The sequence below is a fragment of the Lentzea albidocapillata genome, assembly GCF_000719115.1.
GTDB classification, from domain to species: domain Bacteria; phylum Actinomycetota; class Actinomycetes; order Mycobacteriales; family Pseudonocardiaceae; genus Lentzea; species Lentzea albidocapillata.
In genome coordinates this window covers 114373-172043 of record NZ_JOEA01000009.1, presented here as the reverse complement: position 1 = coordinate 172043, position 57671 = coordinate 114373, and the positions used below count along the sequence as shown (strand labels likewise).

Annotated in this window: 47 protein-coding genes and 2 tRNA genes (1 of these 49 running past the window's edge); 24 read left to right on the top strand and 25 right to left on the bottom strand. The window is 70.0% G+C overall.

The window, feature by feature from the left end; translation table 11 throughout:
• Positions 1-145 precede the first annotated feature (145 nt).
• On the top strand, positions 146-1036 hold the full coding sequence (locus IG04_RS47680; protein WP_211257762.1) for a hypothetical protein: 891 nt from the start codon (positions 146-148) through the stop codon (positions 1034-1036).
• 2 nt (positions 1037-1038) lie between these two features.
• Here IG04_RS47680 and IG04_RS0114850 read toward each other — a convergent pair whose 3' ends face one another.
• A complete protein-coding gene (locus IG04_RS0114850; protein ID WP_036014661.1) occupies positions 1039-2010 on the bottom strand; it encodes an ArsR/SmtB family transcription factor in 972 nt (323 codons plus the stop codon).
• 57 nt (positions 2011-2067) lie between these two features.
• On the opposite strand from IG04_RS0114850, the gene IG04_RS48940 reads away from it, so the two are divergent.
• Positions 2068-2808: an inositol monophosphatase family protein gene (locus IG04_RS48940; RefSeq protein ID WP_051769911.1), complete on the top strand. Its 741-nt coding sequence runs from the start codon at positions 2068-2070 to the stop codon at positions 2806-2808.
• Here the strand turns inward: IG04_RS48940 and IG04_RS46475 are convergent.
• A tRNA-Ile gene (locus IG04_RS46475) sits at positions 2765-2836 on the bottom strand. The two genes, IG04_RS48940 and IG04_RS46475, sit on opposite strands and share 44 nt — an antisense overlap.
• An 80-nt stretch (positions 2837-2916) precedes the next feature.
• Positions 2917-2989 (bottom strand) — tRNA-Gln (locus IG04_RS0114840).
• 299 nt (positions 2990-3288) lie between these two features.
• Between IG04_RS0114840 and IG04_RS0114835 the strand changes: the two genes are divergently transcribed.
• From IG04_RS0114835 to IG04_RS0114805, 8 genes are all read left to right on the top strand, one after another.
• A complete protein-coding gene (locus tag IG04_RS0114835; protein WP_030477219.1) occupies positions 3289-4830 on the top strand; it encodes a glycoside hydrolase family 13 protein in 1542 nt (513 codons plus the stop codon).
• Between the two features lie 181 nt (positions 4831-5011).
• Positions 5012-8380, top strand: coding sequence for a WGR and DUF4132 domain-containing protein (locus IG04_RS0114830; protein WP_030477218.1), 3369 nt, complete (start codon positions 5012-5014; stop codon positions 8378-8380).
• Between the two features lie 110 nt (positions 8381-8490).
• The gene (locus IG04_RS42590) at positions 8491-11136 is read left to right on the top strand and encodes a WGR domain-containing protein (RefSeq protein WP_051769909.1); all 2646 of its coding nucleotides are present in this window, start codon (positions 8491-8493) and stop codon (positions 11134-11136) included.
• Positions 11127-11849 carry a DUF4132 domain-containing protein gene (locus IG04_RS45220; protein WP_051769907.1) on the top strand — a complete coding sequence of 241 codons (723 nt, stop codon included), beginning with the start codon at positions 11127-11129 and terminating at the stop codon, positions 11847-11849. Before IG04_RS42590 ends, IG04_RS45220 begins: the two co-directional genes overlap by 10 nt.
• A complete protein-coding gene (locus IG04_RS0114820) occupies positions 11846-12916 on the top strand; it encodes an ATP-binding protein (protein ID WP_030477217.1) in 1071 nt (356 codons plus the stop codon). Before IG04_RS45220 ends, IG04_RS0114820 begins: the two co-directional genes overlap by 4 nt.
• On the top strand, positions 12874-15117 hold the full coding sequence (locus IG04_RS0114815) for a DUF5682 family protein (protein ID WP_245816178.1): 2244 nt from the start codon (positions 12874-12876) through the stop codon (positions 15115-15117). The genes IG04_RS0114820 and IG04_RS0114815 overlap by 43 nt, the downstream gene beginning before the upstream one ends.
• A complete protein-coding gene (locus IG04_RS0114810; RefSeq protein ID WP_030477215.1) occupies positions 15114-16217 on the top strand; it encodes a VWA domain-containing protein in 1104 nt (367 codons plus the stop codon). The genes IG04_RS0114815 and IG04_RS0114810 overlap by 4 nt, the downstream gene beginning before the upstream one ends.
• Positions 16214-18019, top strand: a complete 1806-nt coding sequence (locus tag IG04_RS0114805) for a hypothetical protein (RefSeq protein ID WP_030477214.1) — start codon at positions 16214-16216, stop codon at positions 18017-18019. The genes IG04_RS0114810 and IG04_RS0114805 overlap by 4 nt, the downstream gene beginning before the upstream one ends.
• A 334-nt stretch (positions 18020-18353) precedes the next feature.
• Here the strand turns inward: IG04_RS0114805 and IG04_RS0114800 are convergent, their stop codons facing one another.
• The 3 genes from IG04_RS0114800 to IG04_RS0114790 form a co-directional block, all read right to left on the bottom strand.
• Positions 18354-19814 carry a tetratricopeptide repeat protein gene (locus tag IG04_RS0114800; RefSeq protein ID WP_030477213.1) on the bottom strand — a complete coding sequence of 487 codons (1461 nt, stop codon included), beginning with the start codon at positions 19812-19814 and terminating at the stop codon, positions 18354-18356.
• A gap of 16 nt (positions 19815-19830) precedes the next feature.
• A complete protein-coding gene (locus IG04_RS0114795; protein WP_030477212.1) occupies positions 19831-20751 on the bottom strand; it encodes an ArsR/SmtB family transcription factor in 921 nt (306 codons plus the stop codon).
• Between the two features lie 95 nt (positions 20752-20846).
• On the bottom strand, positions 20847-21401 hold the full coding sequence (locus tag IG04_RS0114790) for a TetR/AcrR family transcriptional regulator (RefSeq protein WP_144065360.1): 555 nt from the start codon (positions 21399-21401) through the stop codon (positions 20847-20849).
• An 84-nt stretch (positions 21402-21485) separates the two neighbouring features.
• Here IG04_RS0114790 and IG04_RS0114785 point away from each other — a divergent pair, with 84 nt between their 5' ends.
• Entirely contained in the window at positions 21486-22859 is a 1374-nt protein-coding gene (locus tag IG04_RS0114785; protein ID WP_051769903.1) for an MFS transporter, read from the top strand.
• Here IG04_RS0114785 and IG04_RS47165 read toward each other — a convergent pair.
• A complete protein-coding gene (locus IG04_RS47165; protein ID WP_169745998.1) occupies positions 22804-22968 on the bottom strand; it encodes a hypothetical protein in 165 nt (54 codons plus the stop codon). The two genes, IG04_RS0114785 and IG04_RS47165, sit on opposite strands and share 56 nt — an antisense overlap.
• Positions 22969-22987: 19 nt before the next feature.
• Here IG04_RS47165 and IG04_RS0114775 point away from each other — a divergent pair, with 19 nt between their 5' ends.
• Positions 22988-23599: a hypothetical protein gene (locus tag IG04_RS0114775; RefSeq protein ID WP_030477209.1), complete on the top strand. Its 612-nt coding sequence runs from the start codon at positions 22988-22990 to the stop codon at positions 23597-23599.
• On the opposite strand, the gene IG04_RS0114770 is transcribed toward IG04_RS0114775, so the two are convergent.
• From IG04_RS0114770 to IG04_RS0114750, 5 genes are all read right to left on the bottom strand, one after another.
• Positions 23589-24725 carry a glycerate kinase family protein gene (locus tag IG04_RS0114770; RefSeq protein WP_030477208.1) on the bottom strand — a complete coding sequence of 379 codons (1137 nt, stop codon included), beginning with the start codon at positions 24723-24725 and terminating at the stop codon, positions 23589-23591. The two genes, IG04_RS0114775 and IG04_RS0114770, sit on opposite strands and share 11 nt — an antisense overlap.
• An 8-nt stretch (positions 24726-24733) precedes the next feature.
• Positions 24734-26077 carry an SLC13 family permease gene (locus tag IG04_RS0114765; RefSeq protein WP_051769901.1) on the bottom strand — a complete coding sequence of 448 codons (1344 nt, stop codon included), beginning with the start codon at positions 26075-26077 and terminating at the stop codon, positions 24734-24736.
• A gap of 61 nt (positions 26078-26138) precedes the next feature.
• Positions 26139-26792: a response regulator transcription factor gene (locus IG04_RS0114760; RefSeq protein ID WP_030477206.1), complete on the bottom strand. Its 654-nt coding sequence runs from the start codon at positions 26790-26792 to the stop codon at positions 26139-26141.
• Entirely contained in the window at positions 26789-28084 is a 1296-nt protein-coding gene (locus IG04_RS0114755; RefSeq protein ID WP_245816180.1) for a sensor histidine kinase, read from the bottom strand. The genes IG04_RS0114760 and IG04_RS0114755 overlap by 4 nt, the downstream gene beginning before the upstream one ends.
• A 1-nt stretch (position 28085) precedes the next feature.
• Positions 28086-28352 carry a hypothetical protein gene (locus tag IG04_RS0114750; protein WP_030477204.1) on the bottom strand — a complete coding sequence of 89 codons (267 nt, stop codon included), beginning with the start codon at positions 28350-28352 and terminating at the stop codon, positions 28086-28088.
• Between the two features lie 119 nt (positions 28353-28471).
• Here IG04_RS0114750 and IG04_RS0114745 point away from each other — a divergent pair, with 119 nt between their 5' ends.
• Genes IG04_RS0114745 through IG04_RS0114735 form a run of 3 tightly spaced genes read left to right on the top strand, consistent with a single transcriptional unit; the run spans position 28472 to position 34668 of the window.
• On the top strand, positions 28472-31021 hold the full coding sequence (locus IG04_RS0114745) for an NPCBM/NEW2 domain-containing protein (RefSeq protein WP_030477203.1): 2550 nt from the start codon (positions 28472-28474) through the stop codon (positions 31019-31021).
• On the top strand, positions 31015-33882 hold the full coding sequence (locus IG04_RS0114740; RefSeq protein ID WP_051769899.1) for a discoidin domain-containing protein: 2868 nt from the start codon (positions 31015-31017) through the stop codon (positions 33880-33882). The genes IG04_RS0114745 and IG04_RS0114740 overlap by 7 nt, the downstream gene beginning before the upstream one ends.
• A gap of 48 nt (positions 33883-33930) precedes the next feature.
• Positions 33931-34668, top strand: a complete 738-nt coding sequence (locus tag IG04_RS0114735) for an alpha/beta fold hydrolase (protein ID WP_245816182.1) — start codon at positions 33931-33933, stop codon at positions 34666-34668.
• On the opposite strand, the gene IG04_RS0114730 is transcribed toward IG04_RS0114735, so the two are convergent.
• Complete coding sequence (locus tag IG04_RS0114730; RefSeq protein ID WP_030477200.1) at positions 34658-35152, bottom strand: metallophosphoesterase family protein; 495 nt, start codon at positions 35150-35152, stop codon at positions 34658-34660. The two genes, IG04_RS0114735 and IG04_RS0114730, sit on opposite strands and share 11 nt — an antisense overlap.
• Here IG04_RS0114730 and ku point away from each other — a divergent pair.
• On the top strand, positions 35078-36022 hold the full coding sequence (ku, locus tag IG04_RS0114725) for a non-homologous end joining protein Ku (protein WP_338043532.1): 945 nt from the start codon (positions 35078-35080) through the stop codon (positions 36020-36022). The genes IG04_RS0114730 and ku overlap by 75 nt on opposite strands.
• On the opposite strand, the gene IG04_RS0114720 is transcribed toward ku, so the two are convergent.
• Complete coding sequence (locus IG04_RS0114720; RefSeq protein ID WP_051769895.1) at positions 36015-36674, bottom strand: PP2C family protein-serine/threonine phosphatase; 660 nt, start codon at positions 36672-36674, stop codon at positions 36015-36017. The genes ku and IG04_RS0114720 overlap by 8 nt on opposite strands.
• Positions 36675-36724: 50 nt before the next feature.
• The gene (locus tag IG04_RS0114715) at positions 36725-37684 is read right to left on the bottom strand and encodes a helix-turn-helix transcriptional regulator (RefSeq protein ID WP_030477197.1); all 960 of its coding nucleotides are present in this window, start codon (positions 37682-37684) and stop codon (positions 36725-36727) included.
• Positions 37685-37727: 43 nt separating this feature from the next.
• Between IG04_RS0114715 and IG04_RS0114710 the strand changes: the two genes are divergently transcribed.
• Both IG04_RS0114710 and IG04_RS0114705 read left to right on the top strand, forming a co-directional pair.
• On the top strand, positions 37728-38804 hold the full coding sequence (locus IG04_RS0114710) for an epoxide hydrolase family protein (RefSeq protein ID WP_030477196.1): 1077 nt from the start codon (positions 37728-37730) through the stop codon (positions 38802-38804).
• 31 nt (positions 38805-38835) lie between these two features.
• Positions 38836-41415, top strand: a complete 2580-nt coding sequence (locus tag IG04_RS0114705) for an AfsR/SARP family transcriptional regulator (RefSeq protein ID WP_159460467.1) — start codon at positions 38836-38838, stop codon at positions 41413-41415.
• On the opposite strand, the gene IG04_RS0114700 is transcribed toward IG04_RS0114705, so the two are convergent.
• The 4 genes from IG04_RS0114700 to IG04_RS0114685 all read right to left on the bottom strand — a co-directional run bounded on the left by IG04_RS0114700 (position 41395) and on the right by IG04_RS0114685 (position 45286).
• On the bottom strand, positions 41395-42942 hold the full coding sequence (locus IG04_RS0114700) for an outer membrane protein assembly factor BamB family protein (RefSeq protein ID WP_030477194.1): 1548 nt from the start codon (positions 42940-42942) through the stop codon (positions 41395-41397). The genes IG04_RS0114705 and IG04_RS0114700 overlap by 21 nt on opposite strands.
• A 75-nt stretch (positions 42943-43017) precedes the next feature.
• On the bottom strand, positions 43018-44058 hold the full coding sequence (locus tag IG04_RS0114695) for an alpha/beta hydrolase family protein (protein ID WP_051769891.1): 1041 nt from the start codon (positions 44056-44058) through the stop codon (positions 43018-43020).
• Between the two features lie 45 nt (positions 44059-44103).
• Positions 44104-44466, bottom strand: coding sequence for a hypothetical protein (locus tag IG04_RS0114690; protein ID WP_144065361.1), 363 nt, complete (start codon positions 44464-44466; stop codon positions 44104-44106).
• A 46-nt stretch (positions 44467-44512) separates the two neighbouring features.
• A complete protein-coding gene (locus IG04_RS0114685) occupies positions 44513-45286 on the bottom strand; it encodes a TetR/AcrR family transcriptional regulator C-terminal domain-containing protein (protein WP_030477191.1) in 774 nt (257 codons plus the stop codon).
• A gap of 79 nt (positions 45287-45365) precedes the next feature.
• Here IG04_RS0114685 and IG04_RS0114680 point away from each other — a divergent pair, with 79 nt between their 5' ends.
• Together IG04_RS0114680 and IG04_RS0114675 are read left to right on the top strand one after the other, a co-directional pair.
• Positions 45366-47624, top strand: a complete 2259-nt coding sequence (locus IG04_RS0114680; protein WP_030477190.1) for an ATP-binding cassette domain-containing protein — start codon at positions 45366-45368, stop codon at positions 47622-47624.
• The gene (locus tag IG04_RS0114675) at positions 47621-48403 is read left to right on the top strand and encodes a siderophore-interacting protein (RefSeq protein WP_030477189.1); all 783 of its coding nucleotides are present in this window, start codon (positions 47621-47623) and stop codon (positions 48401-48403) included. Before IG04_RS0114680 ends, IG04_RS0114675 begins: the two co-directional genes overlap by 4 nt.
• Here IG04_RS0114675 and IG04_RS0114670 read toward each other — a convergent pair.
• A complete protein-coding gene (locus IG04_RS0114670) occupies positions 48393-49385 on the bottom strand; it encodes a methyltransferase (RefSeq protein ID WP_248782524.1) in 993 nt (330 codons plus the stop codon). The two genes, IG04_RS0114675 and IG04_RS0114670, sit on opposite strands and share 11 nt — an antisense overlap.
• A 78-nt stretch (positions 49386-49463) precedes the next feature.
• Here IG04_RS0114670 and IG04_RS0114665 point away from each other — a divergent pair, with 78 nt between their 5' ends.
• Positions 49464-50675 carry an FAD-binding protein gene (locus tag IG04_RS0114665; RefSeq protein ID WP_211257760.1) on the top strand — a complete coding sequence of 404 codons (1212 nt, stop codon included), beginning with the start codon at positions 49464-49466 and terminating at the stop codon, positions 50673-50675.
• Here the strand turns inward: IG04_RS0114665 and IG04_RS0114660 are convergent.
• A complete protein-coding gene (locus IG04_RS0114660; RefSeq protein ID WP_030477186.1) occupies positions 50639-51220 on the bottom strand; it encodes an SRPBCC family protein in 582 nt (193 codons plus the stop codon). The two genes, IG04_RS0114665 and IG04_RS0114660, sit on opposite strands and share 37 nt — an antisense overlap.
• Positions 51213-51710: a winged helix-turn-helix domain-containing protein gene (locus IG04_RS0114655; protein WP_245816185.1), complete on the bottom strand. Its 498-nt coding sequence runs from the start codon at positions 51708-51710 to the stop codon at positions 51213-51215. Before IG04_RS0114655 ends, IG04_RS0114660 begins: the two co-directional genes overlap by 8 nt.
• A 104-nt stretch (positions 51711-51814) precedes the next feature.
• Here IG04_RS0114655 and IG04_RS0114650 point away from each other — a divergent pair, with 104 nt between their 5' ends.
• The gene (locus IG04_RS0114650; protein WP_084401267.1) at positions 51815-53944 is read left to right on the top strand and encodes an RICIN domain-containing protein; all 2130 of its coding nucleotides are present in this window, start codon (positions 51815-51817) and stop codon (positions 53942-53944) included.
• Positions 53945-53993: 49 nt separating this feature from the next.
• Here the strand turns inward: IG04_RS0114650 and IG04_RS0114645 are convergent, their stop codons facing one another.
• Entirely contained in the window at positions 53994-54320 is a 327-nt protein-coding gene (locus IG04_RS0114645) for a DUF6204 family protein (protein WP_030477183.1), read from the bottom strand.
• Positions 54321-54389: 69 nt separating this feature from the next.
• Here IG04_RS0114645 and IG04_RS0114640 point away from each other — a divergent pair, with 69 nt between their 5' ends.
• Entirely contained in the window at positions 54390-55031 is a 642-nt protein-coding gene (locus tag IG04_RS0114640) for a thiaminase II/PqqC family protein (protein WP_030477182.1), read from the top strand.
• Between the two features lie 34 nt (positions 55032-55065).
• Here the strand turns inward: IG04_RS0114640 and IG04_RS0114635 are convergent, their stop codons facing one another.
• A complete protein-coding gene (locus tag IG04_RS0114635; protein ID WP_030477181.1) occupies positions 55066-56562 on the bottom strand; it encodes a chitinase in 1497 nt (498 codons plus the stop codon).
• Between the two features lie 94 nt (positions 56563-56656).
• Here IG04_RS0114635 and IG04_RS0114630 point away from each other — a divergent pair, with 94 nt between their 5' ends.
• Positions 56657-57421: an alpha/beta fold hydrolase gene (locus IG04_RS0114630; RefSeq protein WP_030477180.1), complete on the top strand. Its 765-nt coding sequence runs from the start codon at positions 56657-56659 to the stop codon at positions 57419-57421.
• Here IG04_RS0114630 and IG04_RS0114625 read toward each other — a convergent pair.
• On the bottom strand, positions 57411-57671 hold the end of the coding sequence (locus tag IG04_RS0114625) for an oxygenase MpaB family protein (protein WP_030477179.1). It continues 570 nt past the right edge of the window; only the last 261 of its 831 coding nucleotides appear in the window; the start codon falls outside the window, past its right edge; its stop codon occupies positions 57411-57413. The two genes, IG04_RS0114630 and IG04_RS0114625, sit on opposite strands and share 11 nt — an antisense overlap.

The window sequence follows — 57671 nt, the reverse complement described above, 5'->3', positions numbered from 1 at the left end:
GACTTACATCGGCGATCGTCGACCGTCCGTGACGAATCGGCCCGATTTTCACCCGTTCAGCACAACCTCGGGGCACTGTCGGTAACACCGTGAGCAGGTTCTCGATGGTGAGGCGTACAAGCCCACCCTCGAGGGAGTTGCGACAGTGATCGAGAACTCGGCCGCCGGTCTGGTCATGGTTCCCGGCGACGTGACGGTGACCGTCACCGGCGAACAGCACCACCAGGACGTGCTGTCGCGGTACGCGGTTCCGGACGGCGTGACGCGGCACGTCGCCGTGAACCTGACGTGGTGCGTGATCGCCGCCGGCAAGCACCGCGGTCAGCGCGGCATCGAGGTGCGGCTCGACGGCTACCGCGTGGGCGAGCTGACTTTCCTGATGTCGCAACGGTATGCGCCCGTGCTGACGCACGTGGAGTCCGGCGGCGGCTCGACCGGCTGCGCCGCGTTCGTCCAGCGCGGCGGCAACGGCCTGCTGCAGATCTCGCTGCGCATGCCCCGCGAGATTCCCCGTGGCGCGATCGTGCCGGTGCCGGCGGCGCGCAGGTCGTGGATGGCGCCGGTGGCCATCGGCGTGGCCGGCCTGCTCGGGTTCTTCTTCGTGATCGGCATCGTGGGAGCCGCGCTCAGCGGCCCGACCGACGTGAACAACGCAGCTGCAGGACTCTCCTCCACCACCGCACCTACTACGACGACGACCGTCGCACCGCCGACCAGCACCACCACGTCGACCACGACGACGACCACCACAACGACTACGACCACCACTCCCCCGGCCGTCCCGCAGCCGAAGCCCCAGCCTCAGCCTCAGCCCAACCCGCAACCGAAGCCGCAGCCGATTCCCCAGCCACAGCCCCAGCCCGCGCCGAAGCCCGCGTGCGACCCGAACTACGGCGGCTGCGTACCGATCGCGACCGACGTGGACTGCGCCGGCGGCAGCGGCAACGGGCCCGCCTACGTGGCAGGCCCGATCCGGGTCATCGGCACCGACATCTACGGCCTGGACCACGACAAGGACGGCACCGCCTGCGAGTGACGTCAGCGTGCGAACGAAGGATTCGTGGCGTCGCTTCCCTGTTCCGCGGAGTGGGAAACGAGGGCGTCGCCGAGGTCGGTGCGCGCGTAGACGACGCTGCGGCCGTGGCGTTGCGAGGCCAGCAATCCGGCGTCGCGCAACGCTCGCAGGTGCTGGTTCACCGCCGAGGTCGTGACGCCCGTGAGACGCGCGATGTCCGTGGACGAACGCGGTTGCGCGAGTTCGGCCAGCAGATCCGCCCGCACCTGGCCAAGGACACCGGCGAGAGCCGCTGGCCCACGACTGCGGCCCTTCTCCCACACCGTGCCGGCGCCACGGGCCGAGTAGATGAGCAACGGCGGTGCGCCGGGGTCGACGGGCACCGCCGTGCGTCGCGCGAACACGCTGGGAACCAGCGTCAGCCCTTGTCCCCTTGCCTCCACCCGCCGCGGCTGCGCTCCCGCGATCCGCACCTGGACCACCGGAGCGGAGAAGGTGATCCGGTCGGAGATCCCCGAGAGCATCGCCGCCAGTCCGTGCTGGGCCATGTCGCGGCCCCGGTGAGCGATGTCGGCTTCGAGCACCGCGCGCATCCGTTCCCACCGGGGCGCCAACGCCGCGTGCCAGTAGTGCTCCAGCGCGTCGAGCACCCGGCCGCGATCGCGCAACGCGTCCGGGACGTCCCCGAACAGCGCGCGGTAGTGACGACGCATGGTGCGAGCGGGGATCTCACGCAACGCGGCGAACTCGTCGTCGATCCGCGTGAACGGCGTCAGCGGGCGAGGGCTCAGGAAGTCCGGCGTCCAGCCTCGGGTGGTGGACAGCGCCAGGAGGACCTCGGCGTCGACGGCTCGGATACCGCGCACCCACGGCAGGTGCAGCGGGTACTTCGCCGGGTCTTTCAGCACTCGCAGGCTGAGTGTCAGTTCGCTGAGCGGTGAGACGGCGAACCGCACGTCCACCAGGTCGGACTCGCCGAGCACGAACTCGATCATGTAGCAGGACGCTACATCTGTTACGTCCCGACACACAGCCGCGCAGGCTTCGCGGTCATGTGGACCGACATGCGGCTGGCGTTGCGGATCGCCGGCCGGGCAGCGCAGGTGGCGGAACGCGCGTTCCGGGCGGGCGAATTCGGCGTGCGGCTCAAGGAGGACGGCAGCGAGGTCACCCCGGCCGATCTCGAGGTCGAGGACCTGGTGCGCCGGTTGCTCGCCGAAGCGGTGCCCGAGGACGGCGTCGCAGGTGAGGAACGTCCCGAACGCGTGGGAACGTCCGGACGGCGGTGGCTGGTCGACCCGATCAGCGGCACCGCCGACTTCGTGGCCGGGCGGCCGACGTACTCAGTGGACCTGGCGCTGGAGAACGCGCTCGCCGTGTCCGCGATGCCGTCGCTGGGCATCACGATGGCGGCGGGACGGGGAATCGGCTGCCGGATCTTCCGCGGCGAGAAGGAAGAAGTCGCCCGCGTGTCCTCACGGGACAAGGTCGACGGTGCGCGGGTGTGCCTGCACGGCAAGAGGAAACCGACGCTGGAGCAGTGTGTCGTCGTGGACGGCTCCACGTCGGTGCTGGACCTGATCACGGGCCGGGTGGACGCGGTGATCGCGGCCGGTGCGGGCCTGGACGAGTTCGACATGGCGTGCCTGCCGGTGCTCGTGGAGGAGGCGGGCGGCCGCGTGACGGTGGTCGAGGAGGACGTCGTGCTGGCCACCAACGGTGTCCTGCACGACGCCTTCCTCGCTCTCCTGGTCGCGCGTCCTGGTGTCGAACCAGGCACCCCAGGCTTATGAGGCCTGGGTGATCGCCGGATCCCGCGCGCTGGAGTGACCGACCGGACTCGCACCGGCTTCGACCAGGACCACAACCTGGTGCCTCGACTGCTTCGGCTTCGGTCACGGCTGCCCGTCGAGGACTCGAACCTCGATCTCCGCGTTCAGAGCGCGGTGTCCGTGCCAATTGGACCAACGGGCATCAAAAAAGCCGCCTCGTCGCTGAGTGCGACGGGACGGCTCCCCGGAGACATGAGTCAGCTCATGCCGAGGAGCACCAGACGTGCTGATGGCGCATGTGTTGCATCACGGCTGGCTCCTTCCTCCGGTTCGTCGAGATCCACTCTGACGGATGGCGTGGCGCGCTTGCAACGCATTATTCGGGGTTGCAAAAGTTTGCAGACCTGGAGGCTCTTCTCTAGTAATCCTCAAGCCGACTTGCGGAAAACTTTTGCAACGTCTTTCCTGGACCGCTGACACACTCCATCGGAAGGCAGGGACATGTCCCACGACTGGTGGCGCCACGCCGTCATCTACCAGGTCTACGTGCGCAGCTTCGCCGACTCGGACGGCGACGGTGTCGGCGACCTGCCCGGTATCCGCTCGCGCCTGCCCTACCTGCGCGACCTGGGTGTCGACGCGGTCTGGATCACGCCGTTCTACTCGTCGCCGATGGCGGACGGCGGCTACGACGTCGCGGACTACCGCGCGGTCGACCCGCAGTTCGGCGGACTCGACGACGTGCGCGCGTTGGTGGACGACGCGCACACGCTCGGTATCCGGGTGATCGTCGACATCGTGCCGAACCACACCTCCGACCAGCACGCGTGGTTCCAGGAGGCGCTGGCCGGACGTGGCCGTGAGCGCTACATGTTCCGCGAGGGCGTCGGGGACCAGCCGCCCAACGACTGGGAGTCGGTCTTCGGCGGTCCGGCGTGGACGCGGGTGGCCGACGGGTCCTGGTACCTGCACCTGTTCGCGCCGGAGCAGCCGGACCTGAACTGGGAGCTGCCCGAGGTCCGCGCGGAGTTCCTCGACGTGCTGCGGTTCTGGCTCGACCTGGGCGTCGACGGGTTCCGGGTCGACGTGGCGCACGGGATGATCAAGGCGCCGGGGCTGCCCGACATCGGCCACGCCGACCAGCTCAAGCTGCTGGGCACGGAGTCGTTGCCGTTCTTCGACCAGGACGGTGTGCACGAGATCCACCGCGAGTGGCGTGCGGTCGTGGACTCTTACCCCGGCGAGCGGGTGCTCGTCGCGGAGGCGTGGACACCTTCGGCCGAGCGGACGGCGATGTACCTGCGTCCCGACGAGATGCACCAGGCGTTCAACTTCCACTACCTCTCCGCCGAGTGGACCTTCGACGCGGTGCGGTCGGTCATCGACTCGTCACTGGCGGCCGTCGAACCCGTTGGGGCGCCTACCACTTGGGTGCTGTCGAACCATGATGTGCAACGGCACGTGACGCGGTATGGCGGCGGTGAGACCGGTCTGCGCCGTGCGCGCGCCGCGCTGGCGTTGATGCTGGCGTTGCCGGGATCGGTGTACCTGTACCAGGGCGAGGAGCTCGGGCTGCCCGAGGTGCTGGACCTGCCGGACGAGGTGCTGCAGGACCCGATGTGGGAGCGGTCGGGTCACACCGAACGCGGTCGTGACGGGTGCCGCGTCCCGTTGCCGTGGGCGGCTTCCGGGCCGTCGCTCGGGTTCGGCACCGGCGGGTCGTGGCTGCCGCAGCCCGCGGACTGGGCGAAGGTCAGCGTGGAGGCCCAGACGGGCGACCAGGACTCGATGCTGTCCTTCTACCGCAACGCTTTGCGCGTGCGCCGCGAGAACCCGGCGCTGGGTGCCGGCCTCACCTGGGTCGACGGCCCGGCCGGCGTGCTGTGGTTCGAACGGGACGGGGTCGCGTGCGCGGTGAACCTGTCCGCGACGGTCGTGGAACTGCCGGATCCCGGCTCGGTCCTGCTGGCCTCGTCGTACTACGGAGTGCGCGACGGACTGCTGCTCCTCCCGCCAGACACCGCCCTCTGGTGGAAGCTCTGACCAGCGATTTTACTTGATCGACAAAAACTGTCAGACCCCCTGAGTACGTTCCGTGGACATCGGTTCCGGATCGGACTCAGGGGGTTTTTCGGTGCACGGGAACGGTTGATCGACATCCAACGTCAGAGCGGCTCGGTGCGGTCGGCGCCACCGACTTCGGATCGGAAGCAGGGAGCAGTCAGTGCGCAGGTGGGAGCTCGTCTCGGGGACCGCGGCGAAGTTCTGGGAGATCAGCCAGGACGGTGCCGTGGTCACCGTCCGGTTCGGACGACTGGACACGCACGGCCAGACCCAGACCAAGGAGCTGGCGACCGCGGAGGCGGCGCAGGCGCACGTCACGAAACTGGTGGCGGAGAAGGAGAAGAAGGGCTACCGCGCGGTCGCGTCCGCCGGCACGGTTGCCGCCACCGTCACGACGCGGCCCGCTGCCGACCAGCCGGAGACCACCTCTTCCGCCGTGGCTGCCCCTTCCCCTGCCGAGAAACCCGTCGTCGCCGACGAGGACACCTGGGTGATGCCCAAGGTGTGGCTGCGCGACGTGGTCCGGCAGCGCGGCTTCCACCCCGCTCCGGAGTTCACCGTCGACACCGGCCTGGCCGAGGACGCCAGGCAGCGGATCGGCGAGCAGACGGACACCACGATCGAGCGGGTCCTGTCCGAGCCCGTCTCCGACCCCGATCTCGTCCATGCCGCGCGCGAGCACCTGGCCGGGCGGCCGAATCCGGCCGGGGCAGCGGCGATCGCGGCCATCCTCACCAGCGGTGAGCAGTCCGTGCACGCCTGGATCGCCGATCACGGCCTGGTGTTCGCGACGGAGGCCACCGCCGAGTTCATGCGACTGCTCTGCGGCCGGGAGTGGCTGCCGCAGCAACGCGCCTACGGCAACGAGCGGCTGGCATCGCGCGGCGGGGTCGTCCACATCACCATCGGCAGTGCCGAATGCAAGATGCTCACGGCGGTCCGGTACGCGCTCGCGATCGCCGAGGACGCCGAGCGCGGCGCCGCGGAAGCCGTGCTGAGCAGGCTGGGTGAGATCAACGAGCCCAACTCGAAGCTGGTGCGGGCGTTCCTGATGCCGGGCAGGCCCGACTGGTTCCAGCAGGCGTGCCAGACGCCGCACACGGGCACCCGCTGGTGGATCCTTCACTGCAGTGCCAGCACGTACGCGGAGTTCGAGAGCGCGCCGTCCTCGGTGTCCAGCCACTCGGCCGTCCTGCACACGGCGCTGTACGTGCTGGGTCCGGCGATCGCGCCGTTGCTCGCGAACGCGCTCGACCAGCAGTACCAGCGTGCGGACATCCGCAAGCAGGTGCTGAAGACCCTCTCCGTGCTGCCGACCGACGAGGCGTTCGCCGTGCTGCTCGACCGGTTCGACACGAAGTACGTGCGTCCGGCGGTGCTGTCCATGATGGCGGCGTTCCCGGCTCGGGCGGCCCGGCTGCTCGGAGAACGCTCCGCCCGCGACGACGAGTTCCGCCGGTTGCTCAGCGCGCACCTGAAGACGTACCCGTACCTGGAAGCACCTGCCGGCTTCGTCGAGGTCGAAACGGCGGAGGTGCCGGAAGCGCCCGCGGAGGCGTTGCCGCCGGTGCTGGCCTCGCCGCCGTGGCTGCACCGGAAGTCTGCGGTGAAGCCGGCGGTGGTGCCTGACCTTCCGGTGCCCAGCGCGTCGATCACGTGGCAGCCGGGTGAGCGGGAGGAGTGGCTGAAGGACGGCCACTGGGACACCAACCTCTACAAGACCTGGCAGCACTGGCTGGCGGAGTACAAGGCGGGCCGGATCGGGTACCGCATGGCCGATCTGCTCATCGGGGCGCCCGCGGACGAGGTGCGGCACCTCCTAGCTGACTGGCAGCCGAAACTGGGCTGGAGCGCGGAGTCGGCCGGCAAGCGGCTGGCCGCGAAGTTCGGCTTCGACGCGTTGCCTCCCCTGCTGCGCATCGCGGAGAGGAACTCGGCGTCGGCGGTCATCCTGCTGCCGTTCGCGACGCCCGAGGTGGCCGCGCTGATGGCGGACTGGCTGGTGCGGCTCAAGCAGGTGCGCAAGACCGCGCTGAGCTGGCTCGCCCGGCATCGGGAGCAGGCCGCGCGCCTCCTCGTCCCCGCCGCCCTGGGCAAGCCCGGTGCCGAGCGGCGCAACGCCGAGACCGCGATCCGCCACCTGCACGGACTCGGCGTGGACGTGGTGGCGCTCGCACCGAGTGAGGCCGCGGCCGCCGCCCTCGAGTCCTTCCTGGCCGTCGACCCGGTCGACGTGCTGCCCGCCAAGCTGCCCGTGATCGGCGAGTGGGCTGACACCCGCCTGCTGCCCCAGGTCCTGCTGCGCGACCGCGGGCAGGCCCTGTCCGCCGAAGCGGCGAGCCATCTGCTGATGACGGCCGCGCTGTCCAAGCCGGGCGACATCTACGCCGGCCTGCCGATCGCCCGCGAGGCGCTCGACGAGGACTCGCTGGCGGAGTTCGCGTGGGCGGTCTTCCAACGGTGGCAGGAGGTCGGCGCGCCGTCGAAGGAAAGCTGGGCGCTGACCGCACTCGGCTGGTTCGGCAACGACTCGACGGTGCGCGCGCTGTCGCCGTTGATCCGCGTCTGGCCGGGCGAGAGCCAGCACGCCAGGGCGGTCACCGGGCTCGACGTGCTCGCCGACATCGGCACGGAGGTCGCGCTGTCCCACCTCAACAGCATCGCCGAGAAGGTGAAGTTCAAGGGCCTCAAGACCAGGGCCCAGGAGAAGGTCGCCCAGATCGCGGCCGAACTCGGCCTGTCCCGCGACCAGCTGGCAGACCGCCTCGTGCCACGCCTGGGCCTCGAGCTGGAGCACAAGCGGTTCATGGCGCTGAAGAAGGACGTCCGCACCATCGCGTCCGATCAGATCCAGCGGCTCGAACGGGCCATGGTCGACCAGCGCACCTGGACCGCCGAGGAGTTCCACACCGTCCTCGCCGACCACCCACTGCTGTGGCACATCGTCCGCCGCCTGGTGTGGATCACCGCCGGCGGTCAGTCCTTCCGCCTGGCCGAGGACCGCACGCTCGCCGACTCCGGCGACGACGAGTTCACGCTCCCCGAGGACGCCACCGTCCGCGTGGCCCACCCGGTCGGCCTCCAGGCGGAACTGGAGGCATGGGGCGAGGTCTTCGCCGACTACGAGATCCTCCAGCCGTTCCCGCAGCTGGGCCGCCCGCTGCACCTGGTACCCGCGGGCGAGGACCTCCTGCCCCACCTGAAGAAGTACTGCGACGTGGACCTCCCGGTCGGCAAGATCCTCAGCCTCACCAAGAAGGGCTGGATCCGCGGCGAACCCCAGGACGGCGGCGTGGAGTGCTGGATCACCCGCCCGCTGCCCTCCGGAGGCGCCCTGGTCGCGTCGCTGGACCCCGGCATCGCGGTGGGCGCGATCGACATCTTCCCCGAGGTCAAGTTCACCGAACTGTGGTTCTCCTCCAACGGGCACGGCTACTGGTCCTCCCAGCGCAACGCGGCGAGCACCTTCACCGCCGACGCCGTCACGGCCTCGGAAGTGCTGTCCGAACTGGAGTCACTGCAGTCGTGAGCCCAGGGGGGTCTGATCAGCTCTTCAGGCTGACCCGGAAGAATTGTCAGACCCCCTGGGTAACGTCCAGTGCACATCAACTCCCTTGTGTGTCCCCAGGAGGTAAAGCAGTGCGCAGGTGGGAACTCGTCGCGGACGGCTCCGCGAAGTTCTGGGAGATCGGGCAGGACGGCGCGACGGTGACCGTCCGGTTCGGACGGCTGGGCACCACGGGCCAGACCCAGACCAAGGAGCTGGCCTCCGCCGAGGCAGCCGGCGCACACGTCACGAAACTGGTGGCCGAGAAGGAGAAGAAGGGCTACCGACCGGAAGGCTCCGCCGAGGTCCAGCAGCCTGCCGCAGCCCAGCCCGCCGCCACATCAGCCACCGGCACACCCGCCACCGCTGCACCTGCCGAGCCCGCCACCCCCATCGACGAGAACACCTGGGTGATTCCCAAGGCGTGGCTGCGCGACGCGGTGCGGCAGCGCGGATTCGCCCCGGAGCCGGGGTTCGCGGTCGACGCGGCGAAGGCCGGGCAGGCGCGGCAGCTGATCACCAAGCAGGCGGAGACGATCGAAGACGCCCTCTCGCGCAAGGGTTCGAAGGCGGAGCTGGTCAGCGCCGCCCGCGAGTACCTGGCCGGGCAGCCGAACCCCGTGGGAGCGGCGGCGATCGCGGTCATCACGAAGGCGGGCGTGCCTGCCGTGCACGCCTGGATCGCCGACCACGGCCTCGCCTTCGCCACCGCCGCGGTCGTCGAGCTCACGGGCCTCACGTTCTCCGAGCAGTGGGACAAGAAGCGCGGCAAGTGGACCGGGATCCACCTCCAGTACGACACCGGTGGCTTCCGGACGTCGATCGGTGAACCGGAAGGCCTGATGCTGACGGCCGTCCGGTACGCGATCGCCGTTGCGAGCCCCGCGGAGCGCACGGCCGTCGAGGGCGCGCTGGAGAAGCTCGGCAAGTCGAAGACCGAGAAGGAACTCCGGTGCTACCTGATGCCCGAGCGGGCGGAGTGGTTCGCCGAGGTTCGCAAGCACCAGTACACGCCGAACCGGTGGTGGATGCTGCCGAGCAGCGCCCGCAGCCTCGAGGACTTCAAAAAGGCCGACGAGTCGGTCACGACATCGGCGTTCGTGCTCTACACGGCGGTGTACGTGCTGGGTCCGGCCGTCGCGCCGTTGCTGGCGGAGGAGCTCGACTCCGACAGCTACCAACAGCGCACGGGAGGCCGCAAACAGGCGTTGAACGTGCTCGCGGCGTTACCGACCGACGAGGCGTTCACGATCCTGCTCGACCGGCTGGACGGCAAGTACGTGTGGCCCGCCGTGGTGTCCGCGATGAGGGCGTTCCCCGTGAGGGCGGCGCGGCTGCTGGCCGAGCGCGCGTCGTCGAGTGATGCCGCGCGCCAGTTGCTGAACGTCCATTTGCGGAGCAACCCGCACCTGACCGTGCCCGACGAGGTCGCCGCGCTGCTCGCCGAGTCCGCCGACGCGATCGTGCCGGAGGCGAGCGCGGACCAGCTGCCACCGTTGCTGGCCTCTCCGCCGTGGCTGCACCGCAGCAAGCCGGTGAAGCCCGTGGTGCTGGCGGATCTCCCGCTGCCGGAGCCGGCAGTCAGCTGGCTGCCAGGCGAGCACGCCGAGTGGCTGGCGTCCGGCGCGGCCTGGCTGCAGGACCACCACGACTGGCGCAAGCTGCTGAAGGAGTACCTGGCCGGCACGGTCGGCTACTACGACAACGACCTGTTCCTCCTCGCACCCGACGACGAGGTGCGGCATCTGCTCGCCGACTGGAAGCCGAACTACAGCTACGGCGTCGAGGAGTGGGGCAGGAACCTGGCCGCCCGGTTCGGTGCCGACGCGGCGCCGGCGCTGATCCGGCACGTCCAGTCCGCACCCGCGGGGACCGGGATGGTGCTGCTGCCGTTCGCGACGGCCGAGGTGGCCACGCAGATGGCCGACTGGCTCGCCCGGACCAGGTCGGCCCGGCGCTGGGGGCTCGAGTGGCTGGCCCGGCACCGTGAGCAGGCCGCTCGTCTGCTCATCCCGGCGGCCGCCGGGAAGGCCGGTGTTCCCCGCCGCAACGCCGAGGCCGCGCTGCGCCACCTGAACGACAAACTCGACGTCGACGTGGCCGCGATCGCCAGGGAGTGCGGCGCCGAGACCGCGATCGACGTCGTGCTGTCGGTCGACCCGGTCGACGTGCTGCCCGCCAAGCTGCCCATGATCGGCGAGTGGGCGGACACCCGCCTGCTGCCGCAGGTCCTGCTGGCGGATCGCAGGCATGCCCTGTCCGCGGAGGCCGCCGGTCATCTGCTGATGACGGCCGCGCTGTCCAAGCCGGGTGAGCTCTACGCGGGGCTGCCGATCGTCCGAGAGGCACTCGACAGGGACTCGCTCGCGGCGTTCGCGTGGTCCGCGTTCCGGGCGTGGGAGCAGGCAGGCGCGCCGTCGAAGGAGAACTGGGCGCTGACCGCGCTCGGCTGGTTCGGCGACGACTCGACGGTCCGCTCGCTGTCACCGTTGATCCGCAACTGGCCGGGCGAGAGCCAGCACGCCAGGGCGGTCACCGGGCTCGACGTGCTGGCCGACATCGGCACCGAGGTCGCGCTGTCCCACCTGAACGGCATCGCCGAGAAGGTGTCGTTCAAGGGCCTCAAGACCAAGGCCCAGGAGAAGGTCTCCCAGATCGCGGCCGAGCTCGGCCTGTCCCGCGACCAGCTGTCGGACCGGCTGGTCCCGCGCTGGAGCACAAGCGGTTCATGGCGCTGAAGAAGGACGTCCGCACCATCGCGTCCGATCAGATCCAGCGGCTCGAACGGGCCATGGTCGACCAGCGCACGTGGTCCGCCGAGGAGTTCCTGACGGTCCTCGCCGCCCATCCGCTGCTGTGGCACCTGGTCCGCCGCCTGGTGTGGATCACCGGCGAGGGCACCTCCTTCCGCCTCGCCGAGGACCGCACGCTGGCCGACTCCAACGACGACGAGTTCACGCTGCCGGAGAACGCGGTCGTGCGCGTGGCGCACGCGGTCGTCCTGCGGGACGCGGCGGCTGCCTGGGGTGAGGTCTTCGCCGACTACGAGATCCTCCAGCCGTTCCCGCAGCTGGGCCGTCCGGTCCACCTGGTGGCGTCGGCTGAGGACGTCCTCCCCCGGCTGAAGAAGTCCTGCAACACCCCGTACCCGATCGGCAAGATCCTCGGCCTCACCAAGAAGGGCTGGGTGCGCGGCGCACCGCAGGACGCGGGCGTCGAGTGCTGGATCACCCGGCCGTTCCCGGACGGTGGCGCGCTCGTCGCGTCGCTGGAGCCCGGCATCGCGGTGGGCGCCATGGACGTCTTCCCCGAGGTCGGTTTCAGCGACATGTGGTTCTCTCCCCACGGTCACGGCACGTGGTCCGCGCCGCCGGACGCGCCCGCCACCTACGAGATCGACCCGATCACCCTCTCCGAACTCCTCTCCGAACTGGAGTCCCTGCAGTCATGACCAGCACCCAGACGATGCAGCGTCCTCCCGCCGAGGTCCGCTACGCCGACGAGCTCGCGCGCCTGCGGGACACCGACACCGCGCCCAGACCGCCGGGCTGGGCGCTGAGTCTCGATGCCGCGCGCAAGTTCGTGGTGGGCGACGAGAACCAGGGCATCGTCAAGAAGTTCGTGGGCGATCCGTCCCTGGTGGACCGGGCACTGGTCACGCTGGCGACGAGCCGCGGCCTGATGCTGGTCGGTGAGCCGGGCACGGCGAAGTCGTTGCTGTCCGAGCTGATCGCGGCGGCGGTGTGCGGCGAGTCGACGCTGACGATCCAGGGTGGCGCGGCCACGACCGAGGACCAGATCAAGTACTCGTGGAACTACGCGCTGCTGGTCTCGGAGGGGCCGTCGCCGCGTTCGCTGGTGCCGGCGCCGATGCTGCGGGGCATGGCCGAGGGCAAGATCGTCCGGTTCGAGGAGATCACCCGCTGTCCCTTGGAGGTCCAGGACTGCATGCTGTCGATGCTGTCCGACCGCGTGATGGCGATCGGTGAGCTGAACGGCCCGGACGGCATGGTGTTCGCGCAGGACGGGTTCAACGTGATCGCCACGGCGAACACGCGGGACAGGGGCGTCAACGAGATGAGCGCGGCGCTCAAGCGGCGGTTCAACTTCGAGACGGTCTTCCCGATCGCGGACTTCGACACCGAGCTCGCGCTGGTCGAGCAGGAGGCCGCGAAGCTGCTGGAACGCTCCGGTGTGGAGCTCGCGCCGAGGCGTGACGTGCTGGAGGTCCTGGTCCGCACGTTCCGCGATCTGCGCGAGGGCGGCGACCGGCTCACGACCGTGATGAGCACGGCCGAGGCGGTCTCGGTGGCGCACGCGGTGGGGCTGCGGGGCTGGTTCCTGCGCGGTGAGGTCGGTTCGGCCGCGGACGTCGTGGAGTGCCTGGCGGGCACGGCGGCGAAGGACAACGCGGAGGACCTGGCGCGGCTGCGGCGGTACCTGGAGCAGCACGCGTCGCGGCGCAAGGGCGCACAGTGGCAGGAGCTGCACCGCGCCCGCCACCTGCTGCCCGGCTGATGGGGGCCGTGTTCGTCGGCGTCCGGCACCACAGTCCCGCCTGTGCCCGGATCGTCGCCGCCACCATCTCCGAACTGCAGCCCGCGTACGTGCTCATCGAGGGGCCCGCCGACTTCAACGAGCGCATCGACGAGCTGTTGCTCGGGCACGAGCTGCCCGTCGCGTTGTTCAGCTACTCGGACCAGCACGCGTCGTGGTCACCGTTCTGCGACTACTCGCCGGAGTGGGTGGCGATCACCGAGGCACGCCGGTGCGGCGCCGAGGTCAGGTTCATCGACCTGCCCGCGTGGCACGAGGCGTTCCGCGACGTCAGCAACAGGTACGCGGACGCGGAGCTGCGCTACACCGAGGTCGTCGAGCGGTTGTGCCGGGAGTTCTCGGTCGACAACGTCGACGTGTTGTGGGATCACCTCTTCGAGTGCGAGACCGAGCCGAAGGGCATGGCCGAGTACTTCGACCTGTTGCGCGGCACGGCGACCGCGGACGAGGGCGATTCGGCGCGCGAGGAGTACATGGCGCGCTGGGTGCGGGCGGCGGTGCACGACGCGGGCGACCGGCCCGTCGTCGTGATCACCGGTGGCTTCCACACGGCCGCGCTCAAGGCACAGCTCGACGGCGGCACCGAGTGGCCCGAGGTGCCCGAACGCGAGCGGGGCGCGAGCTATCTCGTGCCGTATTCGCACGCACGGCTGGACGCGTTCACCGGCTACCAGTCGGGCATGCCGTCGCCCGGCTACTACCAGCAGGTCTGGGAGTCCGGGTCGCAGCGCGCGGCGGACTGGCTGGTCGAGTCGGTGGCGACGAGGCTGCGCCGCAGGCAGCAGCCCGTGTCGACGGCCGACCTCATCGCGGCCCGCACCCAGGCCGGCGCGCTCGCGAGGTTGCGCGGCCACGAGAACCTGGCGCGCACGGACGTGCTCGACGGGCTGACCAGCGCGTTGATCTCCGAGGACCTGACGCAGCCGCCACCGTGGACGCGGCGCGGCACGCTGCAGCCCGGCGCGCACCCGGCGTTGATCGAGATGATCGGAGCCCTGCGGGGAGGCAAGGTCGGCCGGTTGCACCCGAGCACGCCCGCGCCGCCGCTGGTCAACGCCGTGCAGGAGTTGCTGCGGACGCACGGGCTCGACCAGGAGGGCAGGATCGCGCTCGACCTCACGGACCCGGAAGCGTTGGAGCGCAGCAGAATCCTGCATCGCCTGCGGGTGCTGCGGATCCCCGGCTTCGAGCGCACGAGCGGACCGTCCGGGGGCGGACAGCCCCAGTTGGAGGAACAGTGGACGCTGCGGCCCGTCGACGAACGGCTGGCCGCGTTGATCGAGGCCGCGGAGAACGGTGCCACGCTGGAGGAAGCGGCCGGGGTGGCGCTGGAACGCCGGTCCCGGCACGCGCAGCTCGAAGAACTGGCCGCGATCCTGTTCGACGCGGTGCTGTGCGGGATCTCGGCGTTGTCCGGCCGGGTCAAGCAGACGCTCAACGAGGGCGTCCGGGAGACGGGTGACCTGGCGGCACTGGGCAGTGTCCTGAGCGGCGTGCTCGGATTGTGGCGGCACGACAGGTTGTTCGGCACCAAGAAGGACCCGTTGCTGGGCTCCGTGATCGACGCCGGCACCGCGCGGGTGCTGTGGCTGATCGAGGGTCTGCACGGCGGGCCGGCTCCGGCCGATCCGCACCGCCTCAAGGCGATGGCGGCGACCAGGGACGCGGTGCTGCACGCCAAGTCCGCGCTGTCACTGGACACAGTGGACGTCACGGGCGTCGCGACCAGAGTGAGCAACGACGTGCAGGCACCCCCGGACCTGCGCGGCGCGGCACTCGGACTCGCCTGGACGCTGGGCTCCCAGCCGGACGTGCACAAAGTCAGGAACATCGAGGCGCTCGGCGACTGGCTCACCGGGCTGTTCGCGGTCGCACGCGAGGAGGTGCTGGCGAGCCCCGACCTGGTCGGGGTGCTCGACGAACTGGTCAGCGCCATGGACGAGGACGAGTTCCTGGTGGCGTTGCCCGCGTTGCGGCTCGCCTTCAGCTACTTCCCGCCCAGGGAAAGGGAAACGATCGCTGCCACCGTCCTCGCCCATCGCGGCGTAGAGGGCAGCGTGAAGGGCGTCACCCGCCTCACGGCCGACCCGATCACCGTGGCGGAGGCGATGGCGATCGAGAAGCGCGTGGACGCGTTGCTGGTGAAGGGCGGGCTGGCATGACGGACCTGGAACGCTGGCGGCTGATCCTCGGTGAACCCGCGTCACGCTGCACCGGAGGGCTGCAGGGCGACGCGGCCCGCCAGGACACGGCGCTGGAATGGCTCTACGGACGTGATCCCGAGCTGGCCGAACGCGGTGTGCGCAAAGGTGGCAGCGAGGACTCGGTGCTGCAGACCGTCGACTGGCTGGACGAGGTGCATACCCTGTTCCCGAGGGAGACGATCGAACGGCTGGAGCGCGACGCGGTCGAGCGCTACGAGATCACCGACATCGTCACGGATCCCGAAGTGCTGCAACGGATCGAGCCGAACCCGGCGTTGCTGCGCGCGGTGCTGCGGACCAAGCACCTGATGAACCCGGCCGTGCTCGCGATGGCCCGCAAGATCGTCGAGGCGGTCGTGAAGCAGTTGATGGAGAAGCTGAAGACGGAGGTGCGTACGGCGTTCAGCGGCACGAAGTCGCGCAGGCCGAGCATCCACAAGAACTCGCGCAACTTCGACTTCCGCTCGACGATCAGGGCGAACCTCCAGCGCTATCAGCCCGACGAGCGCAAGCTCGCGATCGAGCACCCGAAGTTCGTCTCGCGCACCACACGGCATCTGGAGCAGTGGCAGGTGATCCTGCTGGTGGACCAGTCGGGGTCGATGACCAGCTCGGTGATCCACTCGGCCGTCACGGCGGCGTGCCTGTGGGGGTTGCCAGGGCTCAGGACGCACCTGGTCGCGTTCGACACGAACGTGGTCGACCTGACCTCGGACGTGACGGACCCGGTGGAGCTGCTGATGAAGGTGCAGCTCGGCGGCGGCACGGACATCGCCAAGGCCGTCGCCTACGGGGCGAATCTCGTGGACAGCCCTCGGCGGTCGATCGTCGCGATCATCAGCGACTTCTACGAGGGCGGCAACGAGGAGCGCCTGGTTCGCACAGTCAAGGGCCTGTGTGAACAGGGCACGCACGTGTTGTGCCTGGCGGCGCTGGACGACGAGGCGAACCCGGACTACGACCGGGCACTGGGCCAGCGCCTCGCGAACGTCGGCGCCCACGTCGGCGCGATGACCCCTGGCCAGCTCGCGGAATTCGTTGCGGAGAAACTCAGGTGACCAGACCCGACCTGCTGGCACTGACCCCGGACGCGCTCGCGGCGCTGGCCAACCGCGGTCTGGTGAAACGTGCCGTCAAGGAACTCGACGCGGGCGTCGTCCCGGCGCTCGACACCGATCCCGCCGGCGCCGTCCAGGGCAAGTTCCCGGACGGCACCACGACCACCCTGCCGCCGGGCATCGCGCTCGACGCGGCTCACTGCAGCTGCGGAGCCGCGGGCGTCTGCCGGCACCGCATCGCGGTCGTCCTCGCCTACCAACGCACTCAGGAGGCGAGCGCACCCGCCGAGCTGTGGTCGCCGGGCGCGGTGACGGACGCCGATCTGGTGGCGTTGATGGGCGAACGCACGCTGCGCCGCGCCCGCAGGGCGCACCAGGCCGGCTACCGCGCGAAACTCCGCCGCCCGAGCTCGCAGGACCAGACGGCGCAGGCGGAACTCCCCACCTGCACGGTCACGTTCCTCGTGCCCGGCGACCTGTCCTACGTCCACACGGACGCGGTCAACAAGGACGAGGCGACGGCACTCGCGGTGTGGGCGTTCCGCGAGGCGGACGAGCAGGGCACCGACACGGTCGACGTGGGCGGATCTCCCACCACGGCAACGGATCTGACCGCCGTCACCGATCTGCTCGACCAGTTGCTGCTCGACGGCGCCACGAACGCGAGCGAGGTACTCGACGTCGCGTGGCAGCGCCTGCACCGCGACCTGACGACGCAACGCCTGCACTGGCCCGCCGCCGTGATCACCGACCTGCTCGCACAACTGGCCGCGTACCGCGGTCGCAGCGCCGACTACGAGGCAGAGCGGTTCGCCGCTCTGCTGACGGAACTACACGCCCGCACGACCGCCACCGGCCCACGCGCCGAGATCCTCGGCCCGGACGAGCCCGCGGAGACCCCGCTCAAGCGCGTCCGGCTGACCGCGCTAGGTGCCCGCCTGCGCGCGGAGAACACGGTAGACGTCTACTTCGCGTCAGGCGACGTCGTGCTGGTGCAACGCGACACCCCTCTGCGCACCGGCCAGCGCCTGGCAGCGTCGAACGTCGTGTCCGAGTCCGCGACCCGCAGCGCGAGCCGCGCAGTGACGCTCAAAACCAGCCGAGTAGCCAAAACCTCGCTCACACCGGTCGGCACGGCCTGGGACCACCTCCCGCAGGCCCTGGTGATCGAAGACTACGACGCAGCCGCAGCACACCTCGCCGAACTACCACCCCGCCAGGTCCGCGCGAGGGTAGAGGCGGAACTGGTCCGCGCGATCCGGGTGGCCGAGGTGACCGACCTCGCCTACGACCCGGCCGCACAACGCCTGACCGCCACCCTGCACGGCCCCACCGGCACGACGTGCCTCCTGGAGGCGACACACCGAGCCATCGCACCGCAAGCACTGGACGCACTGACAACGGCGTTGCGAGCAAACCCGACGACGATCACCGGCACAGTCCGCAGGCACCGCGGCACGCTCGTGGTAGACCCACTGGCCGTCCTCACCCCCACGGGCGTGACCGTCCCCGACCTGGCGACGGACACGACACCGCAACCCCTGTCACCAGGCACCACGGCCTCCGACCCACTGAGCGCGACGGTCGACAGCGCCCTGACGGTGCTGGCCGAGGCCGCCCACCGAGGCCTGGACCACCTGACGGACAGCCTGCTGGCCCGCGTGCGCGAGGTAGGCGCGCACCTGCACAACGCAGGCCTGCGCACGGCCGCAGCCCACGTCACCACGTTCGCCGACACACCGACCGCAGCCACCTGGCTCCCAGCACACCTGCGCTTACTGGTGACAGCCGACGCCCGCTGACACACGCACCCGAGTCACTGGCGACCGCCAAATCACTGGCGGCACCCGAGTCACTCGCGACCGCCGAACCTCTCGTCGACAAGGAGCCTGTGGACAGAGCGGGAACCAAATCCGGGGTTCGCGCGTTGCGTCAGGAGGAATCGCGCGCAGGAGCGGTGGGCATCGCGTCAGCCCACTGTGTAACCAGCCCACGGCCCGCTGTGTAGTCAGCCCACCGCTGTGTAGGTCAGCCCACCGCACCGCAGTCAGCCCACTAAGTAGTCGGCCCGCGGCGCTGCAGTCAGCCCACCGCACCGCAGTCAGCCCACTAAGTAGTCAGCCCACCGCACCGCAGTCAGCCCACGGCGTATGTGGCACCAGGCAAGGCCCGTTCGACCTGCCCCGCCACCACCGACCCCGCTACCACCGACGAGGTCGGATCGATCCGCTGGGACAGCACGTAGTCCTCGGCCGCCTCAGCCACCCGCCCGAGCCGTTCCAGCACGAAGGCACGGAGGTAGGCGGCCCGCGCAGCACCCCAGCCACCGAGCGCGATGCCCCGCCCGTAGGCGTCGAGGGCGGCCTCCAGCTGACCACACGCGGCCAGCGCGTCGCCCTGCAGCGCCCACGACCTGTCGTCGCCCGGGCTGATCTCGGCCAGTTCGGCGGCGTAGCCGGCGGCGCGTTGACCCAGGCCGATGGTGAGGTGGGTCCGCACGAGGAACGCGTACAGGGCGTAGGCCTCGTCCGCCCACGCCAGCCGGTCCATCTCGGTGGCCGGGGTGATCGAGGTCAGCGATTCCAGTGCCCGGCCCAGGAGCCGGTGCGTCTCGGCGATGTCGCGGCGCACGAACGGGACCGCGGCGAGCGCGCGGTGCAGGCGTGCCCGGTTCAGCAAGCCGGTGAAGCCGTTCTGCGGCAGCTCGGACGAGGCCTTGGTCGCCAGCGCGGCGGCGGCCTGTATCGAGGTGGAGTCGGCGCCGCGGGCCGCGTTGCGGAACACCACGAACAACGCCAGGTCGCGCCGTGTCTCGGGCGGAAGCCCGGATCTGGCGCCTCGCAACGCCATCGCCTCCACGGCGGAGGACGGGAGGTGGCAGCGCAGGACGGCGAGTTGTTCGAGGGCCAGGTCGGGCGAGAGCACGTGCTTGCGCGGGTCGATCACGCTCAGGCCGATCACCTCGGCCGCGCGGTGCGAATATCCCAGGCGCAGCAACAGATCGCAGGCCAGACGGCGATCAGCCGTGCGGGACGAGCCGAGCGCACGATCAGGCGTACGCGACGAGCCAGGCGCGCGCTCGGGCGTGCGCGATGCGTCGAGCGGGTGATCAGGCGTGCGCGACGAACCGAACGCACGATCAGGCGTACGCGACGAACCGAACGCACGATCAGGCGTACGCGACGAACCGAACGCGCGATCAGCCGTGCGCGACGAGCCAGGCGCGCGGTCGGGCGTACGCGACGAACCGAGCGCCCGTTCGTGCACGCGCCACCACAGTTCGGAGGCCAGGTCGACCGGGAACGTCGTCATGTCCGGGCCGGCGCCGTCGAGGCGATCCCAGCTCGCGGCGGTCAGCAGGCGCAGCTGGGCGGAAGGGGGTGGTTCGAAGCGCGGCACGTCGGCCGAGGTGCCCGCCACGAACGCGCGGGCCATGGCGTGGGTGATGCGCGCGTGGAGGGCGGACGTCGGCACCGGAGCGGAAAGTCCGGCGTAGACGCCGCAGGCGACGGGAACGCGGGCGGTGCACAGGGCGCGCAGGCGGGTTGCCAGCGCGCGAGGACTCTGGTCGGTGCGGTACCGCGGCATCGCGGTCATGCCGGCCTCCCTGGTGTCAGTTCAGCAGTTCCCAGCCGCGCCTGGTCAGGCGGTGGCGGACCGACCGGCCGTTGCGGTGGGTGGACACGAATCCCGCGGTGCGCAGGGCCGTCGCGTGCTGCGACGCCGTGGGCAGGCTGATGCCCACGTGCTTGGCGAGTTCGGTGGTGGTGCGTTCGGAGGTGAGCGCCCGCAGCACTAGCGTGCGGGTGCGTCCCAGTGCCAGTTCCAGGCTGGCGCCGCTCGGCTGGGGTGCCGTGACCGGATAGAAGAGCAGCGGCTGCGGTTCGGCGAACATCGCGACCGCCGGGCGGGTCAGGCCGTTGAGCACCGGCACGATCAGCATCCCCGTGCCGCGCAGCGAGATCTCGGTGTCCCAGCCCAGTTCGACGTGCAGGGCCGGTGAGGTCCACGAGATCGACGGGTGCAGGTGGCCGAGCAGGTCCCCCAGCCCGCGCGTCACCGCCTGTGACGACCGCAGCCGCACCTCGGCGTCGAACGCCTGGCGGGTCTGCGACCAGTTGGGTCCTAGCAGGTCGCGGAAGCCGGACCGGAACGCCGATCGCAGGTCCTGGCGCGAGGTCGGGGTGCCGGCCGCGAACGACCGCAGCCACGGCGAGGTGGTGCCCAGCATGCTCGCGATCTGGTCGCGCACCCGTGTGGAGGACACCTCGAGCACCTGGCACACGGCCTCGTCGAAGTCGGGCCGCGCCGAGTTGAAGAAGTCCGGGATGAACCGGCCGGGCCTGATCAGTTCGGCGAGCGGGCGGAGCTGCGGCAGCAGCAGGCGGTCCCAGTTGCCGCTGTGCATCGTGAACACCAGCTCGTACATCGGCAGCGGCGCAGTGGCGAACCGCGTGCGCGCCAGGTCTTCCAACTCGAAGAGAATGGTCAGTCCGCGCCCCTTGGGCACGGGTTCGGACATGACGATCGGCATTTGCTTCCCCCCGGAGTGCAACCACTTCCGAAGGTACGCAGACTTCGTTGTCCGGTGTCAGCGTTGTTCCACTTGACAACGTTCGGTGGACAAACTCAAACGAGCGGTCCGGCCTGCTCGGTGAGCTTCAGCAGCAGGTCACGGGTGTGTTCGCGTTCCTCGGCCGTCTCCTGGCCGCGCCACAGCAGGTCTGCCAGCGTCACCCCGTCGAGTGCACGGGAAATGAGGTCGGCGCGTTGTGGGTGCAGGCCGTCGGAATCGGTTTGCTGCCTCCAGCGGGTCGCGGCGACGTCCAGGCGCTGTTGAAGTTCCGGAACACCGAGCAACGCCGTTACGACAGACGGGTGAGACCACAGGTCGTCCGGCACGAACGTCGCCCTGATGTGCGCGCGGGTCCAGCGACCGGGTGTGTCCTCCGGTTCGAGCAGGCTTTCGACGGTCGCGTCGTAGTGGTCGAACCACTCCTCGATCAGTCCGACGATCAACGCCTGCTTGCTGCGGAAGTGGTGCAGCAGGCCGCCCTTCGAGACGCCCGCCTCCTTGGCGACGGCGTCGAGGCTGACGTTCGGACCTTGCTCGATCAACGCGCGCGCGGCGGCTGCGAGCACCTCACGGCGGGTGCGGGGCGCGTTGCGCTGCTCTCCGGGCATGGTGATCAACCTATCGTTTGCTTAGCCGACCGTCTGGACGGTACGTTAGTTTACAGACCAGATGGTCGGCTAAGGGGGTTCGTCATGCGGAAGTGGGCAGCACTGGGCGTGCTCGCGCTCGCGCTGTTGCTGATCGCCGTGGACGGCACGGTGCTGGCTCTCGCGATTCCCGCGCTGCAGCAGGACCTGGGGCCTTCGACCTCGGAGGTGCTGTGGATCGGCGACATCTACTCGTTCGTGCTCGGCGGCCTGCTCGTCACGATGGGCACGCTCGGTGACCGGATCGGCCGCAAGAAGCTGCTGCTCACGGGCGCGTTCGGGTTCGGCCTCGCCTCGCTGCTGGCCGCGTTCGCACCGTCCGCGGGCTGGCTGATCGTCGCCCGCGCCCTGCTCGGCGTCGCGGGCGCGACGATCATGCCGTCGACGTTGTCGATCATCCGCAACCTGTTCACCGACCCTGCCGAGCGCACGCGGGCGGTGGCGGTCTGGGCCGCGACGGCCACGGCCGGCGCCACACTCGGCCCGCTGATCGGCGGGGTGTTGCTGGAGCACTTCTGGTGGGGCTCGGTGTTCATCATCAACCTGCCGGTGATGGCGGCGCTGCTCGTGTTCGGCGCGTGGTGGCTGCCGGAGTCGCGCGACCCGAATCCCGGCCCGTTCGACCTGGTCTCGGCCCTGCTGTCGGCGGTCGGCGTCGTCCCGCTCGTCTACGCGGTCAAGGAGATCGCACTGGTCGGCCCGACCTGGGCGGCCCTCGCGGCCGCACTCGTCGGCACGGCTGGGCTGTGGCTCTTCGTGCGGCGTCAGCAGGCCTCGAAGCACCCGATGATCGACGTGGCGCTCTTCCGCCAACCGGCGTTCAGCGGTGCCGTGGGCTCCAGCATGATCGCGATCTTCGCGTTGACCGGGCTGGTCTTCTTCCTGTCGCAGTACTTCCAGAACGTGCTGGGCTACTCGCCGCTGGAGGCTGGCCTGCGCGAACTGCCGCTGGGCGTCGCCGCGGTGCTCGTCGTCGTGGTGATCGGCCCGCTCGTCCGCCTGCTCGGCAGCGGCCGCGCGATCGCACTGGGCCTGCTGGCAAGCGCGGGCGGCCTGACGATCGTCGGCTTCTCGGCGGGCTACGGCGCCATCGCGGTGGCGCTGGTGATGCTCGGTGCCGGCGTGGGCCTGGCGCTCACGCTCACGACGGACGCCGTGGTGTCCGCGGTGCCGGCGGACAAGGCCGGCGCGGCGTCCGCGGTGTCGGAGACCGCCTACGAACTGGGCGCGGCGCTGGGCATCGCGGTGCTCGGAACCTTGCTGTCGGCGTGGGCCCGCGAGGGCACCTTCACCGAGGCGATGCAGGGGACGGCGCTCGTGGCCGCCGTCCTGCTGGCGGTGGCGTCCTTTGTGGCCTACCGGCTCATTCCGAACGGGGAGCGGACGCCTCGGCCAGCCGTTCGTGCAGACGTTCCCTGATCTGGTCGGGGGTGTAGGCGGCGCGGCGGCGCTGGTTGCGGGCGACGACCACGCCGCTCGCCGCGACACCCGCGAAAGCGGCCATTCCGATCACCTTCCACAGCTTCATGTGCCTAGGCTACTGGTCCATGGCGACAACACTGGACAAAGCCGTGGAGATGACCCGCACCGGTGACGTGTGGGTGTTCCGCGGGCGCAGTGCGGCGGACCGGGCGATCCAGGCCATGACGAACAGCCCGGTCAACCACGTCGGCATGGCGATCGTGATCGACGACATGCCGCCGTTGATGTGGCACGCCGAGCTCGGCAAGTCCTTGAAGGACATGTGGAGCGGCACGCACCAGCGCGGCGCCCAGCTGCACGACCTGCGCGACGCGGTCGTGACGTGGCACGACAAGTACGGGCAGCGGGCCTGGTTGCGGCAGCTCGACCACGAGGTGACGCGCGAGATGGAGGACGCCGCGCTGCGGGCGGTGGCGCGGCTCGACGGCACGCCGTTCCCGTCCACCGCCAAGCTCGCCTCGCGGTGGCTGCGCGGGCGGGTTCCGCTGGGGCCCAAGGGCGACGCGAGCATCGAGAGCGCGTTCTGCGCGGAGATCGTGGCCGTGACGTACGAGGAGATGGGGCTGCTGCCCAAGCGCCGGCCCAACTGGTACGACCCCGGCCGCTTCTGGAGCGGCGACGACCTCGAACTGCTGGACGGCGCCAGGCTCCGCAAGGAGGTCGAGATCATCGTGTGAGGGCCGCGCCGACGAGGAGCAGTCGCAGCGTGCGCTCCGTGGCGTCGGTGAGGAGCTCCGCCGTTCTGGCCATCGCGGTGTCCAGGGTGACGGGTGCGGCGATGATGCTGGCGTAGGCGTCGATGCCGGCGTCGTGGTTGGCGCGGGCGTTCTCCCCGATCGTGCCGGCGAGCGCGATGACGGGCTTGCCGTGCTTCTTGGCCCTGCGCGCCACCTCCGCGGGGATCTTGCCGTGCGGGGTCTGGCCGTCGATGGCGCCTTCCGCGGTGATCACCAGGTCGGCCTCCGGCAGGCGGGCGTCGAGGTCGGAGTGCTCAAGGACGACGTCGAAGCGCGGCAGCAGGGTGGCGCCCAGCGCGTGCAGACCGGCGCCGAGCCCTCCGGACGCGCCACCGCCCGGCATGGTGCGGATGCCGGCGCCGAGCAGGCCGGCCCAGTTCTCCAGGGCATCGCTGAGCAGTTCGACCTGTGCCGGGGTCGCGCCCTTCTGCGGGCCGAACACCCTTGCCACGCCCCGATCTCCGCACAGGACGTTGTGCTGGTTGCAGGCCACGGTGATCTCGGCCTTGTCCAGCCTCGGGTCCACTTCGGACAGGTCGAGTGCGGCGGCGCCGGCCAGGGCCGCTCCCCCGCGTCCGATCTCACGGCCTCGCGCGTCGGTGATGCGGGCTCCCAGTGCCTGCAACGCACCCGCGCCGCCGTCTGAGGTGCCGGAGTCGCCGCACCCGACCAGGATGCGGTCGACGCCGAGGTCCAGCGCGGCACGGATGAGCTGGCCGACGCCGTACGTGGTGGTCGTCGCCGGGTCGCGGTGGTGTTTCGGGACGAGCCTCAGCCCTGCCGCCGCGGCCATCTCGACCACGGCCGTGCGAGGACCGGGGCCTCCGAGCAACGCGAAGTGGGACGGGATCTCCTCGCCGACCGGTCCGGTGACGAGAGTGGGGACGAGGGTGCCGTTGGTGGCTTCGGCGAGCGCCTGGGCCGAGCCTTCGCCGCCGTCCACGAGTGGTGCCTTGTCCACGATCGCGCCGGGCACCACGCGGTAGATGCCTCGTGCGATCGCGTCGGCGACGGCGCAGGCGTCCAGGGACTCCTTGAAACCGCTGGGAGCTACCAGGAAACGCATCGGTGACCTCATTTCAGTGGCAGGCCGAGGTGCGGCCAGAGGAGAACGGCGCAGGCGAGTACGAGTGCGCCGGTGAGCGGCGCCAGGACCGCGGAGAGCTTGAGCAGGTCCCGCGGGCGGTAGGCGCCGGCGAAGAGGGCGACCGGTTTCGCGGACGCCGTGGAGGTGTGGCAGAAGCCGGCGGCCGCGGTGGAGGCGAACGCCAGCGCGGCGGGGTTCATGCCCGCGGCCGCGGCGAGCGGGATGACGATCGGGACGAGGACCGAGGAGCGGGCCGAGCGGGACTGGATGACGAGGTGCGCGAGGAGGCTCACCGCGATCACGGTCGGCAGCAGGTGGGACGGGCTGATCAGGGTGGCGATGGTGTGCGCCGCGCCGGAGCTGACCAGGGCCGAGCCGAGCATCGTGGTGGCGGCCATGAAGAGCAGGAGCGACCACGGGATGTCGGCGAACGCGGCTTTGAGCGTCGTCGTACCGAGGCGTGGCGCAGTGATGGCGACGGCACCGGCGAGAGCGGTGACCTCGGGCGGGACGTGGTGCCAGGACTCGGTGAGCCACCCCGCCGAGACGACGCCGACGATGACCAGGGAGGTGATCTCGGGCCTGGTGAGCGCCGAAAACTGTCGGTGCTGTCTGGGAGAATTAGAACAGGGGTCCCCTGGGAGGGGACCCTCGCTCCGCGCTGCGAGCACGACCGTGGGCTCGTCGCTGAAGTCCAGCGGCTCCACCTGGCCGGCCAACGGCTCCGCGCGGTCCGCACGGGTCGTGAACAGCCACAACACCACCTCGGCCGTCACGTGCGCGCTGACCACCGCGAGCGGGAGCCCGAGCAGCATCCACTGCCCGAACCCGATCCCCTGTCCCGTCGCCTGCTCCAGCAACGCGCTGGTGATCAGGTGCGCTCCCGCCCCCACCAGCGTCGCCACCGCGGTCAGCAGGATCACCGACGGGAACAGCACCCCGAGCGCCCGCGACACCCGCGCGTTCACCCGCAGAGCCCGGTGGACCGGCAGGGTCAGGGCGGCCCTGCCTGAGGTGGACGGCACGAAGAACGCCGTGAGCAGCAAGGCGAAGGCCGTCAGGTGCATCAGCCCGCGCACCGAACGGGCACGCCCCACCAGCGAGGTCGCGAGGCGCGCGGGCAGCCCCGACGCCGAGACCCCCGCGGCCAGCACGAAGGCCGCGATGAGCAGCCACGTCGTCGAACCGCCCAGCACCGCCAGTGCCGAGGCGGGCAGGACGCCGAACAGCAGCAGGGCCACGACGGCGGCGAGGGCGACGAACGTGTCGTCCAGCGGTGTGCACGTCCACAGCACCACCGCCACCGCGAAGACCACCAGCGTCAGGATCACGAGAACGATCCTGCGCGGCCACCCTGATCCACAGGTGAGGCCCGGATGAAGGAGTCTTCATCTAGCTGAGGCGATATCCCATGCCGCGCACGGTCTCCAGTCGCTCGGCGCCGATCTTGCGCCGCAACGACCGCACGTACACGTCGACCACATTGGACCCGGGGTCGAAGTCGTAACCCCACACGTGGGACAGGATCTGCTCGCGCACCAGCACCTGCCCCGGATGCCGCAGGAACAGTTCCAGCAGGGCGAACTCGCGGGCGGTGAGGTCCACCGAGCCGGACGGCAGCACGGCCTGGCGGGTGCGCAGGTCGAGCGACAGCGAGCCGGAGGTGAGCACGGTGGCCTCGGGCACGCCGGGCGGGCGCAGGCGGAGCCGGACGCGGGCCAGCAGTTCCTCGAAGCGGAACGGCTTGGTCATGTAGTCGTCGGCGCCGCCGGACAACCCCGCCACGGTGTCGTGCACCGAGTCACGGGCGGTCAGGATGATCACCGGGGTGGCCACGCCCTGGTCGCGCATGGCTCGCAGGACCGAGAAGCCGTCGAGGTCGGGCAGCCCGAGGTCCAGCACCACCAGGTCGAACGAGGCGGCCCACGACAGCGCGTCCGCTCCGGAGGCCACGACGGACGTGGTGAAGCCGTTGGCCCGCAGGCCTTTCTCCACGAACGAGGCAATGCGCGCCTCGTCCTCGACGATGAGGATCCGGCCGGTCATCGAGGCACCTCCACCACGAACGTCGCGCCCTTGCCCGCCACCGACCGAACCCGCACGGCGCCTCCGTGTGCTTCGGCGATGGCCTTCACGATCGGCAGGCCGAGGCCGGTCGAACGGGAGAACAGCAACGACTCGTCGCTCACTCCGGGCCCGGAGTCGGCTATCCAGAAGGAGACGGCGGAGTCCACGGAGGATCCGAAGCGGATGGTCGCGCCCGCGGTGGTGTGGCGGACGGCGTTCGAGGCGAGCTGCAGAACGGCCTGGGTGACGCGTTGCGGGTCCAGCACGGCCTCGCCTTCCGCGATCGAGTCGAGCACCCAGCGGCGGTCGCCGAGAGCGCGGAGGTGGGCGTCGATGTCGCTGGTGAGTTCCGGGAGGCTCACGGTGACGGGGCGCAGGAAGTCCGGGCGTTCGGACTTGACCAGCAGCAGCAGGTCCTCGACCAGGCGGGCCATGCGGTCGAGTTCGTCGGTGCACAGCCGCACCACTTCGGCGCGTTCCTGCGGCGAGTCGCCCAGCAGTTCCAGGTGGCCGCGCACGATGGTGATCGGTGTGCGCAGCTCGTGGGAGGCGTCGTCGAGGAACTGGCGCTGCAGGCGGAACGAGCGGTCGAGGCGGTCGAGCATCGAGTTGAACTGCTTCGCCAGTGCGGCCACGTCGTCGTTGCCGGAGACCGGGATCCGGCGGGTGAGGTCGTCCTCGGTGATCTCGGCGGCGGCCTGGCGGACCACGCGGATCGGAGCGAGGACCACCCCCGCCACGGACCACGCGATCAGCGCGGCGATCAGCAGGCCGGCCAGCGACACCAGCACCAGGACGCGCACCGTCGAGTGCACCGGCGCCCGCACGCCGTCCTCGAAGTAGCCGGTGACGAACCACATCTCCTGCGGCGCGGCCGTGTGCACCTTCGCCCACCGGAACGGTCCGGCCGGGGTGGACGCGACACCCCACGGCGCACCGGAGGACGTGATCGTGCCCAGCACGGCGCGGTCGTGCTCCAGCGCGTAGGTCACCTCGGAGCGCTGCACCAGCACGCGGCCGGACAGCACGGCCAGGTGGATCTCGTGCTCGTCGGGGTACTGCAGGCGCAGGTGGGACTCGGCGACGGCACCGGCGTCTCCGGCGTGGTTCTCCGCGTAGGCGCCGAACTCGGTGGTCTCCTGCTCCAGGGCTCGGTTGACGCGGTCGTCGACGTCGACGAGCAGCAGGCGCCACACCACGACCACGACGGTCGCGAGGACGAGCGTCATCAGGCCGAGGAGCCAGCACATGATCTTCACGCGTGCGGGCACGTCAGTCGTCCTCGTCGTCATCGCTCGGCGGTGGCGGCGGCAGCACCGACCCCGGGGTGGGCACCACCGAGGAGGTCGTCGGCGGAGCGGAACGTCCTATCTGCACTTCCGGCGTGCGCACGTCAGGTGGCACCGGCCGCGCCACGGTCAGTACGAGCAGCACGGCCGCCAGCGCGCACGCCACGCTGAGCACGGCAACAAGGACCGTGCCGGTGCGGGCGGACGGCAGCATGCGACCGAGCCTGCCGTCTCTCGCGAAGTACCGCATGAGACCAAGATGAAGATCTCTTCATCTGTCCGCAAATCGACTGATAACCATCAGCCCCTTGACCGGGAACGTGCCGACTAACACGATGGAAGCGGTCCCACACCCAGGAGCTGACAACGATGTCACGACTGCTCGTACTCGTGCTCGCCCTGCTGTTGCCCGCCGTGCCCGCCACGGCCGCCCCGACCGGCTGGACCGTGGCCGGACCGGGCCAGGTCACCGCGAAACTATCCCTGAACAGCGGAAACTTGACTCTGGACGTGAGCAGACAGGGCAGAACCGTGCTCAAGCCGGCACCCGTCGGCCTCACCACGACCACCGCGGATCTCACCAAGGACCTGACGTTCACGGGACGCAGTGACCGCGTTGTCATCGATCACTACACGATGCCGCACGGCAAGCGGCTGCAGCGTGCGGCCCGCATGACCGAGGCGAGGTTCGGCTTCCGCAACGCCGCCGGCCGCTTCGACCTGGTCGTGCGCGCCGCGGCGGACGGTATCGCCTACCGCTACGTGCTGCCCGCGCCGGCGACGGTCACGGCGGAGGCGTCCGCCTTCCGCGTCGCCGCCGACTCGAAGGCGTGGCTGCTGCCCTACAACGCCTGGTACGAGGCCAACCGCGTGCGGACGACCGCGGGCGAGGCCGCCGGCGACTTCGGCTACCCGTCGCTCTTCCAGACGGGCCAGGACTTCGCGCTGCTCACCGAGTCCGATGTGGACGGCACGTACGCGGGCAGCCGGTTGCGCAGGAGCGGCGACGGTTTCCAGGTCGTCCTGGCGGACGCGCAGGTCGCCTCGACCGGCACGACGCCGTGGCGCACCGCGATCGTCGGCGACCTGGGCACCGTGAGCACGTCCACGCTCGTGGACGACCTGGCGAGCCCGGCGAAGTTCGCGGACGTGAGCTGGATCAAGCCGGGCAAGGTCGCGTGGTCGTGGCTGAGCGAGCACTCCAGTCCGAGCGACTTCGCACGGCAGAAGCAGTACGTGGACTTCGCCGCCCGCAACGGCTGGGAGTACACGCTGGTCGACGAGGGCTGGAGCGCCGCGTGGGTGCCGGAGCTCATCCGCTACGCCCGCGCGCAGGGCGTGGAGATCCTGTTGTGGCTGCACTGGAGTGATCTGGACACGCAGCAGGAACGCGACACCGTGCTGCCCAGGATCAAGCAGTGGGGCGCGAAGGGCGTGAAGCTCGACTTCATGGAGTCCGACTCGCAGGACCGTTACCGCTGGTACGACGCGGTGTTGCAGAAGACGGCGGACCTGAAGCTGATGGTCAACTTCCACGGTTCCACCATTCCACACGGCCTCGCGCGCACGTGGCCGCACGTGCTCACGATGGAGGCCGTGCGCGGCGCCGAGAACTACCCGCCCGCCGCCAACAACCCCGTGCAGTTCTTCACCCGCAACGTCGCGGGCTCGATGGACTACACGCCCGTGTCGCTGGAAGTCGGCACGAAGGAGGCGTCGATCGCGCACGAGGTCGCGCTGCCAGTCGTCTACGAGTCGGGCTGGACGCACTTCGCGGACAAACCCGAGGCCTACGAACGGCATCCGCAGGCGTTGCGCTACCTCAACCAGATCCCGACGGTCTGGGACGAGACCCGGCTGCTCGACGGCGACCCTGACTCGCACGCCGTCGTCGCACGCCGCAACGGGGACAGGTGGTTCGTCGGCGGCATCGCCACCCAGGAACGCACGCTGCAGGCACCGCTCGGGTTCCTCGGCGGCGGGCGGTGGCTGGTCGAGACCGTCCGCGACCCCGCCACCAGGGCCGACGTCGTGCGCGACTCGCAGGTCCTGCGCAACACCGACACCCTCACGGTGCCGACCAGGCGCAACGGCGGTTTCGCGGCGGTTGTCTGCCGCTACCGGCCCGGCCTGCAGACGTGTGACCAGCCGATCCGCCAGGTCCCGAAGACCACGCTGACCGTCGAGCCCACCGGCACGACCGACACCCCGCCGGGTTCGGCGATCGAGGTCACCGGCACGTTCACCAACGGGGACAAGGCGATCCGCGACGTCAGGCTGACGGCGACCGCCCCCGAGGGCTGGTCCGTCACGGGTGCCGTGGTCCAGCGGCGCACGCTCGCGCCCGGCGAGTCGATCAGCGGGCGCTGGCGGCTCACCGCCGGAACGCGGGTCGGCCCGGTGGACCTGCCGGTCGTCGCCACCTTCGGCGACGTGCATGTCGAACAGGCGGTCAAGGCGTTCGTGCCTCCTCCGACGCCGGCGAACGGGGCGCAGGTCAGCGATCTGCCGTTCATGAGCGAGACCAACGGCTGGGGCCCGGTGGAACGGGACAGGTCCAACGGCGAGAACACCGGCGGTGACGGCGCGGCGCTGTCCATCGGCGGCGTCACCTACGCCAAGGGCATCGGCACGCACGCGCCGTCCGAGGTCTCGGTCTACCTGGGCCGTGGCTGCGAGCGTCTCGCGGCGAAGATCGGCCTCGACGACGAGACCGAACAGCCGGGATCGGTCGTGTTCCAGGTGTTCGGCGACGACAAACCCTTGTACGACAGCGGAATCATCCGGGGCAAGGGCGCGGCGGTACCGATCGACGTCGACGTCGGCAACGTCCGGATGCTCAGCCTCCGCGTCACCGACGGCGGCGACGGCCGCAACTTCGACCACGCCGACTGGGCGGAGGCAGCCCTGACATGCTGATCAACCGCAGAACGTTCCTCTACGCCACGGGTGTGCTGACGGTCGCGCCGAAAGTCTCGGTCGCACAACTGAAAGACACCTACTACGAGGTGCTGCTCAGGCACACGAAGTGGGCCGAGACGCAGTACGACGCCACGGCCGGACGTTACCGGCGCACCGACTTCGGGTTCGCGGTCGTGCTCGGCAACGCCGTCCTGCTCACCCGAGGCAGCTACGACGCGGCACTGGCGGGTGTCGAGAAGAACGTCCTGCGCGACCACACGCTCGCCACGATCAGGCATTTCGCGGCGAGCAACGTGCTGGCGGGCGGCACCGAGTGGGGCAAGACCCTGTTCTGGGACACCACCTTCCAGTCCTACTTCGTGCTGGCCGCCCGGCTGCTCTGGCCGGACCTCGACGCGGCCACCCGCGCGAACGTCGAGGCGATCGCCCGCGGCCAGGCCGAGTACACGACGTCGCTCGGCACCGGCAACGACCCGCGCTCCGGTAGCTGGACGCCGAACGGGCTCACCGGCGGCTACCGGGGAGACACGAAGCTGGAGGAGATGGGCGTCTACGCCCAGGCACTCGCGCCCGGCCTGGCCTGGCACGGCGACGGGCAGGGCTGGCGGGAGGCGTTCTGCCGATGGAGCCGCAACGAGGCCGGGCTGCCCGCCGCCGACCTCGCCAACCCCTCCACAGTGGACGGCGTACCGATCTCCGCCAACACGGCGACGAACCTGCATGACACGTTCATCGTCGAGAACCACGGCTCGTTCGGCCCGCACTACCAGGAAGAGCTCTGGCGCACGTCGGGCCGCAACGCCGTGCACTTCCTGCTCGCCGGACGGCCACTGCCCGAGGTGCTGACCAAGCAGCCCAACGGAGAACTGTTGTGGCGCACCATCCTCGCCACGATGAGCGACGCCGGTGAGCCGTTGATGCCGATGGTCAACGACCGGGAGCACCTCTACGGCCGTGACGTCATCCCGCTCGCGTTCCGCTCCACGGTGCTGCGCGACCCGATGGCCGCCCGCGCCGAGGCCGCGCTCGCGTCCCGCCTGCTCGCCTACCAGGCCCATCCACCGATCCATCGGCTGGCGAAGTTCTCCGGTGAGGCCAAGTACGAGCCGGAGGCACGCGCGGAGCTCGCGATCAGCTATCTCCTGCACGAACTGCGGCCGCCCGCGACACCCGTGTCCGAGCAGGAGTTCTTCACCCGTGCGGCGATCACGATCGACCACGGCGCGGACCCCGGTCTGCTGACGCACCAGTCGGCGGCGGCCTGGGCGGGCACGGTGACCAAGCCGGGGTACACGAAGCTCGCGTGGCAGCCGGCGCACGACGACTGGCTGTTCAAGATCAGCGGCTCGACGCCGATGCTGCTGCCGCCCACGGCCGTCACCGGGCGCAACACCGTTGCGTACCAGCAGGTGCGTGACGGTTTCGACGCGACGGCGAGCCTGCTGCGGTTCACGGACGGGTTCGCCGGCACCGCCACCCTGCCTACCGGCACGATCGTGTGCGTGCTCCCCCGCCCCGGCCGGGTCGACGTGCACAACCTCGCGATGGCCGGAATGCCCGGCCTCACCGGTTCCCGCACCTACACGGGAGCGGCGGGCCGCGTCACGGTCCCGGCACGCGAAGGGTTCCGGGTCGACGACCTGACGTTCCCGGCGACAACGGCCCGCCACGTCCGCATGATCGGCGTCACCCCGCATCCCACCTACGGCTACTCGCTGTTCGAGTTCGAGGCAGGGCAGGGAACGGTGACGGCGTCGTCGTTCGCTCCCGGCTTCGAACCGGCGAAGGCGATCGACGGCGATCCGGCCACGCGCTGGGCGGTCGCCCGTGCCGAACGCGGCCGCGCGGACAGTTGGATCGCCGTCGACCGCGGCACCGCCACGACCGTGGACCGCGTGCGCCTGCGTTGGGAGACAGCGGCTGCGGGCGCCTACCGCATCGAGACGTCGATGGACGGCGCCACGTGGACGACGGTCGCCTCGTACCCGCGTCCGGACCTCGGCACGTCGGGCTGGCTCGATGTGGACGGCCGGGCGGGGTTCGTCGCGCGGTCGGCCGAACCGATCACCGTGCACGGCGACACGATCACCGTGCCGGCCGGGATCGTGGAGGGTTACGTCCAGGCGGACCTGCGCGAGATCGCGGCGGAACCGGCGCCGCAGTGCCCTCCAGATGTGCGCGCGAGCACCGCGGACGGGTTCCTCAGCCTCTTCAACCTTTCCGGCGCCGACGTCGCCGGGACCGTCCGCCTGCGCGGCACCCGGCTGTACCGGGGCACGCAGGTCACGACCCGTGACGGCACCGAGTACGCGCTCACCCTGCCCGCCGCCACTGCGCGGGTCGAGGCGCCGTGGTTCACCGCCCGCGGCATCCCGCCGGGCATCACCGCCGTCGTGCACGACGCGCAGCGGGTCACTTTCCGCGGCGGCCCGGCGATGTTCGTGCTGGTCCACCGCGACGGCCGCAGCCTGCCCGTCGTGCTGGGCCGTGCCGAGCGCACGGTCAGGATGCCGGGCGCCCGGCCGTTCCCGATCGACGACCTCGCACTGGGCCGCGTCACGTTCCCGAACTCCGTGCTGCCGCCCGGTATGAGCGATCCCGCCGCCGCGGTGGACGGCGAGCAGAACACCGCGTGGACGCCGGGCCGTGACGGCCGCATGGTCGTCGACCTCGGCGCCGTGCACGCCATCGGTGACGTCCGTCTGCAGTGGACACCTGGCGCGCCGCCGCCGCACACCGTCACGTACAGCGTGGACGGCAAGACCTACGGTGAGGTCATCACCGCGCGGTACGTCGCCGTGTCGACCGGCTGGCGGCCAGGACACGCCTCCCTGCGGGCCTTCGTAGTGCGAAGATGACGGGTTTAGGCGCCAATCGGTCGGCAACCCAATGTCATGTTCGACGGATTGCGACCCGCCACACGCGAGAGCGTGGTCAGGGCGGTGCTGGACGTGCCGAGGCTGCTGCGCCACTCGGTGTGGCGGACTGTGGAACCGCACCAGGGCAACGGACTCGGCGTCGTGCTCGTACCGGGTTTCGGCGCCGGCGGGGCCAGCCTGTCACCCGCCGGGTCGTGGCTACGTGCCCGTGGCTACCGCCCGGCTCATTCAGGAGTCGGGTTCACTGTCGGCTGCACCGCACAGCTGCTGGCGAAGCTCTTGCACAGCACCGAGAGGCACGCCGAGTTCACCGGCCGGCCGGTGGTACTGCTCGGCCAGAGTCGCGGTGGCTGGCTCGCGCGACTCGCCGCCGCCCGGCGTCCCGACCTCGTGCACGGCCTGGTGATGCTGGGCAGTCCCGTGCTCGACCCGATGGGCGCGCATCCGAGCGTCATGCGCATCGCCCGGTTCCTGGCCCGGCTCGCCGCCGCGGGTGTGCCCGGACTGCTCGACGACGACTGCATGCGCGGGCCGTGCTTCGACGAGCACATGAAGGCGCTGGCCGAACGGTTGCGCGTTCCCGCGATCTCCATCTTCTCGCGGCTGGACGGCATTGTGCCGTGGCAGCTGTGCCAGGACCCGTGCGCCGAGTGCGTCGAGGTCCACAGCACGCACACCGGCATGGGGTTCGACCCCGACGTCTACGAAGCACTCGGCCCACGACTCGCAGCCTGGGCACGGCGGGACGTCGAGGTCAACGCGTGACCGGCACGATCCGGGCGTCGAGCAGGGCACCGTCCTCGATCCGCAGCAGCCCGATGGTGCCGTGCGGCTGACGCCGTTTGTCCGTGGGTGAGCCGGGGTTGAACACGCGGACCCCGTCCTCCTGCTCGTCCCACGGGATGTGCGAGTGCCCGAACACGACGAGCCGGGCGGCGGGGAACCGGCGGCGCATCCTCGCCATCCGGCCGGTCTTCTGGCCGCTGTCGTGGATCATCGCGAACGGCAGGCCCTCGATCTCGGACTCGACCACGTCCGGCGCGCCCCACGCCACCACGTCCGGGCCGTCGTTGTTGCCGCACACGGCGATGACGGGCGCGTACTGCGCCAGCTCGTCCAGCACGGGAGCGACGCAGACGTCCCCGCCGTGCAGGATCAGGTCGGCTGACCGCAAATGTCCGGCCACGGCCGGTGGGCACCGCTTCCAGAACCGCGGCGCGTGGGTGTCGGACAGCACCACGACTCTCACGCCAGTGACGGTAGCAAGGTCAGACCTCGACGAATAACCACGCCGGGTGGTGGGTACCTGACCTGCATGGCGAGGGCTATCTGGAGCGGTTCTGTCAGTTTTGGACTCGTGAGCATCCCGGTGGAGCTGTACAGCGCCACCGAGGACCACACCGTGCACTTCAACCAGTTCCAGCGCGGCACGTCCGACCGGATCCGGTACAAGCGCGTCAACGAGCGCACCGGCCGTGAGGTGCCCTATGAGAAGATCGTGAAGGGCCACGAAGTCGAGAACGGCGAGTACGTGGTGGTGGAGCCCGAGGAACTGGACGAGATCGCGCCGGGCCGCAGCCGCACCCTCGACATCGAGGCGTTCGTGGACATCGACGAGATCGACCCGGTGCACTTCCAGAAGACGTACTGGCTCGGGCCGGCCAAGCCCGAGTTCTCCCGCCCGTACCTGCTGCTGGCGCAGGCGATGAAGAAGTCGAACCGGGCGGGCATCGCGATGTTCGTCATGCGCGGCAAGCAGTACCTGACCGCGCTGACCGAGGACAAGGGCATTCTCGCCGTGCACACGCTGTTCTTCGCCGACGAGATCCGCAAGCCGAAGGACGTGCTGGACGTGCCGCCGGAGGGCCGGGCGCCGCGCGGCAAGGAGCTCGACATGGCGGTGTCGCTGGTCGAGTCCATGGCCGACGACTGGCGGCCGAAGGACTACCGCGACACCTACACCGAGCGGGTCAACAAGCTGATCAAGGCCAAGCAGAAGGGCCGCAAGATCAAGGTCGAGGACGAGCCCGCGGAGGCCACCGGCGTCATCGACCTTATGGAGGCGTTGCAGCGCAGCGTCGAGGCGAGCAAGAACAAGCGCGGCAAGAAGGTCAGCTGACGACGAGCGCCGTCGCGTTGTCGGTGCCGCGTGCGTACAGGGACGCACGCACCAGACGCTCTGCCGTGGCGTGCCCCGACATGATCGCCTCGATCCCGTTGTGCCCCAACGGCCCGTAGACGCCGTCCGACACGAGGGCGAGCCACGGAGCCCGTGTCGCCGCACGGCCGATGTTCTCCGGCGTCGCGTGGCGGACGGTGTTGGTGACGACGTGGTCCAGCCGCGGTTCGGCCTTGATGCCGCGCTCGCGGAAGTACTCGGCGACCGTGTGGTCGGTGGTGAGCTGGACGAGGTCCGAGCCGTCCGAGGCGTACGCGCGGGCGTCGCCTGCCCACGCCACGGCGAAGCCGCCGTCCGGGCGGGCCGTGGCCACGACGATCACGGCGTCGCCCGAGTGCACCTGGAGGGCGTCGCGGGCGGCGAGGATCGCGGCGACGGGGTCCGTCAGCAACGCCGCGGCCCGCGCGGCCGCCCACGCGGCTTCGGCGGCGGACGCGGAGTCACCCACCCCGTCGGCGACCACGAACGTACGGCGGCCCACGGCGAAGGCATCGGCGTTGTACCTGCGCGGTCCACGGTCCGACGCGTGGCTCACGGTGAGCGCGGTGCCCAGCGGAACCGTGTCCAGGGGCCTGGTGTGATCGATCAGCATGGCGGACCTCCCTGATCTCCACTAAGCCCTGCGCGCCTATGAGTCTGCTGTCAGGACCCTGAGAAATTCTCTAGTGGTGTGGCCGCCCGGCGAAACCGGTCCGCTGCCCGGAGCAACGCGGCGGACAGTTCCGGCGGGGAGACGACCTCGAACTCGACGGTAATGCTCGCGAGCATGAACACCACGTCGTCCATCGTCTCGCCTCCGACCCGCACGTGGCACGAGGTTTCGTCCACAGCCGAAACCTCGCCGTAGCTCTGCCACTCCACGGCCTCCGACGCGGGCACGCTCAGTCGTACGACGCCCTGCACCGGCCACCGATCGGCCACGCGCGCCGCCACGAACGCCCCCGCGTCGCCGCCCGGAATCTCACGGGGCGTGAAGCGGGCGCCGAACGGGGTCCGCACGCTCATCCGATCGAGTCGAAAAGTCCGCCAGTCCTCCCGCAGCAGGTCCCAGGCGACCAGATACCAGCGGCGGCCCCACGTCACGAGCCGGTGCGGCTCGGCCTCGCGCTGCGACTCCTCCCCCGAGTGCCCGGCGTAGCCGAACCGGATCCGCTGCCGGTCGCGGCAGGCCGTCCCGACCAGCGTCAGCTTCCCGGCGTCGACCGCGGGAGGCGCCGAGGTGTGCGGCACGGTCGCGATCTCCAGCGCCGCGACCCGGTGCCGCAGCGCGGATGGCAGCACCTGCTCGACCTTCAGCAACGCGCGCACGGCCGTCTCACCGATGTTCTCGATGCCGCTCGCGGTCCGCAGCCCGACCGCCACGGCCACGGCTTCGTCGTCGTCCAGCAGCAACGGCGGCAACCGCGCACCCGGCCCGAGCCGGTAACCGCCGCCGGACGTGCCCATCGACGCGTGCACGGGGTAGTCCAGCGAACGAAGCCGGTCGACGTCACGCCGGACCGTGCGCGTGGTGACGCCCAACCTGTCCGCGAGCTCCGAACCGGACCACTCACGGCGCGACTGCAGCAGACCAAGCAATTTCAACAAACGAGCAGAGGCCACTGTAGGACCATAACTGTCCTACAAGCGCCATAGCGTCGTCGGCATGAAGCCGTTCGAAATCGCCATCCCCCAGTCCGACATCGACGACCTGCACCGCCGCCTCGACCAGACGCGCTGGCCCAGCGAACCGGCGGGCGCGAGCTGGGCGCAGGGCACACCCCGGCAACGTCTCAGGGAGCTCGTGGCCCGCTGGCGCGACTTCGACTGGCGCGAGCGGGAACGGCGGCTCAACAAGATCCCGCAGTTCGTCACCGAGATCGACGGCACCCCGCTGCACTTCCTGCACGTGCGGAGCCCCAACGCGAACGCCGAACCGCTGCTGCTCACCCACGGCTGGCCGACGACGTGCTTCGCGTTCGAGGAGATGATCGAACCGCTCAGCCGCGACTTCCACCTCGTGATCCCGTCCGTGCCGGGCTTCGGGTTTTCCGGCCCCACCACGGAGCTCGGCTGGACCATCCCCCGTGTGGCCGGCGTGGTCGCCGAGCTGATGCGACGCCTGGGCTACGACCGCTACCTCGCGCACGGCTACGACTTCGGCGCCATGCTCACCCGTCAGCTCGGGATGCGGGACGAGGTGAAGGCCATCCATGTCAACCAGATCTTCTCCGCCGGTGTCACCCAGGAGACGGCGGACATGACCGTCGACGCCGAGCGGCGATCCGTGGAAAAGGCTTACCGGTACGAGTTCGAGCAGTTCGGGTACGTGTCGATGCAGAGCACACGGCCGCAGTCGGTCGCCCACGCGCTCACCGACTCGCCGGTCGCCCAGCTCGAGTGGATCGAATGGGCGTTCCACACGTGGAGCGACCCGGAGATCGGGGTACCCCTCGACGCGCTGCTGACGAACGCGTCGATCTTCTGGTTCACCCGGACCGCGGGCTCGTCGGCGCGCTACTACCAGGAGGGGGACGAGACGTGGGGCGAGCTGGAGCCGATGTCCGCGACACCGACGTCGGTCGCGGTGTTCCCGCACGACGTGGGCGTCCCGATCCGGCGGATGGCCGAACGCAACCACACCATCGTGCGCTGGACCGAAATGCCGCGGGGCGGGCACTTCGCCGCGTTGGAGGTGCCGGAGCTGATGGTCGCGGAATTGCGAGAAGCGTTTCTTTTGTGAGGGTGTCGCCGGAACGGCTACCGTGATCACCGTGCGGTACACGATCTTCGGCACGACCGAGTTCGGTCCGACCCGTGTCGGTGCGCTGCTCGGCGTGCTGCTCGCCGGCGCGGGCCAGGTCGTGACAGCCGAGGAGCTGGTCGAACGGGTGCTGGGCGACGACCCGCCGCCGCGGGCCCGCGCGATGATGCAGACGTGGCTCACGAGGCTGCGGCAGACGTTGCCCGGCCTGATCGAGCGCGACGGCAACGGGTACGTGGTGCGGGTCGACCCGCTGGAGATCGACCTGCACCTGTTCCGGCATCTGGTGCGCACCGGGAAGACGGCCGACGCGCTGGCGCTCGTGCAGGACGAGCTGCTGTCCACACTGGACACACCGTGGGCCCGGCAGCTGCGCGCGGACTTCGCGGACGAGCTGCTCGCGGCCCGGCTCGACCACGTCGACGAGCGGCTGGCCCGCGGTGAGCACGCGAAGCTGGTGCCCGAACTGCACACCCTGGCCGCCGGGCGGCCGCTGGACGAGCGGATCGCCGCCCAGCTGATCGAGGCGTTGCACGGCAGCGGGCGCGCGGCGGAAGCGTTGCGGCACTTCGAGGTCGTGCGTGCCCGGCTCGCCGGCGCGCTGGGCGCCGAACCGTCGCGGCACCTCGCGACCCTGCACCGGCGCCTGCAGGCGGCCTCGGCACCGCGCCAGTTGCCGGCCGCGCCCAAGCCGTTCACCGGCCGGGCGCTGGAACTCGCGGAACTCGACCAGGCACCGAACGGCGTCGTGGTGATCACCGGCACCGGCGGGGTCGGCAAGACCTCGCTGGCCGTGCACTGGGCGCACCAGGCCATGGACCGGTTCCCCGACGGCCAGCTCTACGTGAACCTGCACGGCTTCGGCCCGAGCGGGGCCGCGGTGAGCCCCGGTGACGCGCTGCTGCGGTTCCTCTCGGCGCTCGACGTGCCACGGGCCCAGGTGCCGCACGACCTCGCGGGGCAGTCGGCGCTGCTGCGGGACGCGCTCGCGGACAAGCGGGTACTCATGCTGCTGGACAACGCGACGGACGCCGAGCAGGTCGAGCCGTTGCTGCCGCGCTCGCCGAACGCGCACGTGGTGATCACGAGCCGCACCTCGCTCAGGCCGGCCCACGCGAAAGCTTTGCCGCTGGGCCTGCTGCCGCCGGAGGACGCCCGCGAACTGCTGGCCGCCCGGATCGGGCACGATCGGGCGCGGGCCGAGCCGGACGCGGTGGACACCGTGGTGCGCCGCTGCGCCCGCCTGCCGCTCGCCCTCGCGGTGGCCGGTGCGCGGGCGGCGACGCAGCCGCAGTTCCCGCTGGCGGCGCTCGCGGACGAGCTGGCCGACCTCGACGCGTTCGCCGACGACGATGACGTCACGGCGGACCTGCGTTCGGTGTTCTCCCACTCCTGCAAGGCGTTGAGCCCCGCGGCGCTGCGGCTGTTCCGGTTGCTGGGCCTGATGCCGGGCTCGGACATCAGCCTCGCCGGGGCCGCGTCCCTGGCGGCGCTGGACGTGCGGGAGACCGAGGCCCTGCTCGCCGAACTCGCGACGGCGAACCTGATCGACCAGCCGGAGCCGGGCCGCTTCACCTGCCACGACCTGCTGCGCGACTACGCGGCCGAACTGGCCCTCGCCGGTGAACGCGACGAGGCCCTGCACCGGCTGCTCGACCACCTCGCGCTGACGGGCGTCGAGGCCGGTGTCGCGTACACGCCCAACCGCCACCGCCCGGCCACTCCGCCACCGGCTCCCGGCGTCGTGGTCCTGCGGTTCGGCACGCACGAGGAAGCGCTGGCGTGGCTGATGGCCGAGCACCCGACACTGATGGCGGCGATGCCCCACGGCACGCCGGCGCAGACGTGGCTGATGGGCTGGTCGCTCGCCGACGCCCTGGCCCGCCAGGCCTGCTACCAGGACCTCCTGACGTCGCAACAACTCGCGGTCGCCGCCGTGGAACAGCTCGACGACCCCGACGGCCTGGGCCGCACGCTGATCAACCTCGGCCGCGGCCTGAGCCGCATGCGCCGGCCCGACGAGGCCACGGCCGCGCTGCACCGGGCGTTCGACGTCTACGAGGGCAATCCGGCCGGTCAGGCCGGGGTGCTGCTGAACATCGCGATGCTGTGCCCGGACGATCGGATCGGCGAGGCGATGGAGCACACGCGGCGCGGGCTCGCGTTGTTCGAGGAGTGCGGCGACTCCTACGGCCAGGCCAACGCGCTGACCGGGCTCGCGTGGGGCCACGGCAAGATCGGCGAGTACGCGGAGGCCGTCGAGTACGCCGAACGCGCGATGCGGATGTGGCGGGAGATGGACCACCTGATCGGCCAGGCCGAGGCGTGGGACAACCTGGGTACCGGCTACCTCGGGCTGGGCGATCACGCCAAGGCCGCCGAGGCGTTCACCCGCTCGTCGGAGATGTTCCGGCTCGGCGGCGACCTCCCGCTCGAAGCCGGTGCGTACGAACAGCTCGGCGACACCCACGCTGCCGCGGGTGCCGCCGAACCGGCGCGGGAGGCCTGGCGGAAAGCGGTCGAGCTGCGCACTCAGGCAGGCCTGCCCACCGACAAGGTGCGGGCGAAGCTACAAGCCGAAGGCCAGTAACACGTGGCCGTGCGGGTTCTCGTAGCCCGACGAGTAACCCGACTGCACGTAGACCATGCCGTCCGACACCACCGCACCGGTACCGGGCCCGGCCAGCGTGCCGCCCCGCCCGGTCAGCCCGTTGACACCGCGCACGTCCTGGATGGTGTCGTGGGACCAGATGATCTGACCTGTCCTGGCGTTGTACGCGCGGAACTTGCCGTCGAGCGCGCCCAGCCACACCACGCCGGGTGAGCTGGACACCGGCACGCCGTGCGCCTGGTAGCAGCCGGGCTGGCCGGCCGCACCGCCCGTGGAACAGCCGTCGGCGGGTGCCGGGGTCTCCCACAGGACGTCACCGGTGGCGGGATCCACCGCGAACAGCTTGCCGGGATCGGCGTAGTAGGTCGCGATGTAGAGCCGCTTGCCGTCGTAGCTCGACCCCCACTGGATGCCCGAGATGCCACCGCTGGGCAGCGGCACGCCGAGCTGGCGACGCCACACGACCTGCCCCGTCGACGCGTCGAACACGTGGTACACACCGGACTTCTGGCCGACACCGACGAGCCGGCGGCCGTTCACGGTGAAGAGGTTCGGCGTGGCACCGATGTCGTAGTCGAGGTTGGTACCGTCCTTGAGCCCAGGGCAGTAGCCCTCGGCGTCGGGCTGGTTGCACGCGTCGCGCCAGGTGTCGGCGTCGGTGACCTGGTTGGTCCACCTCACCGCGCCGGTGCGGGCGTTCAGCGCCAGCAGCGAGTCGAACTCGCCGCCCTTGCCCGTGTAGTTCTGGCCCGTGCCGACGTAGAGCGTGCCGGTCCTGCGGTCGATCACCGGCGAGCTCCACACGCCGACGCCGGACGGCTCGAACCGCTTGGCGCCGTTGGGCCACGTGCCGACCTCGACCGGTTCCGGCACCGTGTAGTGACGCCAGACCAGCGCGCCGGTGTCGATGTCGAAGGCGTCGATGTGGCCGCGGAACGTGCAGCAGGCGTGCGTGTTCGGCAGCACGTTCTCGCCGCTGGAGGTGCCGACGTAGACCAGTCCGTTGTGGACGATCGGTGAGCTGGTGGTCATCGACGCGATGCCGGTGTCGAGCTGCACCTGCCACTTCAGGCGACCGGTGCGCTGGTCGAGCGCGAAGAACCTGCTCGCGCTGTCCCCGAAGAACACCTTGCCGTCGGCCACCGTCGGCCCGTCGGAGTTGAACGCGTACCGGCCGGCCTGCGGGAGCGTGAACTCCCAGCGGGACCGGCCGGTGCGGGCGTCACGGGCGTAGAACTTCCCGTCGGGGCCACCGAAGTAGATCGTGTCCCCCACGACGGCGGGCTGGCTGCGGACGCCGTTGTAGTCGCCCTTGGGGTAGGCGAACGCCCACTTCAGCTTGAGCTTTCCGGCGTTGCCCGCGTTGACGCGCCATTCCGCGGCCTGATGCCGCGTACCGTCGAGGTCCTTCGCCCACCCGGTCCAGTCGCCGCCTGCGTGTGCGGTGGCGGGCGACGCGGTCAGGATCACCAGCGCCGCGGTGAGCAGCGCAGTTGTTCTGAGCATGGAATTTTCCCCCTTCCGCCACCCAGCCTGGCAGTGGCGGAAGCGGGAAACGTCCCCCCAAAGTCTCTTCGAGGCCTAACCGATCGGTTGATGCGTCACGACGTCGACGCCCGGAAAGCCCTTGCCGACGATCGGGTTGTTCCGGCCGTTGAGGTACTGCTGGAAGAACGCCGGAATGTAGGTCGTGGCGACCTTCCGCTGTTCTTCCTGCGTGAGCGTCGCCGTGCCGGGGCAGGAGTTGTCGTGGTCGTAGGACCACTCGGTGTTGAAGAAGTTGTGGTTCGCCCGCCGCGGCGTGACGTCGTGGACGGGGACGAGGTTGCGGCCCTGGGCGTTGCGGATGTAGCCACCCGCCTGCTCGTCGATGGAGTCGCAGTCGCCGGTCATGACCGCGAACGGGATCTTCGTGATGCGGTAGTCCAGGTTCTCCGGCGCCTCCGGGTCCGGCGCGTAGTAACCGGCCGGTGCCAGCGGAAGCACCGCCCTGATCCGCACACCCTTCGGCAGCTCGGTCACGTGCTTGTCCGAGGCCTGGTAGACCGCGCCACGGCCGCCGCGCGAGTGGCCGAGCGTGCCGACGTTGGTGAGGTCGACGTGCCCGCGGAACCCCGGCAGCTTCCGCGCGAGCGGGCCCCTGCCGTCGTTGAGGTCGCGCCACATCTCCAGGTGCTTGCTCATCAGCGAGGCACGTGCCACGTCGGCGGTCTCGCCGAGCATGCCCGCGTTGATCCCGTTGGCGCTCACCGACACGACCACGAAACCCTGCCGCGCCAGTTCCTCGGCGAGGTAGTCGTACCCGCGGTAGCTCGGGAACGCGTCCCCGGACGGACACGGCCAGACCCACTGGTCGTCCGCGCACGGTTTCCAGTAGCCGTGTGCGAGCAGCACCAGCGGCCGCTTGCCGACGAGCGTGCGCGGCGCGTGCACGACCGCGGTGAGTTCGAGGTCCGCGACGGGGCCGCCCGGTCCGGTGTGAAAGCCGGGCACCTGAAACGCCCGATCACCGAGCGTGTACTCGACCTTTCTGACGCCGGAGCCGTCGGGGGCGGCAGAGCTCGTCGGTGCGGCCAGCATCATCGCGATCGCGACGGCTGCCGCGGCTTTTCCGATTGCCATGAGGTGATCCCATCGGGAACTTGTGGGCGTCCGGTGAGGAAGCCGTCACGGTTGTGCCACAGAGAAGTGGCCGGCGAACCCGCCGAACCGCTCCGCCAGCGGTCCGGTGCCCGAGCTCAGCTCACGCCACAGCTCACGGTGCCGGGTCAGCGACGACGGATCGGGCACCAGCACCACCACGGCGCCTCGCCGCACCAGCACCGTGGCGGAGATGTCGTGGGTGAACACCAGCGGGTGCACACCAACGAGGGTGCGCGGTGCGTGCACCACGGCGGCGAGATCTCCGGCCTGGTACGTCATCGTCATGGTCGCGGGGCGGTGGTCGTCCGGCGAGGGAGCGGCCACCGTGCTCGGCGCCGTCAGCACCAGGGCGCACGCGACGGCCACAAGGACTCTGACGATTGCCATGGCGACGATCTCATCGAGCCCGTGTGCTGTGCACGTCCGGACTTCGTCACGGTTTCGCTACAGCGCTCTCGATACCGTCGAGAAGGACCTTCAACCCGCTGCGGAAGTTCTCCACGGCGTCGTTCTCCAGATACGGCAGTTCCGGATCGACGGGCTCCCTGTCGCTCTCCAGCACGTGCAGCATCGGGAACTTCCGCTCCAGGTCCGGCTCGATCTCCAGCAACACGGCCGACCGCGCGTACCACCACTCCTCGTCGCCCTCACCGGTCGCATTACCCGCGGCACGGGCCTCCGCCACGGTCTGCGCCGCGCCGCGCACGAAGTAGTTGACGGCGCCGACGATGCCGCGCAGCTCGCGACCGGGCAGGCCGGTGGACACCAGGATCGCGGCCAGCGCCTCGATCACCGCGAACTCGTGCGGGCCGAGCACCGGACGCGCCTGCGACACCTGCAGCATCCACGGGTGACGGCTGTAGAACTCCCACATGTCGTGCGCCCAGCGCGTGACGGCGTGACGCCAGCCGTCGTCGAGCGGGTAGGACGCCGGCAGCTCGGCCATCGCGCGGTCGTACATGAGGTCGACCAGCTCGTTCTTGCCCGGCACGTACGTGTAGAGCGCCATGGCCGTGCGCCCGAGCCGCTCCCCCACCGCGCGCATCGAGAACGCCATGCCCTGCTCGTCGGCGACCGCGATGGCCGCGTCGACGATCGCGTCCACGCTCAGTCCGGGCTTCGGGCCGGGACGCTTCTCCGCGACCGACGCCCGCCAGAGCAGTTCGATGGACCGGCGCGGGTCGCCCTGACCTGCGTAGACGACCACGGTTGCGACTCCTTACGACGTAAAGTAACCTTGCCGGTCGATACTTTACGGTATAAACAATCTGTTGGGGGAAGCAGCCTTGAACGCTGTCGCGGACAGCCATGACTGGATCCAGGTCCGGGGAGCCAGGGAGAACAACCTCGCGGACGTGTCGCTCGACGTCCCCAAGCGCCGGCTGACCGTCTTCACCGGCGTGTCCGGCTCCGGCAAGTCCTCACTGGTCTTCGGCACCATCGCGGCCGAGTCCCAGCGCATGATCAACGAGACCTACACCGCGTTCCTGCAGTCCTTCATGCCCTCGATCGGCCGCCCCGACGTGGACGCGCTGCACAATCTGAGCGCGGCGATCATCGTCGACCAGGAACGCATGGGCGCGAACTCCCGCTCCACCGTCGGCACCGCCACCGACGCGCACACGATGCTCCGGATCGTCTTCAGCCGCCTGGGCGAGCCGCACGCCGGCACGTCCGGCGCGTTCAGCTTCAACCTGCCCGACGGCATGTGCCCGGCCTGCGAGGGCCTGGGCAAGGTCACCACCATCGACGTGGACGCCATCGTCGACAGGACGAAGTCCCTGAACGACGGCGCGATCGACGCCCCGAACTACGGCGTCGGCACCTGGTACTGGCAGGTCCTCGCCAACTCCGGCCTCTACCCCGCCGACCAGCCGATCTCGGCGTTCACCGAGCAGCAGCTCGACGACTTCCTCTACAAGCCGACGACGAAGCTGAACATCGGCGGCACCAACGTCACCTACGACGGCCTGATCTCCAAGCTGCAGCGCACGATCCTGTCCAAGGACCGCGACTCCATGCAGCCGCACGTCCGCGCGTTCGTGGACAAGGCCGTCACCTTCGCGACCTGCCAGAGCTGCAAGGGTGCACGTCTCAACGAGGCCGCGCTCAGCTCGAGGATCCGCGGCGTGAACATCGCGGACTGCTGTGCGATGCAGATCAGCGACCTCGCGAAGTTCGTGCACGCCATCGACGATCCGTCCGTCGCACCGCTGCTCGCCACCCTGCGCGACACGCTCGACTCGCTGGTCGAGATCGGCCTCGGCTACCTCTCGCTCGACCGCGAGTCCGGCACGCTGTCCGGCGGCGAGTCGCAACGCGTGAAGATGGTGCGGCACCTGGGTTCCTCGCTCACCGACATCACCTACGTGTTCGACGAACCGACCGTCGGCCTGCACCCGCACGACATCCAGCGGATGAACAACCTCCTGCTCCGCCTGCGGGACAAGGGCAACACCGTCCTCGTCGTCGAGCACAAACCGGAGACCATCAAGATCGCCGACCACGTCGTCGACCTCGGCCCCGGCGCGGGCGTCAACGGCGGTCATCTCTGCTACGCCGGCGACGTGGCCGGGCTGCGCGCGTCCGGCACACTGACCGGACGCCACCTCGACCACCGGGCCAAACTGCGGCCGGAGTTCCGTTCCCCCAAGGGTTTCCTGACGATCAGCGGCGCCCGCACCAACAACCTCAAGGACGTCTCGGTCGACCTGCCGCTCGGAGTGCTGACCGTCGTCACCGGCGTCGCGGGCTCCGGCAAGTCGTCGCTCATCCACGGCTCGCTGCGCAGGGGCCCGGACGTCGTGACGGTCGACCAGTCGCCGATCCGCGGTTCACGCCGCTCCAACCCCGCCACCTACACCGGCCTGCTCGACTCGGTCAGGACCGCCTTCGCCAAGGCCAACGGCGTGAAGGCCGCGTTGTTCAGCGCGAACTCCGAGGGTGCCTGCGAGAACTGCAAGGGCATCGGTCTCGTCTACACCGACCTCGCGATGATGGCCGGTGTCGCCACGGTCTGCGAGAAGTGCGAGGGCAAGCGGTTCACGCCCGAGGTGCTGCGCTACACGTTGCGGGGCAAGAACATCAGCGAGGTGCTCGGCATGTCCGTCGTCGACGCGCGCGAGTTCTTCCCGTCCGGCCAGGCCCACGCCGTGCTCAGCCGCCTGCGCGACGTCGGCCTGTCGTACCTCTCGCTCGGCCAGCCGCTCACGACGCTGTCCGGTGGCGAACGGCAACGGCTGAAGCTCGCCATCCACATGGCGGAGAAGGCCTCGACCTACGTGCTGGACGAACCGACCTCCGGCCTGCACCTCGCGGACGTGGACCAGCTCCTCGGACTGCTCGACCAGCTGATCGACGCCGGCAACACGGTGATCGTGATCGAGCACCACCTCGCCGTGATGGCGCACGCCGACTGGATCGTCGACATGGGTCCCGGCGCGGGCCACGACGGCGGCCAGGTCGTCTTCTCCGGCACGCCCGGCGACCTCGTGTCCACTTCGGACACCCTCACCGCCCGGCACCTGAAGGAGTACCTGTCGTGAGCCTGCTGACGGTGACCTCCGTCGTACCGCTGACGCCGCGCATGACCCGCGTGACGTTCAGCGGTCCCGGACTCGACGCGCTCGAAACCTGGCCGGACCAGCAACTCAAGCTGCTCTTCCCCCGGCCCGGCGGGTCCGCGCACGTGTCCGGCGCTCCCGACGTCGGCACCTGGTACCAGGCCTACCTGGCCGTGCCGGAGCCCGAACGGCCGTGGATGCGCAGCTTCACCGTCCGGTCGCTGAGCGACGGCGTGCTGACCGTCGACTTCGTGCTGCACGGCGACACCGGCCCGGCGTCGGACTGGGCCGCGAGAGCCCAGATCGGTGACGTCATCGGGCGCTTCGGGCCCTCCCGCGACTACGCCCGCCCGCTCGGCACCGCGGACCTGGTGGTGTTCGCGGGTGACGAGACGGCGCTGCCCGCGATCGCCTCACTGCTCGAACTGCTACCGGAGGCACAGCAACGGCTCGTGTTCGTCGAGGTCGCTGATCCGCTGGAGGAACAGGACGTCCCCGGCGTGCGGTGGGTGCACCGCAGTGCCGGGGAGGACCTGGTCTCGGTGGTGACGGCGGCCGCCATCGCACCGCCAGCGTGGGTGTGGCTCGCCGGCGAGGCCTCCACGGTACGGGCGCTGCGCAGGCACTTCGTCGGCCTGGGTGTGTCCAAGAAGGACATCGAGTTCGCCGGTTACTGGCGGCGCACGCTCACCCAGGACGACGCCCCGACCTCCGACGACCTCGCCGAGGCCCAGGAAAGGATCGCCACGCTCAACGAGTGAACTCCAGCAAGGTGCGCCCGCCGGTCACCTGGGTCACGGACTCCAGGGTGAGCCCGTGCGCGGACGCCAGCCTCTCGAAGTCGTGGAGCCCTCGGTCCCGCCCGCCGAAATGCACGAGCATGACGAGGTCGAACTCCGTGCTCTCCCCGAGGGACTCCACGACCAGGATCCGGCCGTCCGGCGCCGCCTCGGCGCACCGCGCCAGGATCCGGTGCGCCTGTTCGTCGTCCCAGTCGTGCAGGATGTCGAACAGCAGGTAGGCGTCGGCCCCGGCCGGCAACGGGTCGAAGAAGCTGCCCCCGGTCACCTCCGCGCGTTCACCGAGGCCGTGTTCGCGGAACAACTCCCGCGCGCCCGCAGCGGTCTCCTCCAGGTCGACCAGGTGGCCGCGCATCGCCGGGTGCGCGGCGAGGATCGCGGCGAGCAGCGTCCCGTGCCCGCCACCGACGTCGACGAGCGTGCCGAACCGCGGCCAGTCGTAGTTCGCGACGACCTGCGGGATCCAGTCGCGCATGCGGTCGTTCATCTGCCGGTCGAAGGCCTCGCGCAGGTGCGGCTGCGCGGCCAGGTCGGCCCAGAAGTCCTGGCCGTGGCGCAGCGGGTAGGCCGGTTCGCCGGTGCGGACGCTGTGGATCAGGTCGACGAACGCCAGATCGGCGCGCCCGGCGGCGGAGTCGTGGTGCAGCAGGTTGTTCAGGCCGTTGCCCGCACCGGCGCCGAGCAGCGCGCCGAACCCGGTGGTGCGGTAGCCGGCGTCTGTTCGCTCGACCACCCCGAGGGTCGTCAGGTGGGCCAGGAGCAGGTCGAGTGCGAGCGGGTCGGCCTCGAGTTCGGGTGCGAGTTCGCGGGCGGTCACGGGGTTGTCGCGCAGGCGGTCCGGCAGTCCGAGGGTCACGGCGACCCGGAGCGCCATCGGCGTGATCAGCCCGGACATCTGTCGAAGCCGTTGTACGTCGGTGTCCACGTAGATCCACCCTGCCACCGCGGGCAACTTAATTTTGGTCAACACTGAAGCAATAGTGAGAGTGACTCACCGCGCTTTGGCGCCTAACGTATGCATATGAGGACCAACTGGGCGGGCAACGTCACCTTCACCTCGGCTGAGGCCGTAGCCCCAGCCTCGGCCGAAGACCTGCGTGCGCTCGTGCGCGGCTCATCGGCCGTGCACGTCGTCGGCTCAGGACACTCGTTCAGCACGATCGCCGACACGACCGGCACGCTGGTGTCGCTGGCGGCCATGCCCGAGGTCTTCGAGGTGTCCGGCCACACGGTCCGGGTGAGCGCGGGCATGACGCTCGCATCGCTGGCCGTCCGGCTGGAGGCGGCAGGCCTCGCCCTGCACACGTTGCCGTCGCTGCCGCACATCACCGTGGCCGGTGCGATCACCACCGCCACCCACGGCTCCGGGTCCCGGTCGCTGGCCGGCGCTGTGCGATCCATTGAGGTCATGCGCGGTGACGGCTCGGTCGTCGAGCTGACCTCCGCGGGCGCGCCCGTGTCGATGGGCGGCCTCGGCGTCATCACCACCGTGACGCTCGACGTCGTGCCGTCGTTCCAGGTCGCACAGACGGTCTACGAGGAGGTCGCCTGGACGACGCTGCTCGTCCGGCTGGAGCAGATCTTCGACGGCGCGTACAGCGTGAGCGCGTTCGTCGACTGGCAGGGCGGTGCGACGCTGTGGGCGAAGCACCGCGTGGGCGACGAGGAGTTCGCCTTCCCGGGACGGCCTGCCTCCGCTCCGGCTCACCCCGTGTCCGGCCAGCCCGCCTCCCGCTGCACGCTGCAGGGCGGCGTGCCCGGCCCGTGGCACGAGCGGCTGCCCCACTTCCGCGCCGAGTTCACCCCGTCCGTCGGCGAGGAGCTGCAGAGCGAGTACTTCGTGCCCCGGACCCGCGCGGTGACGGCGTTGCGGGCGCTGGCCGAGATGTCGACGGTGATCTCGCCACTGGTGCAGGCCTGCGAGATCCGCACGATCGACGCCGAACCGCAGTGGCTCAGCCCCGCCTTCGACCGCGACAGCATCGCGATCCACTTCACCTGGGTGCCGGACACCCCGGCCGTACTCAGGCTCCTGCCCCGCCTGGAGGAGGCGATCGCGCCGCGGCCGCACTGGGGCAAGCTCTTCACCGTGCCGCCCGCCCTGCTGGCGGCCCGCTACCCGCAGTGGGACGCCTTCCGGGCGTTGCTGCGCGAGCACGACCCGAAAGGCGTCTTCCGCAACGAGTTCCTGACCCGCTACTTCGGGTCGGCCACGTCGGCGGGCCCCCTCTGACGCAGCGCCTCCAGTCGGTCGTCGGAGAACCCGTAGGTCGTCACGACGGTCATCTGCGCGCTGGTGACCACCAACCCCGGACCGAACTCCTCGACCACCACACCGCGCTGGTGCGCCGACTCGAAGAACGGCTTGCCGCTCACGCCGAGATCGACCTCGGACGGCCAGAACAGCGTCCGGCGCTTCTCCCCCGGGTGGTACTCGTGCGCGAACTTCAGCTGGTGCAGGAACGTGATCCAGCCTTCGGTGATCTCGTCGTAGTAGGCATCCCACTCGGGCGAGGTGCCCACGGGCGCGCGGGTGAGCACGACTCGGGTGCCTTCGGCGACCGGGGTGAGCACGAAGGTGTCGTGCCCCTGGACGATCAGCGTGGCGCCGTCGCCCTCCTCGGCGTTCTCGAAGTAGATGTTGTCGATCTCGGCGTCGAGGTCCGGGAGGTCCCAGCCGTGCCAGTGGCGCAGCTTCTCCCTGTCCCGGAACGACTGCCACACCTCCTCGACCGGCGCGGCCACGGTGATCTCGATCTGGATGCCCTCGTCACTCATCTGCTACTCCGGGATGGCCCATGGCGACCACCCGGTACGGGCGGCCTGAATCGGTGTCGTACTTCAACGCGACCTGCCGCACCGCTTCGGCCAGATCGCTGGTGAACTCGTGGACGTCGCCGGGCGCACCGAAGCGGACCGTCGTCTCCACGGTGAAGGTGAGCAAGCGCTTTCCCGCGTCGGCCGCCGCGCCGGACATCCGCTCGACGTCGCGCGCCGTGTCCTCGGCGACCGACACCAGATGCGTTGCGGCGAACTGGTCGTGGACGCCGGCCGCGATCTCGCGACCCGGCTTCGCCCGCAGGACGCGTTCCACGCAGCCGCGCCGCTGGCGTTCCTCCACCAGCTCGACGAGTCCCGCCTGCTCCAGGGCTCGCACGTGGTAGTTGACCCGCTGCCGGGGCAGCTCGAGAGCCGCCGCGAGCTGCGTCGCCGAGGCGGGCGACTTCAGCAGCTCCAGCAACGACAGACGCAACGGCGACAGTTCCACGCCCAGCACACTGTCATTTGACAAAATGGACTGTCAATACCGGAACGGGACCGGAAACAGGTAAGTTCGTTGACGGTCGCAACGAATCGCCCCACCCTGGGGCCGTGAGAACCCCCCTGCTGGTGGCAGCGTTGGCAGCAGCGGCGATCGTTCCTGTGTGGACGGTCGCGGCGCAGGCCGACGTGGTGCCCGGAACCGCCTATCAAGTGACGAACGTCGGCAGCGGAAAGTGCGTGGAGTCGCTGGGAACGGCCAACGGCGCACAGCTCCGCCAACAAGGATGCTCGGGACAGACCTGGACCTTCACGCCCACCAGCGACGGTTACTTCACCGTCGGACAGGGCCAGGTCTGGGACGTCTCGAACGTCTCGGTCGCGGACAACGCGGCTGTCCACATGTGGCAGTCGTTCAACGCGAACAACCAGCAATGGCGCCCCGAACAGATCGGCACGGACACCTACCGGTTCGTGAACCGCAACAGCGCCAAGTGCCTCGACGTGCCCGGTGCGTCCACCGGTGACGTCCAGCTGGTCCAGTACACCTGCAACGGGACCAACGCACAGCTCTTCCGCCTCACCGGCGGCACGCAGCAGCCGGGCCAGCCGGACTTCGGCCCGAACGTGCTCGTCTTCGACCCGTCGATGCCCGCGGCCACCATCCAGGCGCGGCTCGACGACATCTTCCGCCAGCAGGAAGAGGGTCAGTACGACGCGCGCCGGTACGCGATCATGTTCAAGCCCGGCAACTACAACGTCGACGTCAACATCGGCTTCTTCACCCAGGTCCTCGGCCTGGGCATGCTGCCGGACGGCGTGACGATCAACGGTCAGGTGCACGTCGAGGCCGACTGGTTCCAGGGCAACGCGACGCACAACTTCTGGCGTGGCGCGGAGAACCTCGCGATCCGGCCGCCTTCGGGCACCAACACCTGGGCCGTGTCGCAGGCGTCCGCGATGCGCCGCACGAAGACCTACGGCAACATGCAGCTCGACGACAACGGCTGGTCCAGCGGCGGTTTCCTCGCCGACTCCGTGGTCACGGGCCAGGTCCGCTCCGGTTCGCAGCAGCAGTGGCTGTCGCGCAACACCGAGTGGGGCTCGTGGACCGGCGAGAACTGGAACATGGTGTTCGTCGGCGCGCGCAACGCACCGCAGACCTCGTTCCCGGAACCGCCGTACACGAACGTCGCGCAGACCCCGGTCGTGCGGGAGAAGCCGTTCCTGAACGTCGACGGCGGCGGCAGCTACAACGTGTTCGTCCCGGCGCTGCGCTCGAACACCAGCGGCACCACCTGGGCCTCGGGCAACCAGCAGGGCACGAACATCCCGCTGTCGCAGTTCTACATCGCGAAGCCGGGCACCTCCGCGGCGACGATCAACGCGCAGCTCGCGGCCGGCAAGCACCTGCTGCTCACGCCGGGCATCCACCGGGTCTCGGAGCCGATCCGCGTCACCCGCCCCGACACCGTCGTGATGGGCCTCGGTCTCGCGACCGTCATGCCTGCCAACGGAACCATGGCGCTCGACGTGGCCGATGTGGACGGTGTGAAGATCGCCGGCATCCTCATCGACGCGGCCCCGACCAACTCGCCGCTGCTGATGCAGGTCGGCGCGCCGGGCAGCAACGCCAACCACTCCGCCAACCCGACGTCGTTGCACGACGTGTATGTACGCATCGGCGGTTCGGCCGTCGGGCGGGCCACGACCTCGGTGGTGGTCAACAGCCACAACGTGATCGGCGACCACCTGTGGCTGTGGCGTGGTGACCACTCCATCGGCGTCGGCTGGGACCTCAACACGGCCGACACGGGCCTGATCGTCAACGGCAACAACGTGACGATGTACGGCCTGTTCGTCGAGCACTACCAGAAGTACCAGACCATCTGGAACGGCCAGGGCGGCCGGACGTACTTCTACCAGAACGAAATGCCGTACGAGGTGCCCAACCAGGCGGCGTGGATGAACGGCTCGACCCGCGGCTATGCGGCGTACAAGGTCTCCAACAACGTCACGACGCACGAGGCGTGGGGCATGGGCAGCTACATCTTCGCCAACGCCAACCCGAGCGTGGTGGCCGACCGGGCGTTCGAGGTGCCGAATACCCCGGGCGTCAAGCTGCACAGCATGGTGACGATCTCGTTGGGCGGCAAGGGAACCATCGAACGGATCGTCAACAACTCGGGCGGCCGGGTGACGGCCGGTTCCACCGAGGCGTACCTCGCGAACTACCCGTGATGACGCACTGACCCGAAGCCCCGCACTCCCCGGAGCGCGGGGCTTCGGATCAGCCCAGCCGCTTCGGCCGGTTGACCTTCATCTCGTCCATGTCGGTGACCTTGGCCTTCAGCCCCTTGAAGTCGACGCCGAGCGCGTCGAGTGCGGTCGAGGCGCGCCGCAGTCCCGCCTCGTCCGCCTTCTCGGCAGCACTCAAGATCACGCGGTAGCTGAAGAAGTCGAGCTTCTCGTCGTAGGTCAGCGCGCCTTCTTCGCTGAAGCCGGCGTCGCGCAGGAAGTCGAAGCCCTCGAGGCGGCCCAGCAGCGACGCGCGCTGGTCGGGCGTCAGGTCGGTGAAGCGGCCGCGGACGAGTACGCGGTAGGTGTGTTCAGCCACGAGCGAAGATGGTCCCTGATCCGCCGCCGGTCTGGCGAACGATTTCCCCCGTGCGGAAGAATCTGGACCATGAACGCAAAAGAGCTGGTCGCGCGCATCCGGACGGAGCTGCACCCCGGTGACCACGACAACCTCGTGGTGAAACTGATCGAGACCGGGCAGGCTCCGCGCGGCGTGATCCAGACGTTCGCCGCTGAAGAGAACCACATCGTGTCGTCGGACTGGCGAACATTCCTGGCGCTGGCCTCCAAGGCGAGCGAACCGAACGCGCGGGCGTTCTTCACGCTGCTCGCGGGCGGTGAGGAGCTGGTGCTGCCGATGTTGCCGCCGCTGGCCGAGGCGGCGGGCATGTCCGCCAAGGACTTCCAGAACTACGAACCGTACCCCGGCTGCCAGGCCTACCCCGCCTACCAGGCGTGGATGGCGCTCAACGGCGAGCCGACGGACGTGATCCTCGCGATCCTGGCGAACTTCACCGCGTGGGGCGGGTACTGCGCGCGGATGGCGAAGGGGCTGCGCGAGCACTACGGGTTCAGCGACGAGGCGTGCGCGTTCGTCGACTTCTTCGCCACGCCCGCGCCGCAACTGGAGGAGCGTGCGGTCGCCGCGATCCAGGCCTCCCTCGACGCGGGCTGGCAGCCGAAGCACGCGTGGCGCTACGGCCGCCTGCTGCAGGCGTACGAACTGCAGTTCTGGTCCACGCTGGCCTGACGCGGACGGGGGCGGCGGTGCCGCCCCCGCACCGTCATCGGGGCAGATAGGCCCGGTGGGCCTTGGAGAACTCGTAGTTGTTGTACTTGTCCCAGTTGATCGACCACGTCATGAGGCCGCGCAGGTTCGGGTACACGCCCTTCGGCTTGTAGCTGCCGCACCGCGTTCCCTTGGTGAGGCAGTCCAACGCGGTGTGGACGTCCGCGACGGACGTGAACCCGTTGCCCGCGTACATCGCGGCGGGCAGGCCGATCGCGACCTGTTCCTGGCGCAACGGCGCGAAGAACTTCGACGTGTCACCACGCACCGGGAACCCGGCGAGCACCATGTCGGTCATCGCCACGTGGAAGTCCGCACCACCCATGTTGTGGTACTGGTTGTCCAGCCCCATCACGGGTCCGGAGTTGTAGTCCTGGACGTGCAGCAACGTCAGGTCGTTGCGCATGGCCTCGATCACCGGCAGGTACGCGCCCGTGCGCGCGTCACCGGTGCCCGTGCCGCCGTAGAACTGGTAGCCGACCTGCACGAAGAACGTCTCCGGCGCCATCGTGAGCACGAAGTTGGCTCCGTAGCGGGCCTTCAACGTCCGCAGTGCCGAGATCAGGTTCACGACCACGGGCGTGGTCGGGTTCCTGAAGTCGAGGTCGCCGGGGTTCAGCGACAGCGAGTGGCCCTCGAAGTCGACGTCGAGCCCGTTCAGGCCGTACTTGTCGATGATGGCGCCGACCGAGCGCACGAACGCGTCGCGCGCCGCCGTGGTCTCCAGCCGGACCTGGCCGTTCTGGCCGCCGATGGAGATGTTGACCTTCTTGCCCTTCTGCTGCTGGGCACGGATGCCGGCGATGAACTCGGCCTCGGACTCGACGTTCGGGCACTCCGCCACCGGGCACTGGCTGAACCGCAGGTCACCGCTCGTCGCGCTGGTGGGTTCGGCGAACGAGAGGTTGATGACGTCCCACTCGTCCGGCACGTCGGCCATGCGGATGTAGCCGGAGCCGTTGGCGAAGCTCGCGTGCAGGTAACCGACGAGCACCTTGCGCGGCAACTGCCCCGTGGGCGGCTGACCGGTCGTGGTCGTCGTAGTAGTTGTGGTGGTTGTAGTCGTCGTGGTCGTGCTCGTGGTCGAGCTGGTCGTCGGGCCGGTGCCACCGGTGCACGCAGCACCGTTGATCGTGCAGTTCGACGGGTCGGCGGTGCCGGCGGCGTTGAAGCCGAACGTCACGCTGGCGCCGGGCGCGACGGAGCCGTTGTACTCCCGGTTGACGAAGGTGTGGTGGTTGCCGCTCTTGGTGAGCAGCGAGTCCCAATAGGCACCGACGGTGGTCGAGGCCGGGTAGTCGAACTCGACCTTCCAGGAACTGATGGCCGCGCTGGTCTCGTTCTTGATCGTCACCGTCGCGGTGTAGCCGGTGGCCCAGCCGTTCTTGGCGAACGTCGCCGTGACTCCGGCGGCGCTGGCGGGGGCGAGGCTCACGATCACGGTGCCGAGCACCAGTGCGGCCACCGCGGATATTCGAGCGAACAACAGCATGGGTTCCATCCCTCACGCGTTGGCGGCCGGCAGGGGGTCACCCCGAATTGGACTAGACCATCTATCGCGAAGTCAAGGTCCTAGACTCCCGGCCGTGCCCCACGCTCGTGCCGCAGACGGAACCAGCCTCTTCTACTCGGTCGAGGGCTCCGGGCCTCCCCTGCTGCTCATCGCGGGCCAGTCGAACTCGTCCCGCTGGTGGTCACAGGTCCGCGAGGACTTCTCGGCGCGGTTCACGACGATCGTCACCGACCACCGCGGTACCGGTTCCAGCGACAAGCCCGACGTCCCGTACAGCACGCGGATGTTCGCGTCGGACTGCGTCGCGATCCTGGCCGACGCGGGAATCGGCAAAGCCCACGTCTACGGCACCTCGATGGGCGGGCGGATCGCGCAGTGGATCGCGGCCTCGTACAGCGAGCGCGTCGACCGGCTGGTGCTGGGCTGCACCTCCCCCGGCGGCGCGCACGGCATCGAGCGCAGCGCCGAGGTGCGCAAATCACTGGCACAGGCAGACCCGATGAAAGCGCGCAGGGCGTTGGAAGAACTGATGTACACGCCGGCCTACCGCGGCCCGTACAACACACTCGGCGACCCACAGATGCCGCCGTACGCGCGCAAGCGGCACCTCTTCGCGAGCGCCGAGCACGACGCGTGGGCAGTGCTGCCGTCGATCACCGCGCCGACCCTGGTGGTGCACGGCACCGAGGACGTCTTCAACCCGACGGCCAACGCTCCCCTGATCACGTCACGCATCCCAGGCGCTCGCATGCACCTGATCGAAGGCGCGCGGCACGGCTACTTCGAGGAGTTCCGCGCCGAAGCGTCGCCTCTGGTGATGGACTTCCTCAGCCCGTAACCCACCGCAGGCCGTGCATCAACGCGTGCCCCGCGACCCGCACGCCGGTGGCCTCCGTGATCGGCAGGTAGGGCAGCCGCAACGGAATCCGCGCCCACACCGGCAACGTAGCGACCGCCGTGGCGCTCAGGATCGCGTACGGCCCGCGCGCCAGCATCGGCAACGGCGCCTTGAGCAGCAGGAACCTCGCCGCCTCCCTGGCCTCGGGCGTGCCCTTCAGCTCGGCCCGGTACGAGTCGAGCTTCGCCTT

Bases quoted from the DNA above. Each gene is read 5' to 3' on its own strand.
- IG04_RS0114850 (WP_036014661.1), bottom strand. From the start codon at position 2,010: ATGATCGAGTTCGTGCTCGGCGAGTCCGACCTGGTGGACGTGCGGTTC.
- IG04_RS48940 (WP_051769911.1), top strand. From the start codon at position 2,068: ATGTGGACCGACATGCGGCTGGCGTTGCGGATCGCCGGCCGGGCAGCG.
- IG04_RS0114835 (WP_030477219.1), top strand. From the start codon at position 3,289: ATGTCCCACGACTGGTGGCGCCACGCCGTCATCTACCAGGTCTACGTG.
- IG04_RS45220 (WP_051769907.1), top strand. From the start codon at position 11,127: ATGGCGCTGAAGAAGGACGTCCGCACCATCGCGTCCGATCAGATCCAG.
- IG04_RS0114820 (WP_030477217.1), top strand. From the start codon at position 11,846: ATGACCAGCACCCAGACGATGCAGCGTCCTCCCGCCGAGGTCCGCTAC.
- IG04_RS0114810 (WP_030477215.1), top strand. From the start codon at position 15,114: ATGACGGACCTGGAACGCTGGCGGCTGATCCTCGGTGAACCCGCGTCA.
- IG04_RS0114800 (WP_030477213.1), bottom strand. From the start codon at position 19,814: ATGACCGCGATGCCGCGGTACCGCACCGACCAGAGTCCTCGCGCGCTG.
- IG04_RS0114795 (WP_030477212.1), bottom strand. From the start codon at position 20,751: ATGCCGATCGTCATGTCCGAACCCGTGCCCAAGGGGCGCGGACTGACC.
- IG04_RS0114790 (WP_144065360.1), bottom strand. From the start codon at position 21,401: ATGCCCGGAGAGCAGCGCAACGCGCCCCGCACCCGCCGTGAGGTGCTC.
- IG04_RS0114785 (WP_051769903.1), top strand. From the start codon at position 21,486: ATGCGGAAGTGGGCAGCACTGGGCGTGCTCGCGCTCGCGCTGTTGCTG.
- IG04_RS47165 (WP_169745998.1), bottom strand. From the start codon at position 22,968: ATGAAGCTGTGGAAGGTGATCGGAATGGCCGCTTTCGCGGGTGTCGCG.
- IG04_RS0114775 (WP_030477209.1), top strand. From the start codon at position 22,988: ATGGCGACAACACTGGACAAAGCCGTGGAGATGACCCGCACCGGTGAC.
- IG04_RS0114770 (WP_030477208.1), bottom strand. From the start codon at position 24,725: ATGCGTTTCCTGGTAGCTCCCAGCGGTTTCAAGGAGTCCCTGGACGCC.
- IG04_RS0114760 (WP_030477206.1), bottom strand. From the start codon at position 26,792: ATGACCGGCCGGATCCTCATCGTCGAGGACGAGGCGCGCATTGCCTCG.
- IG04_RS0114750 (WP_030477204.1), bottom strand. From the start codon at position 28,352: ATGCGGTACTTCGCGAGAGACGGCAGGCTCGGTCGCATGCTGCCGTCC.
- IG04_RS0114745 (WP_030477203.1), top strand. From the start codon at position 28,472: ATGTCACGACTGCTCGTACTCGTGCTCGCCCTGCTGTTGCCCGCCGTG.
- IG04_RS0114740 (WP_051769899.1), top strand. From the start codon at position 31,015: ATGCTGATCAACCGCAGAACGTTCCTCTACGCCACGGGTGTGCTGACG.
- ku (WP_338043532.1), top strand. From the start codon at position 35,078: ATGTCCGGCCACGGCCGGTGGGCACCGCTTCCAGAACCGCGGCGCGTG.
- IG04_RS0114720 (WP_051769895.1), bottom strand. From the start codon at position 36,674: ATGCTGATCGATCACACCAGGCCCCTGGACACGGTTCCGCTGGGCACC.
- IG04_RS0114710 (WP_030477196.1), top strand. From the start codon at position 37,728: ATGAAGCCGTTCGAAATCGCCATCCCCCAGTCCGACATCGACGACCTG.
- IG04_RS0114700 (WP_030477194.1), bottom strand. From the start codon at position 42,942: ATGCTCAGAACAACTGCGCTGCTCACCGCGGCGCTGGTGATCCTGACC.
- IG04_RS0114695 (WP_051769891.1), bottom strand. From the start codon at position 44,058: ATGGCAATCGGAAAAGCCGCGGCAGCCGTCGCGATCGCGATGATGCTG.
- IG04_RS0114690 (WP_144065361.1), bottom strand. From the start codon at position 44,466: ATGGCAATCGTCAGAGTCCTTGTGGCCGTCGCGTGCGCCCTGGTGCTG.
- IG04_RS0114665 (WP_211257760.1), top strand. From the start codon at position 49,464: ATGAGGACCAACTGGGCGGGCAACGTCACCTTCACCTCGGCTGAGGCC.
- IG04_RS0114660 (WP_030477186.1), bottom strand. From the start codon at position 51,220: ATGAGTGACGAGGGCATCCAGATCGAGATCACCGTGGCCGCGCCGGTC.
- IG04_RS0114640 (WP_030477182.1), top strand. From the start codon at position 54,390: ATGAACGCAAAAGAGCTGGTCGCGCGCATCCGGACGGAGCTGCACCCC.
- IG04_RS0114635 (WP_030477181.1), bottom strand. From the start codon at position 56,562: ATGCTGTTGTTCGCTCGAATATCCGCGGTGGCCGCACTGGTGCTCGGC.